At 60.3% G+C, this 57,671-nt stretch carries 51 protein-coding genes (1 of these 51 running past the window's edge); 32 read left to right on the top strand and 19 right to left on the bottom strand.

Features of this window, described 5'->3' with window-relative positions:
• Positions 1-145, top strand: partial view of a hypothetical protein gene (locus tag BM416_RS01220; RefSeq protein ID WP_027606591.1) — the 3' portion only. It extends 86 nt beyond the left edge of the window; the window shows 145 of its 231 coding nt (coding positions 87-231); its start codon lies off the left edge, out of view; the stop codon is at positions 143-145.
• 9 nt (positions 146-154) lie between these two features.
• On the opposite strand, the gene BM416_RS01215 is transcribed toward BM416_RS01220, so the two are convergent.
• Positions 155-436, bottom strand: coding sequence for a hypothetical protein (locus BM416_RS01215; protein WP_027606590.1), 282 nt, complete (start codon positions 434-436; stop codon positions 155-157).
• Between the two features lie 141 nt (positions 437-577).
• The gene (locus BM416_RS01210; protein ID WP_017528082.1) at positions 578-763 is read right to left on the bottom strand and encodes a hypothetical protein; all 186 of its coding nucleotides are present in this window, start codon (positions 761-763) and stop codon (positions 578-580) included.
• A 309-nt stretch (positions 764-1,072) separates the two neighbouring features.
• Here BM416_RS01210 and galU point away from each other — a divergent pair, with 309 nt between their 5' ends.
• The gene (gene galU / locus BM416_RS01205; protein ID WP_003212579.1) at positions 1,073-1,912 is read left to right on the top strand and encodes a UTP--glucose-1-phosphate uridylyltransferase GalU; all 840 of its coding nucleotides are present in this window, start codon (positions 1,073-1,075) and stop codon (positions 1,910-1,912) included.
• Positions 1,913-2,012: 100 nt separating this feature from the next.
• Positions 2,013-3,371: a glutathione-disulfide reductase gene (gorA, locus tag BM416_RS01200; RefSeq protein ID WP_092484461.1), complete on the top strand. Its 1,359-nt coding sequence runs from the start codon at positions 2,013-2,015 to the stop codon at positions 3,369-3,371.
• Here gorA and BM416_RS01195 read toward each other — a convergent pair whose 3' ends face one another.
• Positions 3,372-4,379, bottom strand: coding sequence for a DNA-binding protein (locus BM416_RS01195; protein WP_092484458.1), 1,008 nt, complete (start codon positions 4,377-4,379; stop codon positions 3,372-3,374). It abuts the gene before it with no gap.
• A gap of 170 nt (positions 4,380-4,549) precedes the next feature.
• Between BM416_RS01195 and BM416_RS01190 the strand changes: the two genes are divergently transcribed.
• From BM416_RS01190 to ahpF, 3 genes are all read left to right on the top strand, one after another.
• Entirely contained in the window at positions 4,550-5,482 is a 933-nt protein-coding gene (locus BM416_RS01190; protein WP_092484455.1) for a site-specific integrase, read from the top strand.
• Positions 5,483-5,615: 133 nt separating this feature from the next.
• Positions 5,616-6,179 carry an alkyl hydroperoxide reductase subunit C gene (ahpC, locus tag BM416_RS01185; RefSeq protein WP_003173835.1) on the top strand — a complete coding sequence of 188 codons (564 nt, stop codon included), beginning with the start codon at positions 5,616-5,618 and terminating at the stop codon, positions 6,177-6,179.
• Between the two features lie 130 nt (positions 6,180-6,309).
• A complete protein-coding gene (ahpF, locus tag BM416_RS01180) occupies positions 6,310-7,875 on the top strand; it encodes an alkyl hydroperoxide reductase subunit F (RefSeq protein ID WP_027606586.1) in 1,566 nt (521 codons plus the stop codon).
• Positions 7,876-7,924: 49 nt separating this feature from the next.
• Here ahpF and gloA read toward each other — a convergent pair whose 3' ends face one another.
• On the bottom strand, positions 7,925-8,446 hold the full coding sequence (gene gloA, locus BM416_RS01175) for a lactoylglutathione lyase (RefSeq protein ID WP_027606585.1): 522 nt from the start codon (positions 8,444-8,446) through the stop codon (positions 7,925-7,927).
• A 199-nt stretch (positions 8,447-8,645) separates the two neighbouring features.
• On the opposite strand from gloA, the gene BM416_RS01170 reads away from it, so the two are divergent.
• On the top strand, positions 8,646-9,182 hold the full coding sequence (locus BM416_RS01170) for a DUF4946 domain-containing protein (protein ID WP_092484439.1): 537 nt from the start codon (positions 8,646-8,648) through the stop codon (positions 9,180-9,182).
• Between the two features lie 111 nt (positions 9,183-9,293).
• Here the strand turns inward: BM416_RS01170 and BM416_RS01165 are convergent, their stop codons facing one another.
• From BM416_RS01165 to BM416_RS01155, 3 genes are all read right to left on the bottom strand, one after another.
• Positions 9,294-9,659, bottom strand: coding sequence for a histone-like nucleoid-structuring protein, MvaT/MvaU family (locus tag BM416_RS01165; RefSeq protein WP_027606583.1), 366 nt, complete (start codon positions 9,657-9,659; stop codon positions 9,294-9,296).
• A 198-nt stretch (positions 9,660-9,857) separates the two neighbouring features.
• Positions 9,858-11,399: an EAL domain-containing protein gene (locus tag BM416_RS01160; RefSeq protein WP_092484436.1), complete on the bottom strand. Its 1,542-nt coding sequence runs from the start codon at positions 11,397-11,399 to the stop codon at positions 9,858-9,860.
• A gap of 31 nt (positions 11,400-11,430) precedes the next feature.
• Positions 11,431-12,357, bottom strand: a complete 927-nt coding sequence (locus tag BM416_RS01155) for a LysR family transcriptional regulator (RefSeq protein ID WP_092484434.1) — start codon at positions 12,355-12,357, stop codon at positions 11,431-11,433.
• A gap of 75 nt (positions 12,358-12,432) precedes the next feature.
• Here BM416_RS01155 and BM416_RS01150 point away from each other — a divergent pair, with 75 nt between their 5' ends.
• The 7 genes from BM416_RS01150 to BM416_RS01120 all read left to right on the top strand — a co-directional run bounded on the left by BM416_RS01150 (position 12,433) and on the right by BM416_RS01120 (position 20,959).
• Complete coding sequence (locus BM416_RS01150; RefSeq protein ID WP_092484431.1) at positions 12,433-13,356, top strand: DMT family transporter; 924 nt, start codon at positions 12,433-12,435, stop codon at positions 13,354-13,356.
• 246 nt (positions 13,357-13,602) lie between these two features.
• Entirely contained in the window at positions 13,603-14,679 is a 1,077-nt protein-coding gene (hppD, locus tag BM416_RS01145; protein ID WP_027606579.1) for a 4-hydroxyphenylpyruvate dioxygenase, read from the top strand.
• Positions 14,680-14,909: 230 nt separating this feature from the next.
• Positions 14,910-15,473, top strand: a complete 564-nt coding sequence (locus BM416_RS01140) for a fimbrial protein (protein ID WP_092484428.1) — start codon at positions 14,910-14,912, stop codon at positions 15,471-15,473.
• A gap of 99 nt (positions 15,474-15,572) precedes the next feature.
• The gene (locus BM416_RS01135; RefSeq protein ID WP_256577404.1) at positions 15,573-16,349 is read left to right on the top strand and encodes a fimbrial biogenesis chaperone; all 777 of its coding nucleotides are present in this window, start codon (positions 15,573-15,575) and stop codon (positions 16,347-16,349) included.
• A gap of 167 nt (positions 16,350-16,516) precedes the next feature.
• A complete protein-coding gene (locus BM416_RS01130) occupies positions 16,517-19,090 on the top strand; it encodes a fimbria/pilus outer membrane usher protein (RefSeq protein WP_256577403.1) in 2,574 nt (857 codons plus the stop codon).
• Positions 19,091-19,154: 64 nt separating this feature from the next.
• A complete protein-coding gene (locus BM416_RS30275) occupies positions 19,155-20,180 on the top strand; it encodes a fimbrial protein (RefSeq protein WP_139237723.1) in 1,026 nt (341 codons plus the stop codon).
• Complete coding sequence (locus tag BM416_RS01120; protein WP_092484418.1) at positions 20,177-20,959, top strand: fimbrial biogenesis chaperone; 783 nt, start codon at positions 20,177-20,179, stop codon at positions 20,957-20,959. Before BM416_RS30275 ends, BM416_RS01120 begins: the two co-directional genes overlap by 4 nt.
• Here the strand turns inward: BM416_RS01120 and rarD are convergent.
• The 3 genes from rarD to BM416_RS01105 all read right to left on the bottom strand — a co-directional run bounded on the left by rarD (position 20,928) and on the right by BM416_RS01105 (position 24,150).
• Entirely contained in the window at positions 20,928-21,809 is an 882-nt protein-coding gene (gene rarD / locus BM416_RS01115; protein WP_065927790.1) for an EamA family transporter RarD, read from the bottom strand. The two genes, BM416_RS01120 and rarD, sit on opposite strands and share 32 nt — an antisense overlap.
• 346 nt (positions 21,810-22,155) lie before the next feature.
• Entirely contained in the window at positions 22,156-23,166 is a 1,011-nt protein-coding gene (locus tag BM416_RS01110; protein ID WP_092484416.1) for an aldo/keto reductase, read from the bottom strand.
• 81 nt (positions 23,167-23,247) lie between these two features.
• Positions 23,248-24,150: a LysR family transcriptional regulator gene (locus BM416_RS01105; protein ID WP_065927495.1), complete on the bottom strand. Its 903-nt coding sequence runs from the start codon at positions 24,148-24,150 to the stop codon at positions 23,248-23,250.
• 101 nt (positions 24,151-24,251) lie between these two features.
• Between BM416_RS01105 and BM416_RS01100 the strand changes: the two genes are divergently transcribed.
• Positions 24,252-24,956: an SDR family oxidoreductase gene (locus BM416_RS01100; protein ID WP_092484413.1), complete on the top strand. Its 705-nt coding sequence runs from the start codon at positions 24,252-24,254 to the stop codon at positions 24,954-24,956.
• 63 nt (positions 24,957-25,019) lie between these two features.
• Here the strand turns inward: BM416_RS01100 and BM416_RS01095 are convergent, their stop codons facing one another.
• Positions 25,020-26,330: an MFS transporter gene (locus BM416_RS01095; RefSeq protein ID WP_092484410.1), complete on the bottom strand. Its 1,311-nt coding sequence runs from the start codon at positions 26,328-26,330 to the stop codon at positions 25,020-25,022.
• 173 nt (positions 26,331-26,503) lie between these two features.
• Here BM416_RS01095 and BM416_RS01090 point away from each other — a divergent pair, with 173 nt between their 5' ends.
• The 6 genes from BM416_RS01090 (at position 26,504) to BM416_RS01065 (ending at position 32,638) form a co-directional block, all read left to right on the top strand.
• Complete coding sequence (locus BM416_RS01090) at positions 26,504-27,610, top strand: sugar diacid recognition domain-containing protein (RefSeq protein WP_092484407.1); 1,107 nt, start codon at positions 26,504-26,506, stop codon at positions 27,608-27,610.
• Between the two features lie 91 nt (positions 27,611-27,701).
• A complete protein-coding gene (locus BM416_RS01085; RefSeq protein ID WP_092484404.1) occupies positions 27,702-28,841 on the top strand; it encodes a glycerate kinase in 1,140 nt (379 codons plus the stop codon).
• A gap of 103 nt (positions 28,842-28,944) precedes the next feature.
• Positions 28,945-30,219 (top strand): AAA family ATPase, encoded by a 1,275-nt coding sequence (locus tag BM416_RS01080; RefSeq protein ID WP_092484401.1) that lies wholly within the window; start codon positions 28,945-28,947, stop codon positions 30,217-30,219.
• The gene (locus BM416_RS01075; RefSeq protein WP_092484398.1) at positions 30,216-30,935 is read left to right on the top strand and encodes an HNH endonuclease family protein; all 720 of its coding nucleotides are present in this window, start codon (positions 30,216-30,218) and stop codon (positions 30,933-30,935) included. The genes BM416_RS01080 and BM416_RS01075 overlap by 4 nt, the downstream gene beginning before the upstream one ends.
• Positions 30,936-30,999: 64 nt before the next feature.
• The gene (locus tag BM416_RS01070; RefSeq protein ID WP_092484395.1) at positions 31,000-32,064 is read left to right on the top strand and encodes a DUF1176 domain-containing protein; all 1,065 of its coding nucleotides are present in this window, start codon (positions 31,000-31,002) and stop codon (positions 32,062-32,064) included.
• Between the two features lie 61 nt (positions 32,065-32,125).
• Entirely contained in the window at positions 32,126-32,638 is a 513-nt protein-coding gene (locus BM416_RS01065) for a GNAT family N-acetyltransferase (protein ID WP_092484392.1), read from the top strand.
• On the opposite strand, the gene BM416_RS01060 is transcribed toward BM416_RS01065, so the two are convergent.
• A complete protein-coding gene (locus BM416_RS01060; RefSeq protein ID WP_092484389.1) occupies positions 32,635-33,327 on the bottom strand; it encodes an aspartate/glutamate racemase family protein in 693 nt (230 codons plus the stop codon). The two genes, BM416_RS01065 and BM416_RS01060, sit on opposite strands and share 4 nt — an antisense overlap.
• A gap of 393 nt (positions 33,328-33,720) precedes the next feature.
• Here BM416_RS01060 and BM416_RS01055 point away from each other — a divergent pair, with 393 nt between their 5' ends.
• The 6 genes from BM416_RS01055 to BM416_RS01030 all read left to right on the top strand — a co-directional run bounded on the left by BM416_RS01055 (position 33,721) and on the right by BM416_RS01030 (position 39,294).
• The gene (locus BM416_RS01055) at positions 33,721-35,946 is read left to right on the top strand and encodes a cytochrome P450 (RefSeq protein WP_092484386.1); all 2,226 of its coding nucleotides are present in this window, start codon (positions 33,721-33,723) and stop codon (positions 35,944-35,946) included.
• Entirely contained in the window at positions 35,943-36,749 is an 807-nt protein-coding gene (locus BM416_RS01050; RefSeq protein ID WP_092484383.1) for a class I SAM-dependent methyltransferase, read from the top strand. The genes BM416_RS01055 and BM416_RS01050 overlap by 4 nt, the downstream gene beginning before the upstream one ends.
• Positions 36,750-36,811: 62 nt before the next feature.
• Entirely contained in the window at positions 36,812-37,390 is a 579-nt protein-coding gene (gene idi / locus BM416_RS01045; protein WP_092484380.1) for an isopentenyl-diphosphate Delta-isomerase, read from the top strand.
• Between the two features lie 103 nt (positions 37,391-37,493).
• A complete protein-coding gene (locus tag BM416_RS01040; protein ID WP_092484377.1) occupies positions 37,494-37,835 on the top strand; it encodes a hypothetical protein in 342 nt (113 codons plus the stop codon).
• A gap of 158 nt (positions 37,836-37,993) precedes the next feature.
• On the top strand, positions 37,994-38,488 hold the full coding sequence (locus BM416_RS01035) for a hypothetical protein (RefSeq protein ID WP_092484374.1): 495 nt from the start codon (positions 37,994-37,996) through the stop codon (positions 38,486-38,488).
• A gap of 134 nt (positions 38,489-38,622) precedes the next feature.
• Positions 38,623-39,294, top strand: a complete 672-nt coding sequence (locus BM416_RS01030; protein WP_092484371.1) for a DUF3313 domain-containing protein — start codon at positions 38,623-38,625, stop codon at positions 39,292-39,294.
• A gap of 3 nt (positions 39,295-39,297) precedes the next feature.
• Here BM416_RS01030 and BM416_RS01025 read toward each other — a convergent pair whose 3' ends face one another.
• From BM416_RS01025 to BM416_RS01005, 5 genes are all read right to left on the bottom strand, one after another.
• Entirely contained in the window at positions 39,298-40,281 is a 984-nt protein-coding gene (locus tag BM416_RS01025) for a DUF3829 domain-containing protein (RefSeq protein ID WP_092484368.1), read from the bottom strand.
• On the bottom strand, positions 40,278-41,825 hold the full coding sequence (locus tag BM416_RS01020; RefSeq protein WP_092484365.1) for a J domain-containing protein: 1,548 nt from the start codon (positions 41,823-41,825) through the stop codon (positions 40,278-40,280). The genes BM416_RS01025 and BM416_RS01020 overlap by 4 nt, the downstream gene beginning before the upstream one ends.
• Positions 41,822-43,222 carry a DUF1254 domain-containing protein gene (locus tag BM416_RS01015; RefSeq protein ID WP_092484362.1) on the bottom strand — a complete coding sequence of 467 codons (1,401 nt, stop codon included), beginning with the start codon at positions 43,220-43,222 and terminating at the stop codon, positions 41,822-41,824. Before BM416_RS01015 ends, BM416_RS01020 begins: the two co-directional genes overlap by 4 nt.
• Before the next feature lie 199 nt (positions 43,223-43,421).
• Positions 43,422-43,787: a response regulator gene (locus BM416_RS01010; RefSeq protein WP_065927512.1), complete on the bottom strand. Its 366-nt coding sequence runs from the start codon at positions 43,785-43,787 to the stop codon at positions 43,422-43,424.
• 264 nt (positions 43,788-44,051) lie between these two features.
• Positions 44,052-47,609, bottom strand: coding sequence for a hypothetical protein (locus BM416_RS01005; RefSeq protein ID WP_139237722.1), 3,558 nt, complete (start codon positions 47,607-47,609; stop codon positions 44,052-44,054).
• Positions 47,610-47,839: 230 nt separating this feature from the next.
• Between BM416_RS01005 and BM416_RS01000 the strand changes: the two genes are divergently transcribed.
• The 5 genes from BM416_RS01000 (at position 47,840) to BM416_RS00980 (ending at position 54,407) form a co-directional block, all read left to right on the top strand.
• Positions 47,840-51,337: a response regulator gene (locus tag BM416_RS01000; protein ID WP_092484357.1), complete on the top strand. Its 3,498-nt coding sequence runs from the start codon at positions 47,840-47,842 to the stop codon at positions 51,335-51,337.
• Positions 51,338-52,168, top strand: a complete 831-nt coding sequence (locus BM416_RS00995; protein WP_174557012.1) for a CheR family methyltransferase — start codon at positions 51,338-51,340, stop codon at positions 52,166-52,168.
• On the top strand, positions 52,165-52,764 hold the full coding sequence (locus tag BM416_RS00990; protein ID WP_092484354.1) for a chemotaxis protein CheB: 600 nt from the start codon (positions 52,165-52,167) through the stop codon (positions 52,762-52,764). Before BM416_RS00995 ends, BM416_RS00990 begins: the two co-directional genes overlap by 4 nt.
• Entirely contained in the window at positions 52,758-53,951 is a 1,194-nt protein-coding gene (locus BM416_RS00985) for a hybrid sensor histidine kinase/response regulator (protein WP_027605877.1), read from the top strand. Before BM416_RS00990 ends, BM416_RS00985 begins: the two co-directional genes overlap by 7 nt.
• A gap of 78 nt (positions 53,952-54,029) precedes the next feature.
• Positions 54,030-54,407, top strand: a complete 378-nt coding sequence (locus BM416_RS00980) for a response regulator (RefSeq protein ID WP_027605876.1) — start codon at positions 54,030-54,032, stop codon at positions 54,405-54,407.
• Positions 54,408-54,469: 62 nt separating this feature from the next.
• Here the strand turns inward: BM416_RS00980 and BM416_RS00975 are convergent, their stop codons facing one another.
• On the bottom strand, positions 54,470-56,140 hold the full coding sequence (locus BM416_RS00975; RefSeq protein WP_092484352.1) for an ATP-binding protein: 1,671 nt from the start codon (positions 56,138-56,140) through the stop codon (positions 54,470-54,472).
• Complete coding sequence (locus BM416_RS00970; RefSeq protein WP_065941535.1) at positions 56,137-57,639, bottom strand: ATPase domain-containing protein; 1,503 nt, start codon at positions 57,637-57,639, stop codon at positions 56,137-56,139. Before BM416_RS00970 ends, BM416_RS00975 begins: the two co-directional genes overlap by 4 nt.
• Between the last annotated feature and the right edge of the window lie 32 nt (positions 57,640-57,671).

Below are 57,671 nucleotides of genomic sequence, written 5' to 3'. Positions count from 1 at the left end.
GTGGATCGTCTTCTTCAAGAAAAGTGGCGGTCGCAGCTTTTTTCTGGTGGATGATCAGGATGAAGTCGAATCCTTTGCCAGCCTTGACGAGCTGAGCGAAATCCTTCGGGAACTGGGGATCAAATTCGCCGAGATCCACCTGTAAACTGCGGGGTTACTTGCAGACCACCACCACGCTGCGACTTTTGTAGTTGCCCACATCCTGGCCCAGGGTCTTGTCGCTTTCCTTCAGCGATGGCGTGCCTTCGGTGCCGACAATGCGATAGCCGGTGCCTGCGCAGGAGGCATCGGCTTTTTCGTAGCAACTGGCCCAGGAGTTGGCTTCGCCTGAACAGTCGATGGTCAGGCCTTGCTCGCCGTTCTTGAGGTAGACATCGGAAGTGGTGGTGCAGCCGGCGAGTGCCAGTACCGCAGTCAGTGCCAGAAATTTGTTCATGTGTGTTCGTCGTCGAGGGTGTGGGAGGGGCGCTGACACTGTCGTGGGGCGTTTGTGGAAGATTATAGCGAACTGCCATCTAGGTACAGGCAAAACCAAAAAAGCCCCGTGATTCGGGGCTTTTTGCTCAGGGCTGCAGGCTTACTTACCCTTCGGTCTCTTGCTCGACGCGTGGCCCGCTTCGTCAACAAACACTTCGGCGACCGCGATCGCCATGCTTTCGGTCTCGAAAACGCCCGCGACGCTGTCTCCATGGAAATTGATCAGGTGCCAGCCGTCTGCTCGCTTGGTGATCAGGTAGCCGTTCACGCCTTTTGGTTCTGACATCTATTAACAATCTCGTGGTCTGATTCAAGGATGCAATGATAGCGCCAAATGTTCCAGGACCGCGCAAGTTATTCCAGGTCAGTGTTCTGGGCTGAAAAGCGTGCTAAAAGGGTTGCAACCCCTTTAAACATGAGGAGGCGGATTTTTTTAGCGTGACGGGGGAGTCGCTCTTTGTAAGATCAGCGGAACTTACGCCGACATTTTTTCTCTATGATGACATCGCAACGCCAGCAGGACCCATTGTAAGGTGACTGCGGCCTGATTAGACTGCGCCGAATTCCGTACGCACAGCCCTTTGTAAGGACTTATATGATCAAGAAATGCTTGTTCCCAGCAGCCGGTTACGGCACTCGCTTCTTGCCAGCGACCAAGGCCATGCCCAAAGAGATGCTGCCGGTGGTAAACAAGCCACTGATTCAGTACGGCGTCGAAGAGGCATTGGATGCCGGTCTGAACGAAATCTCTATCGTCACCGGTCGCGGTAAGCGCGCACTGGAAGATCACTTCGACATCAGCTACGAGCTGGAAAACCAAATCAAGGGCACCGACAAGGAAAAATACCTGGTCGGTATCCGCAAGCTGCTGGACGAGTGCTCGTTCTCCTACACCCGTCAGACCCAGATGAAAGGCCTCGGCCACGCCATCCTGACCGGTCGCCCATTGATCGGTGACGAACCGTTCGCCGTGGTACTCGCGGATGACCTGTGTGTGAACCTGGAAGGCGACGGCGTACTGACCCAGATGGTCAAGCTGTACCAGAAATACCGTTGCACCATCGTTGCGGTTCAAGAGGTCGATCCTCAAGAGACCAACAAGTACGGCGTGATTGCCGGTGACGACATTGGTGATGGCCTGATCCGCGTACGCGACATGGTCGAGAAGCCGGCGCCTGAAGATGCACCGTCGAACCTGGCGATCATCGGTCGTTACATTCTGACCCCGGACATCTTCAAGCTGATCGAAGAAACCGAGCCAGGCAAGGGTGGCGAGATCCAGATCACCGACGCCCTGTTGAAGCAGGCCAAAGATGGTTGCGTGATCGCCTACAAGTTCAAGGGTCGTCGTTTTGACTGCGGTGGCGCCGAAGGCTACATCGAAGCCACCAACTTCTGCTACGAGCACTTCTACAAGACTGGCAAGGCTTACTGATTCACGCAGGCCTGCCTTCGAAAAAGCCACCTTCGGGTGGCTTTTTCGTTTTTCAGCCCCATGTAAGTCGGTATGCTGATGTCCTGCCGAGGAGAATGAAATGGCCTACGATTTTGACCTGTATGTAATTGGCGCCGGTTCCGGCGGTGTTCGCGCGGCGCGCTTTGCTGCGGGCTTTGGGGCCAAGGTGGCCGTGGCGGAAAGTCGCTACCTGGGTGGCACCTGCGTGAACGTTGGCTGCGTGCCGAAGAAACTGCTGGTGTACGGTGCGCATTTTGCCGAGGACTTCGAGCAAGCCAGTGGCTTTGGCTGGTCCCTGGGTGAAGCGAATTTTGATTGGGCGACCCTGATCGCCAACAAGGATCGCGAGATCAACCGCCTCAATGGTATCTACCGCAACCTGCTGGTCAACAGCGGCGTGACCCTGCATGAGGGACATGCACGCCTGGTTGATCCGCACCAGGTGGAAATCAATGGCGAGCGCTTTACGGCCAGGCACATCCTGATCGCTACCGGGGGCTGGCCGCAGATTCCGGATATTCCGGGACGTGAGCACGCCATAGGCTCCAATGAGGCGTTCTTCCTCAAAGAGTTGCCCAAGCGTGTGCTGGTGGTAGGTGGCGGCTATATCGCGGTTGAGTTCGCCGGGATTTTCCATGGCTTGGGTGCGCGGACTTCATTGCTGTATCGCGGCGACCTGTTCCTGCGTGGCTTTGATGGTTCAGTGCGCACACACCTTAAGGAAGAGTTGACCAAGCGCGGCCTCGACCTGCAATTCAATGCGGATATCGAGCGCATTGAAAAGCAAGCCGATGGCAGCCTCAAGGCCACCTTGAAAGACGGTCGCGTGCTGGAGGCCGATTGCGTGTTCTATGCCACCGGCCGGCGCCCGATGCTGGATAACCTGGGCTTGGAAAATACCGGCGTGAAACTGGATGAGCGCGGTTTCGTCCAGGTGAACGACCAGTACGAGACCACCGAAGCGTCGATCCTGGCGATCGGTGATGTGATCGGCCGTGTGCAGCTGACGCCGGTGGCTCTCGCCGAAGGCATGGCCGTAGCGCGTCGCTTGTTCAGGCCCGAGCACTACCGCCCGGTGGATTACGCAATGATCCCGACAGCGGTATTCAGCCTGCCGAATATCGGCACCGTCGGCCTGACGGAGGAGGAGGCGAAGAAGAACGGGCACAGGGTGCAGATCTTCGAAAGCCGGTTCCGCCCGATGAAGCTGACCTTGACCGAGTGCCAGGAAAAAACCTTGATGAAACTGGTGGTCGACGCGGATACCGACAAGGTGTTGGGCTGCCACATGGTCGGTCCGGATGCGGGCGAGATCGTCCAGGGCCTGGCGATCGCGCTCAAGGCCGGCGCGACCAAGCAGCACTTCGATGAAACCATCGGCGTGCATCCCACGGCGGCGGAAGAGTTTGTCACCATGCGCACGCCTGTGTCCGACTGATCAGGCTGGCGGTGTTGCCTCTGGCGCCGTTGCAACGGCGGCGGCCAGGCGCAACGCTTCGATAGTGGCGTGGGCCTTCATAAGCTCCAGTTCCAGGCGCTTGTTGGTGTGCCCGTGCTCAGCCAGCGCTTGTTGGCGTGACTCGTTTTCAAGCAAGGCCACCCGCAGGCGCTCCTGAAGGAGAGTGCGCTCGCTGTCGATCTGGCTCACGTGTTCGCTCAGCTTCAATTGCTGGGCCTGGCCTTTGCGGGTTTCCTCCTGCAGCGCAGCCAATTCCTTTGTCGTCACTCGGTGCTCGATCAGCAGGCGCTCGTTGTCACGGTGCAGCTGGGTGATTTCGTCCTGGCGAACCATTGCACTTTGCTGGGCTTGGCGCAGCTCTGCCTGTACTTGCTGCAGCTGGCCTTCGTGGCGCCGCTGCTCCTGCTCGCGTTGCTCCTTGATCGCATTGCGGTAGTGCTCCAGCGCCTCGCGGGCGTGCAGGTGCTTCTCTTCCAGCGAGCGAATCTGTTCGTCCTTGTCGTTGATCCTTAGCTCGTAATCGCTGCAGGCCTGGCTGAGCCCGGCGTTGCGCGTTTGCTCGGTTTGCAGACTGGTGCTGGTGGTTTGCAGGGCAGCGCTTTCTTCTGCCAGTGCAGCCGCCTGAATATCGGATTGTTGCTTGAGTTCGCCGTGAGCTTCTTCAAGCGCCTCGATCTGGGCGAGCAGGGCGGATTTTTGCTGTTCGAACTGCGCCAGGGCCAGGTCAATCGGCTCTTGAGCCTTGTCTTTCAAGCGCTGCGCCAGGCGTGCAACCAGTTCACCCAGTTCGTCGTCAATCGGCGCTTCGGTGATGGTCAGGCGGGCTTCGCTGTCGTCCAGCTCCTTCAAATAGCGGTGGATCGTGGTTTTCGAGCCGGTATTGCCCATCTCGATGCGTACCGCGTCGATGCTGGGGTTCTCGCCACGGGCAAGGATCGCCAGGCGTGCCGTTTGAACTACTGCTTTATTAATGCCGCCGCGAGCCATGGGGTCTCCGTCGATTTAGTACTGTGGTATGTATTATGTAGATACATACTGTATCACGAATAAAAACCTGTTCAAATTCATGATTTAACAGATGGGATATTGGCGTATTATCCCGTGTCATAAGCGCCTGGAGCGCTTGTACCTCTGCCAGCAGTACGAATAGGCCTCCCATGAGCGATCTGGATCGTTACCTAAACGCCGCCACCCGCGATAACACGCGCCGTAGCTATCGTGCGGCGATCGAACACTTCGAAGTCAGTTGGGGCGGATTTCTGCCGGCCACCAGCGACAGCGTGGCGCGTTATCTGGTGGCGCATGCGGGCGTGCTGGCGGTCAACACTCTGAAGCTGCGGCTCTCGGCATTGGCGCAATGGCATACCAGCCAGGGCTTTCCCGACCCGACGAAGGCGCCGGTGGTGCGCAAGGTGCTTAAGGGGATTCGCGCCGTGCACCCGGCGCAGGAGAAGCAGGCCGAGCCGTTGCAGCTCAGGCATCTGGAGCAGGTCGTGGCCTCCCTCGAGGCTGAAGCGCGAGAGGCCGTTGAGACACATGACCAACCGCGATTGCTGCGCGCCAAGCGTGACACTGCACTCATTCTGCTGGGCTTCTGGCGTGGTTTTCGCAGCGATGAGTTGTGTCGCTTGAGCATCGAACACGTACAGGCCACACCCGGTGCCGGCATCCGCCTGTACCTGCCGCGCAGCAAAAGTGACCGCGACAACCTCGGCAAGACCTATCACACCCCGGCGCTGCTGCGCCTCTGTCCGGTGCAGGCCTACAGCGAATGGCTCAGCGCCTCGGCCCTGGTGCGCGGTCCGGTATTTCGCGGTATCGATCGCTGGGGAAACCTTGGGGAGGAGGGTTTGCACCCCAACAGTGTGATCCCGCTGTTGCGCCAGGCGCTTGAGCGTGCCGGCATCGCCGCCGAGCAGTACACCAGTCACTCGCTGCGCCGGGGCTTTGCCACCTGGGCCCATTCCAGCGGCTGGGACTTGAAGTCGTTGATGAGTTACGTCGGCTGGAGCGACATGAAATCCGCCATGCGCTATGTTGAAGCGACGCCCTTTCTCGGCATGACATTGGCCACTCAACCGCTGCTTTGAGATTTCTTCTATTAATACCATCACCTGATAGGGAAAACCAATCGTCAGCATCAGGTTTGCCAATGAGCCATCCGCCGGGAGAGTGGGTAGGATTCACTTCATCAACTTCTTAACCCCTGACGGAGAGTCAACGATGCCTATCATCAACAGCCAAGTAAAACCGTTCAAAGCAACTGCATACAAAAACGGCAACTTCGTAGATGTGACCGACGCTGACCTGAAAGGCAAATGGTCGGTCGTGTTCTTCTACCCAGCCGACTTCACCTTCGTTTGCCCAACCGAGCTGGAAGACCTGGCTGACAACTACGCCGAATTCCAGAAACTGGGCGTGGAAATCTACAGCGTTTCCACCGACACCCACTTTGCCCACGCTGCCTGGCACAACACTTCGCCAGCCATCGGCAAAATCCAGTACACCATGATCGGCGACCCGACCCTGACCATCTCCCGCAACTTCGACGTACTGATCGAAGAAGCTGGCCTGGCTGACCGCGGTACCTTCGTGATCAACCCGGAAGGTCAGATCAAGATCGTTGAACTGAACGACGGCGGTGTTGGCCGTGACGCTTCCGAGCTGCTGCGCAAGATCAAGGCTGCTCAATATGTGGCTGCTCACCCAGGCGAAGTGTGCCCGGCCAAGTGGAAAGAAGGCGAGGCCACTCTGGCGCCGTCCCTGGACCTGGTCGGCAAGATCTAAGTCTGTGAAGACGTATCAAGGGCGGAACTCCGCACTTAAGTAAGCTGCATCCGCCCTCAGAACGCCCGGGCGATAGTCGCTCGGGCGTTTTTTTGTCTGCAATAAACCGAATTAATAGGAAATCGCCCGTATGTTGGACGCCAATCTTAAAGCTCAGTTGAAGTCATACCTGGAACGGGTCACCCAGCCGATCGAGATCGTCGCCTCCCTCGACGACGGCGCGAAATCCCAGGAAATGCTTGCCCTTCTGCAAGACGTAACCAGCCTCACCACGCTGATTACCTTGAAGACCGATGGTGATGACGCGCGTAAGCCATCGTTCTCCATCAACCGCCCGGGTGCCGATATCAGCCTGCGTTTCGCCGGCATCCCCATGGGCCATGAATTCACTTCGTTGGTGCTGGCCCTGCTGCAAGTCGGTGGCCACCCGTCGAAGGCCAGTGTCGAAGTGATTGAACAGATCCGCGCCCTTAAGGGCGAGTTCAGCTTCGAGACTTACTTCTCGCTGTCCTGCCAGAACTGCCCGGACGTGGTCCAGGCGCTGAACCTGATGGCCGTGCTCAACCCGAATATCCGCCACGTCGCCATCGACGGCGCGCTGTTCCAGGCTGAAGTCGACGAGCGTCAGATCATGGCGGTGCCGAGCGTCTACTTGAATGGTGTGAACTTCGGCCAGGGCCGCATGGGCCTGGAAGAAATCCTCGCCAAGCTCGACACCAGTGGCATTGAAAAAGCCGCCGAGAAAATCAGCGCCAAGGAGGCCTTTGATGTGCTGGTCGTCGGCGGTGGCCCAGCCGGTTCCGCAGCCGCCATCTACGCCGCACGTAAAGGCATCCGCACCGGTGTTGCCGCCGAACGCTTTGGTGGCCAGGTGCTGGACACCATGTCCATCGAGAACTTTATCTCGGTCCAGGAAACCGAAGGGCCGAAACTGGCCAGCGCCCTGGAAGCCCACGTGCGTCAGTACGACGTGGACATCATGAACCTGCAGCGCGCCAGCAGCCTGGTGCCGGCGAAGAATCCCGGTGACCTGCACGAAATTCGCTTTGAAAGCGGTGCGACCCTCAAGTCCAAGACCGTGATCCTGGCCACCGGCGCCCGCTGGCGCGAAATGGGGGTGCCGGGCGAGCAGGAATACAAGGCCAAGGGCGTGTGCTTCTGCCCGCACTGCGATGGTCCGCTGTTCAAGGGCAAGCGTGTGGCGGTGATCGGCGGCGGTAACTCCGGCGTTGAAGCGGCCATCGACCTGGCCGGTATCGTCAGCCATGTGACCTTGCTGGAGTTTGACAGCAAGCTGCGCGCCGATGCGGTATTGCAGCGCAAGCTGTACAGCCTGCCTAACGTTGACGTGATCACCAGCGCGCTGACCAGTGAAGTCAAAGGCGATGGCCAGAAAGTGACAGGCCTGGCCTACAAGGACCGCGATACCGGTGAGTTCAAGACCCTCGACCTGGAAGGCATCTTTGTACAGATCGGTTTGCTGCCCAACACCGACTGGCTCAAAGGCACTGTGGAACTGACCCCCCGTGGCGAGATCATTGTCGATGCCCGTGGCGAAACTTCACTGCCAGGGGTATTCGCCGCCGGTGACGTGACGACCGTGCCGTACAAGCAGATCGTGATTGCAGTAGGCGAGGGCGCCAAGGCTTCCCTGAGTGCTTTCGATCACTTGATCCGTACCTCGGCGCCCGCGTAATACGAAGGCGCGCATAAAAAACCCCATGAGCGATCATGGGGTTTTTTCGTTACAGCGGCGCTGGCTGAATAATCTCAACCCAGTACCCATCCGGGTCCTTGATGAACGCCAGGCTTTTCATGCGGCCATCGCTCAGGCGTTTCTGGAAATCGCAGCCCAATGCTTCGAAGCGTTCGCATGCGGCGACAATATCGGGCACCGAGATGCAGATATGGCCGAAGCCCCGTGGATCGGTGTTGCCGTTGTGGTAGGCGAAGTCGGCATCGTTTTCGGTGCCGTGGTTGTGGGTCAGTTCCAGGATGCCTGGAATCGACTTCATCCATTGGGTGCGCGCGGCGGCGTCGGCCGGGATCTGGGATTTGTCCACCAGGGCCAGGAAGTACAGGCTGAATTCGGCTTCCGGGAAGTCGCGCTTTTCAACCAGGGAAAAACCCAGGACCCGGGTGTAGAAGTCCAGGGACTTGGTGATGTCCTTGACCCGCAGCATGGTGTGGTTGAACACGAAGTTCGAGGTGGCGGTGTCAGGTTGGGCGGTGACGCCCGGGAAGGTGTTCAGTTCGTGCAGGCTCATGGGCCCTCCAGAAAAAAATGGGGCAAACGCGGCTCCAGGTGAGAGGAGCGTTCCCTTGGCTTGCGGCTGGCGTCCGTGCAGCCGGGCCATGATACGCAAGGCCCGCTTGCTGCGCCAAATGAAAAAGCGCGCACAGGTCTTGCGACCGGCCGGTGGCGGGGCTCACACTTTGTCGCTTGAACCTTGGGTGTCTTTTGCAATGATCGAATGTCGTATACCGCTGTTGAGCGCTCTGTGTTTGCTGTTGACCAGCCCCTGGGTGTGGGCGGGCGACCCGGAGATTCATTGGCCCAGCGGCTGGCAGGTCGAGGAAGTGGTGCCCGACGGCGCCGCGCCGGCCACCCCGCAGCCGGTCTCGCGGCAGCGTGCGATCAAGAACGACGAAAATGGCAACACACTGATGGTGATGGAGTTGACGGGAACGCCGATCGAAGCCGGACATAACGTTAATCTTCAGGGCGTATTGCTGGAGATGCGCAAGTCCATCCAGAAGGATTTTGCCCAAGGCGGTTACCAGAGTGTGTGCAGCAAGATGCACTCGACAACACTGAGTCGTCTTGAGGCCGTGGAAACTACCTGTGTGATTACCGAGAATGGACGGCACGTGCTTTCACAAACATTGGTGGGGGCTGTTGATATCGATAAAGCGTATGTTTTTTCATACGCGGGTCAGGCCGATGCCTACGAAGCCAGCAAGGACGAAGTCAGTTCGGTGCGCGCCAGCCTCAAACTTTAAGTGCGTTTCGCCCGTCGATTCTGAACAAAGTGAAATGTTATTTAAGTTCTGTTTCAAACCCTTGAATAAAAAAGCCCCGCATGTGCGGGGCTCTTTGTTAGTGCGTTGTGATCAGCCGCGAAGCCAGGAGTCTACAGTGGCTGCGCCATACTGTTCTTTCCAGGCCTTGAGGCCACGGTGGTTACCGCCCTTGGTTTCGATCAGTTCGCCAGTGTGCGGGTTGTGGTAAACCTTGACCACGCGTGCACGGCGCTGTTTGGGTGCGCTGGCGGCGGCAGCGCTGGTCTTGCCCGGGTTTGGATCAAGGATCAGGATAATGTCGCGCAGGCCTTTGCCGTAGGTTTTCATCAGTCCTTGAAGCTTTTCTTCGAATTCGATTTCTTTCTTCAGGCCGGCGTCGTTCTTCAGGGACTCCAGCTGGGCGAGCTGCTCTTGAAGGGCTTTTTCTGCTGCGCGAAATTCGGCGAGTCTGGACAAAATCTGTACTCCAATAGTGTATTTGGCTGATGTCAACTACAGACAAAGCTATAAGCCAATAGCGTTAAGGCGACTCACAGAAGAAGTCGTCCTGCGAGTTCTGCACAGGCAAGAAAAATTGTAGTAGTTAATCCGCCACGAGTAAATCACGTCTTTTGTCGTATTAACATTATTTCAACGCCGCTAGTGCATGGCTATTCAATGGCTGGCCAGGTTTTTAATGAATTCATCGCTGGGTAATGGCTTTCCAAACAGGTAGCCCTGGAGGAAATCCACGCCGTGAGCGGCCAGGTATTCGCACTGCTCGGCAGTCTCTACACCCTCGGCAACGATGCCCAGGTCCAGCTTGCCGGACAATTCGATGATGCTGTCCAGAATATGCCGCGATAGTGCATCGGCACCGATCATGGCGACAAAACTCTGGTCGATCTTCAAGTAATCCACATTGAAGTTGCGCAAATAGCCCAGACTGGAATGGCCGGTACCAAAGTCATCGATGGCAATCATCACCCCTAGTTGATGCAGGGCGTCGAACAGTCGGCGGGTAATATCCGTGGGCTCGATCAGCTCGCGCTCGGTCAGCTCCAGCACCAAGGTCACCTGGCCCGGTGCAAAGGCGGCGAGAAACTCACGGCAATCCTCCACCAGGGCAAGGTCGTGGCAATGGCGCGCGGTGATATTCACGCCGATATGGAAGCCCGGGCTGAACTGCGTCGCATGGGGCGCCAGTTGGGCGGCGGTCTGGCGCAGCAGGGCGCGGGTCATCGGCACGATCAGGCCGGAATGTTCAGCCAGCGGGATAAACAGGTCGGGCCGGACCAAGCCTTCCTTGGGGTGCTGCCAGCGCATCAGCACCTCGCAGCCTGCCCACTCGCGGGTGTCACCGCGTACCACCGGCTGGAAGTACGGGATGAACTCATTGGCCCCCAAGGCCCGCTGCAGCTCATGGGTGGGCGCCGAGGAGCGCTTTTGCAGCCAGTGCGCAAGCAGGCCTGCGAGCACGCCAAAGAACACCACCAGGCTGAACACCGCCGGGTAACGCGCCTGCATATAGCGCCACACCTCACCGTCCGGCATGCCGGCGTCGACGCTGTAGCGATAACGCTCGGACGCCAGGTGATGATGGGCCACGGCAAATACCGGAACCGCGGTGTCGCGCACGTTGCCATCGGCGCCGAGCCAGTGAGGCCCGACTTGCAGCACAAGCTGGGCATAGCGGCTGATCAGGCGCAGGGCGTTGGTCAGGTGATAGCCGTCGATGGAGGCAAACGCCGCTTTGTCCCCGTCGACCAGGCGGTAGACCAGCAACGCGGTATCCGGTGTAACCGGGTTGCCGTTCATCAGCCACAGGCGGCCATCGACGTAGTCATCCGGGTTTACCGGTGACTCGTAGTTGCTGCCGAACAGGGAGCTGCAATAGATGTTTTTCTGCCAGGACAAGGTCGTCGCCCGCACAAACGGCCGGCGCGTGACCTGTTCACGCAGCGCCAGTTGCGCGCCACTGTCACACGGCTGTCCGGCCAGGGGCAGCAAGGCCTGGGCGGCGAGGGCGGTATTGTCGAGCATCAGGTCGAATTGACGTACGGCTTCCTGGGCGGTTTGCGCCGTGCTTTGTTCGAGGGTGCGTTCGGCTTGCCAATACAGGATGGCCGCACCCAGCAGGATCGGCAGCACACCCGCCAACAGGCTGATCGCATAGCGGGTGAGAAGTCTTCGCGGGCCTTTGACGGTGAGGGGCATGGGTTCAGGCCTGTTGCGCAGGGGGAGGGCTTTACCGGCAGGCCGGCGGGAAATGTTCCGATGATAGATGGCCCGCTTGGAATTTGCTCGCCCTGACAAGGCTTTGCGCAATCTCGATAAAGGCCAGGGTCGCCGGTGACGACTGCCGACGATCCAGCACCGCCAGGCCGATCTGGCGCGGCACACGGGGTGAAAGCGGTCGCTTCACATAGCGCGGATCAAGTGCCTGGGGCAGCGACGCTTCAGCGACGATGCTCAGGCCATCGCCACGGCTGACCGCTTCCAGGGTGCTCAGCAGTTGTGCGCAGCGGTAACGAATCCTTGGTCGCAGTTGTCCGGCGTCGAACAGGCGGGTGACCAATTCCGAGGAGCCGGCTTCGGTCAGGATAAAGGCATCGTCGCACAGGTCCGGCAGGGCCAGCGTGTCCCGCGCAGCCAATGGATGATCTGCCGGCAGCAGCGCCACCAGTTGGTCCTCGAACAAGGCAAAGGTGTCGAAGCGCTCCTGTTCCAGCACCACAAAGCCCACATCGATCCGTCGCTCATCCAGCCACTGCAGCACCTGGCGGTCGGGACCTTCGTCCACATGCACCTCAATCCCCGGATGGGCGCTGCGAAACTGGCTGAGGATGGTAGGCAGCAGGCGAATCGACGCGGTCGGCCCGAATGAGCCGATGCGCAAAGTACCGCGCCGCATGCCACGGGCATCGGCCGCCTCTTGTTGCAGGGTATTGGCCAGGCCGAGCATGGCACGGGCACGTCCGAGTAATTGCCGGCCGATGTCGCTGGGTTCTACCTGCGACTGGTGGCGCCGAAACAGCTCCACACCGAGCTCCTGCTCCAGGGCCTTGATGGCATGGGACACCGCCGATTGGCTGATGCCCAGGCGGTGGGCGGCGCTGGTAAAGCCCTGCAGCTCGGCGACCAGCGAGAAGATTTCCAATTGGGTCAGGGTCATGAGTGAAAGCTCATTTTACGATGATCAGTTATTAGCTGAAGAATACGCCAATTCTCCCCCCTTGAGCCCATCCCCATGCGCCTCGCCTCCGATCACCTGACTTATTGCAAACTCGCCGTCGTCACCATGATCTGGGGCGGCACCTTTGTCGCCGGGCGCTTCCTGGCTGACCACCTCAATCCGCTGCTGGCCGCCAGCCTGCGTTTTATCCTCGCCAGCCTGGCGTTGTTGCTGTTCATGGCCTGCGCGCGTATTCGTCTGTTACGCCCGAACCTTCGGCAGTTTACGCAACTGGCGGTGCTGGGCTTCTGCGGGATTTTTTTCTACAACCTGTGCTTCTTCTATGGGTTGCAGTACATCAATGCGTCGCGGGCTTCGTTGATCGTGGCGTTGAACCCGGCGGTGATCGGCCTGGCGAGCTGGTTGTTATTCAAGGAGCGGCTGAGTCGGATCAAGCTGCTGGGGATCCTGCTTTGCCTGGTCGGTGCCGGGACGGTCATTGTCAGCCGTAACCCGCAGTTGCTGCAGGCCACCGCCGATGCCTGGATCGGCGACCTGCTGATCCTTGGCTGTGTGGCAGGGTGGGGCGTTTATTCGCTGTGTGCCCGGGGGCTCAACCAAAGCCTGGGGCCATTGCAGACGGTCACCTGGTCGGTGCTGCTGGGTACGTTGATGTTGACCACCAGCGCGTTTGCCACCGCAAGCGTCAGCGTAGAAGCGCTCGGCCGCTTGCAGATCACTCAGTGGCTCACCCTGGCCTACCTCGGCGTGTTGGGCTCGGCACTGGCGTATATCGGTTACTACGACGGCATCCGACGCATCGGCACGACCCGCTCCGGGGTATTTATCGCACTCAACCCGCTGACGGCGGTGATCTGCGGTGCCTTGCTGCTGGGGGAGCAGCTGACGGCGCCCATGCTGGCGGGCGGGGCCGTCATCCTGCTGGGCATCTACCTGTGCAACAAACCTCTTGCACAGGCCAGGGCAATGGGGATTTGATAAGAGTACGGACAAATACCGTTACGCTGTGTAGAATCGATTTACGCATACAAGAATATGGACTTGCGCTCACGCAAGCCTCGGCTGTCAGAGACTGATGTAACCATGAAGCTACTCGGCTCCCCCCTCATCTTTGGTGACTTCCTCGCCCGCAGTGTGCGAGGCCTGTCCTGCGCGCCGCCCCCCGACCTCATCCTTGCTCGCACATAACCAATTGCTACCCACAAGAATGATGAGGCGCCGGCCATGACCGACCACTACGAAAACCCAATGGGCCTGATGGGCTTTGAATTTATCGAATTCGCATCGCCGACCCCGGGCACCCTGGAGCCGATCTTCGAGATCATGGGCTTCACCAAAGTCGCGAATCACCGCTCCAAGAACGTCCAGCTGTTCCGTCAGGGCGAGATCAACCTGATCCTCAACAACGAGCCCAACAGCATCGCCTCCTACTTCGCCGCCGAGCATGGCCCGTCGGTGTGCGGCATGGCGTTCCGCGTCAAGGACTCGCAAAAAGCCTACAACCGCGCCCTGGAACTGGGGGCCCAGCCGATCCATATCGAAACCGGCCCGATGGAGCTGAACCTGCCGGCCATCAAGGGCATCGGCGGCGCGCCGCTGTACCTGATCGACCGTTTTGGTGAGGGCAGCTCGATCTATGACATCGACTTCGTCTACCTCGACGGCGTCGAGCGCAACCCCCAAGGCGCCGGCCTCAAGGTCATCGACCACCTGACCCACAACGTCTATCGCGGGCGTATGGCTTACTGGGCCGGCTTCTACGAGAAACTGTTCAACTTCCGTGAAGCGCGCTACTTCGATATCAAGGGCGAATACACCGGCCTGACGTCCAAGGCCATGAGCGCCCCGGACGGCATGATCCGCATCCCGCTGAACGAAGAGTCGTCCAAGGGCGCCGGGCAGATCGAAGAGTTCCTGATGCAGTTCAATGGCGAAGGTATCCAGCACGTGGCGTTCCTCACCGACGACCTGGTCAAGACCTGGGACGCACTCAAGAAGATCGGCATGCGCTTCATGACCGCACCGCCGGACACCTACTACGAAATGCTCGAAGGTCGCCTGCCGAACCACGGCGAACCGGTGGATCAACTGCAGGCACGTGGCATCCTGCTGGACGGCTCATCCATCGAAGGCGACAAGCGCCTGTTGCTGCAGATCTTCTCGGAAACCCTGATGGGCCCGGTGTTCTTCGAGTTCATCCAGCGCAAGGGCGATGACGGGTTTGGCGAGGGCAACTTCAAGGCGCTGTTCGAGTCCATCGAGCGCGATCAGGTTCGCCGAGGCGTGTTGACCGCCGACTGATCCATGTGGGGCCTGGCAGACTGCCCAGGTGCTTGACGAACATGCTCCGTATCCCAAGGTACGGAGCATTTTTTTTGCCTGCCAATTCAGAACGAGCTTGAAACAAACGACTTTTCCAGGCCTGGGAACCCGATTGATCGCGATATCCACACATGGGGGGCGCAAGAGCTGATGTTCTCCTGTGTCGCAACCGTGCATTCCGCGAACCCAACTTTAAGGAAAGATTGATTATGACAAAACAAACTCTGGCGGCTGCAGTGCTGGCTTTTTGCGGCTTTGCCGCCAGCTCCGCTTATGCGGCAGACGGTACCATCACCATCACAGGCTCGGTCAGTGGCACCACCTGCACCATCAGTGGCGGTACCGGGGCCTCGCCAGGTTCGGGCGCCAACTTCCCGGTAGTGCTTGACCGAGTGCAAACCTCGTCCCTCAAGGCCGCAGGCGATACGGCCGGCGCCAAGCGCTACTTTGTCTATGTCGGCGGCTCGGGCGGATGCCCGAACGGGACCAAGGTCGCCGTACGTTATGAGCCGACCAGCCCTGGCATCAACCCGGCAACCGGCAACCTGCGTAACACGGCCACGGCAACGCCGGCCTCGCGGGTTGAGGTACAAATCCTCGATGGTGCGACCTCCACGCCGATGGACTTGCGCACCGGCAACAACTCGACCGTTGCCACCGTTACCAATGGCCTGGCGACCTTGCCGTTCTACGCACGCTATATCGCCAACGGTGGCGCGGCGGGCGCGGGTAATGTCACCAGCAGTGTGCAGTACTCGGTCACCTTTCCTTGATGCAGCCACGCAGATGACCATCGCCTGAGATCCTCGCTCGACCCGGCGGTCGGGCGCAGGACAACTGTTATCAAGGATTACCCGATGCAGGATTTACTGATGATCTTAAGTCGTCGAGCGATGTGCGTGGCGCTGAGCCTGTCCTTGGGGATAGCCTCGCACATGGCCCACGCGGGCGTGGTTATCGACGGTACGCGACAGATTTACCCCGAGCAGCGACGCGAGGTCACCCTGCGAGTGACCAACGATGACAAACATGCACCCCGTCTGGTCCAGGCATGGCTGGACGCCGGTGACCCAGAGGCAGCGCCGTCGCTGAGCGATGTGCCTTTCGTGCTGTCTCCGCCGGTATTTCGCCTGGACTCAGGCAAAAGCCAGTCCATGCGCCTGTCCTACACCAAGGCACCGCTGCCTGCGGATAGAGAGTCGCTGTTCTGGTTGAATGTACTTGAGGTCCCTGGTGCGACCAGTGAGTTTGATCCCACGCTTGAAGACGACCAGCGGAACCACTTCAAGTTCGCGTTCCGTATCCGCACCAAAGTGTTTTTTCGTCCGGCGCAGTTATCCGGAACACCCGAGGAGGCGCCCGGGCTGTTGCGCTGGTCCCTGGCGCGGGTCGCCCAGGGCAACGAGATACAGGTGCATAACCCATCGGCGTATCACGTCACCTTCAACGACATTGCCCTGCTCATGGGCGCTGATCCCAACGCGAAAAAACTGGCCCTGCCGGAAGGGATGGTGGCGCCAGGAGGCACGTTGAAGGTACCGGTGCCGAAAACCGCGAAGGCAATACCTGCCGATGCGCGGGTGAGTTTCACCTACATCAACGATTTCGGTGGCTTTTCATCGGTGCAGCCTGCTGTGTTGCACCGCTGAACGCGTCCCCGGAGCGTTGATGAGGGCAAGCAAACGTACATTTCCCAGCGTCCACTGAAGTCATAACTATGCCTAGTCACATCCAGGTAAGGGTGCATCGTTGCGCCCCGATTTTGCCATTCCAGCCTCGCACGATGATGTTGGGTGGTTTGATGAGTGCGGCCGTGATGGCAAGCGATGCCGCGCTTGCGTCTGAATTGAGCTTTGATCTGAACGCATTCTCCAGTGGCCTGGCGTCGTCGGTCGACACGTCACGGTTCAACACCGGCAACCCGATGAGCCCCGGCCTGTACCGCGTAGATATCGTGGTCAACGGCCAGGCATTGGGGCGCAGGGAGGTGGAGTTCGTCGCAGCCCAGGCAAAGGCCGGCGCGCAGCCGTGCTTGAGTCGCGAAGTGTTGGAAAAGATCGGTATCGCGATGGATAAAGTCGATACCGAGGCCCATGGGCGCGAGGTCGGCAACCCTGCCGCAGCCGGCCAGTATTGCGGCGACCTGGGTCAGTGGATTCCGATGGCATCCAGCACCTTCGACCCGGGTGCGCTCGAGTTGGCCGCCAGCGTACCGCAGGCCTATATGAAGCGTTCCATGCGTGGCTACATCGACCCCGAGTCGCTGGATGAGGGGATTGCCGCAGGGTTGCTCAATTACAACTTCAGCACCAGCGCAGTCACCGCCGGTGAAGGTGACGGTCGCACTTACCTGGGCCTCAATGCGGGGATCAATCTGGGCGCCTGGCGCTTGCGGCACCAGGGCGCCCAGGCCTGGAGCAATCGTACAGGCTTCGAGACTTATCAGAACACGTCCACGTATGTGCAGCGCAGTATCATCCCCTGGCAGTCGCAACTGACCCTGGGAGACACCTTCAGCAACGGACAGATCGTCGACGGGGTCCGCCTGCGGGGCGTGACCCTGGCCACCGACGACCGCATGCGCCCGCAGACACAGCAAGGCTATGCACCGCAGGTACGGGGTGTCGCCGACAGTAATGCAACGGTCACGGTCAGCCAGAACGGCTACACCATTTATGAGACCACGGTGGCGCCTGGTCCCTTTGTCATCAGTGACCTGCATGCCACCGGATACGGCGGTGACTTGATCGTCAACGTGACCGAAGTCGACGGGCGTCGGAACACCTTCGTCGTGCCGTACTCGGTGGCCCCGCAACTGCTGCGGGCCGACACGACAAAATACAGTGCCACCCTGGGTGAGGTGCAGCAAAAGGGCATCGATGCCAAAGGTGCGAGCGTCTTTCAAGGCACTCTGCAACACGGCTTGGCCGATGACCTGACGGTGTATGGCGGCGGCAGTCTTTCCAAAGGCTATGAGCAGGGAAAGGTCGGTGTTGCGTTGAATACGCCCGTCGGCGCCTTTTCGCTGGACACCGCCACCTCACGTACCGCGGTGCCAGAGCATGGACGCCTGACCGGACAAAGCCTCGGGCTAGGCTACAACAAAAGCCTGCCGGCCTCGGGTACGCATTTTGCACTGGGCGCGTATCGATTCTCCACGGAGGGATACCTGAACCTTCCGGATGCCCTGAATGTGCGTGAGATCGCGAGCCGCTCCGGTGATGTCAACGGCTATGCCCGGCAAAAAAGCCGGCTCGACCTGACCATCAGCCAGCAACTGGGCATCGGCACCCTGAGCCTGTACGGCAGCTCTGTCGACTATTGGGGCGAGAACGAGGGCCGCCAGGTTTCATTCACCGCCAGCTACGGCTCGACCTGGAACAAGCTCAACTGGAATCTTTCGGCGCAACGTTCGAGGGTCCAGGACACGCGACAACTGACCCAAAGCGAGCTCAGTGACGATGTGTTCTTCGGGCGTATCGGTCAACCCGGGCGCATCGATAACCGCTACATGCTCACGCTATCGATGCCCCTGGGGAGTGAGTCGAGGTCGCCGACGATCAATACTTCGCTGTCCCGGGATACCGGCGATACACGGGGCAGCCAGCAGCAGGTGGGCATCAACGGCTTCCTGGGCGAGAACGCCGAGGTCAACTACGGTGTTTCCGCCCACCGCGCGACCAGTGATAGCACGCGCTCCAGCCAGTTCAACACCTATGCGGGTTATCGCACCGATGCCACCCACCTGCGCGCCGGATATGGCCAGAGCCGCGATAGCTCGCAGCTTTCGTTCGGCGCCGACGGCGGGGTCGTCGTGCACGCCGACGGTGTGGCGTTCTCGCAAAGCCTGGGCGAAGCCTCGGCGCTGGTCCATGTGCCGGGAGCCGAAGGCGCCCGGCTTGGCGGTGGCGGCGGTACACGGGTCAACAGCAAGGGATACGCCGTCGTGCCCAATCTGACGGCGTTCCAGAACAATACGGTGGAGATCGATCCGGAAGGCATGTCGCTGGATGTGGAGCTTCAGGAATCGACCCGCAACGTCGTACCGACCTCGGGTGCGGTATCGCTGGTCAAGTTCGACACGGTCAACGGCCGGGCAGTGGTGGTCAAGGGCGTTCGCGAGAATGGCAGCCCGCTGCCATTTGCCGCACAGGTATTCGATGGGCAAGGGCGTGAGGTCGGTGTGGTGGGGCAGGCCAGTAAAGCCTTCGTCCGGGACATCCCGCAGGAAGGCCGCCTGACCGTCAAGTGGGGCAGCAAAATCGCCGAGCAGTGCGATATCCACTACCACATGCCGCCGGCCACCGCCGGCCAGCGACAGGTCACTACCGACTTCATGCAAGGGGTATGCGTGGCGAGCCAGGCTCGCCAGGTGGCGGGCCAGCCATGAGCGAGCGCCGATTCATGATTGATGCGATGCAAGACTTATCCGATATGACAGAGGTGTTGTTTTCATGACTAGATATTCGCTTGTCGGCGTGGTGCTGGGAGGATGGATGGTGGCGCTGGAAGCTCAAGCGATCCTCTGTAATCCCGGCCCGGCGTTGATTATTTCCGTTCCTCCAATCACGGTTCCCGCCAACCAACAAGTCGGGCAAGTGATTGGCTCCGCCAACGGCTATGCCTTCGTCAGCCCGCCCGCTTCTGCGTTACGGTGTGACGAAGGCATTAGCACCGGGGCCGCGACCCGGCTGGCGCTTGTGAACAGTTCAAGTACGGGACGGATATTCTCCGCCAACGGGCTTTCAATGACGGTGCATGCCACCGATGTACCCGGGGTTGGATTTGCCATGATGGCGAGAGACCCGAATCGGCCGTTCATGGCCATCAATACCGCAGGTGTTACATTGATTACCGGATCGAGGCCCCGATATTTAGGGCTTGATACCCGTATCTACTTTGTAGCCACGGGACCCATCACCGGTGGCACGATCGCCGCCAGGAACCTTGCAAGGTATACGATCACCGGCACGCCCATCAGCGGCGCCGGCTATTACGCGGTGAACTTTTCCAATATCACGATCAATGCGCCCCGCAAACCCACCTGCAGCGTCACGACGCCTTCGGTTGCAATGCCCATGCCGGCCGTGGCTGCACGTGACTTTCGCGGGGTGGGCAGCTTCGCCGGCAGCGTGACCCGCAACATCACACTGTCATGTGCGGGCGGCACCAGCGGCGCTACGCGTGACGTATTTATAACGGTGACAGACCAGACCACGCCGGCCAATCGCAGCGATGTGTTGTCCCTGACCCCGACCTCCGTGGCCAGCGGCGTCGCACTGCAATTGCTGCGGGGGAGCACACTGGTGCGTTACGGTGCTGACTCCACGACCATTGGCAACCCGAACCAGTGGCTGGTCGGCACAACCGGCAATGCAACCGTGCAGATTCCTTTGACTGCACGTTATATCCAGACGGGCTCATCGATCCGGCCCGGCAGCGCGAACGGGTTGGCGTCCTTCACAATGAGCTACCGATGAGCATCGCGCTGTGGAGCAGGGGCCTTGGCGTGCTGATGAGCTTGCAGGCGATCGTTGCGCAGGGTGAAATCGTGATTGACCGCACACGTGTCATCTATCCGGGCGCCGCGCGCGCGGTGGTGATCAACCTGCACAATGAGGCTGACAGTCCGCGCCTGGTGCAGGCGTGGATCGATGACGGCGATGCGGCGGCGGCGCCCGAAAACAGTGATGTGCCGTTCACGATTACGCCACCCATCGTTCGCATGAATGCAAGCACCGGACGCGCCTTGCGGATCATGCATTATCAAACGCCGAAGCCGATGGCTGACCGGGAGTCGGTGTACTGGCTGAACGTGCTGGCAATCAGGCCGAGCGTTGAGGCCCCGGCTGAAACCAACGTCCTGCAATTTGCCTTTCGTACGCGGATCAAGCTTTTCCTCCGGCCCGCCGAACTGCCGGGGCAGGTGCAGGACGCGGCTCATGCGCTGCAATGGTCCGTAAGCGGTGGAGGCGAGGCGGGGTTGGAGGTGCTTAACCCCACGCCCTATCACGTGACCTTGTCCGGGGTGGTACTGACACTCAGCGCAGTGGAGCATCGCAGCGAAGATCCGCCGATGGTCGCGCCCTATGGGACTGCACGGATTGCGATGCCCGGGCTGCCTCACGAGGGCCTGACCGGTACGCAAGTACAGTTCACCACCCTGGACGATGAGGGTGCCACTCAGCACCATCAGGCGCTGTTGCGGCCTGTCGCCTGTTCGGCGCTCAAGCCCTGCGCTGACGCACCAGGTGCTTGACCCCTTCGAACACCAGGACCATGACCGCTATCCAGATCGGGATGTAGGTCAACCATTCGCCGGCCTTGATGCCTTCACCCAGCAGCAGCGCCACCACCAGCAACAACACCGGCTCGACATAACTGAGCAGTCCGAACAGGCTGAAAGCCAGCAGGCGGCTGGCGATGATATAGCTCACCAGCGCCGAGGCGCTGATCAGGCCCAGCATCGGGATCAACCCGTACAGCTTGGGGTGGGCATCCATCACCGCAAAGCCCTGTTCGCCGCTTTGCACAAACCACCAGGCCACCGGCAGCATCAGTGCCATGTCCAGCCACAGTCCGCCCAGGTGGTCGGTCTTGAGGTATCTGCGCGCAATGAAATACAGCGGGTAACCGATGATCACCACCAGCGTCGCCCAGGAGAACCCGCCGGCCTGGAACAACTCGTTGAGTACCCCGAGGCCGGCAAAAAACACCGCGATCTTTTGCAGGTAGGACAACTGTTCGCCCCATACCAGACGCCCGGTGAGCACCATGGTCAGCGGCAGCAGGAAGTAACCCACCGATACATCCAGGCTGCGCCCGTTCAGCGGCGCCCACATGAACAACCACAACTGCACGCCCAGCAACGCCGACGACAGCACCACACCGCCGATCAGCCGAGGCTTGGCCGCCAGCACTCGCAGCAATTCCCAGACCCGCCGCCATTCGCCGCTGACGATCATGAACACCGTCATGCACGGTACGGTCAGCAACATGCGCCAGCCGAAAATTTCCAGGCCGCTCAATGGCGTCAGCAATGACGTGAAGTAATACATCACGGCAAACAACACCGAGGCCGACACCGATAACACAACACCTTTAGACACGCTGTCCTCGCGAAAACCGATTTCAAACAAGTAGGGGGAATTTCAACAGGGGATTATGGTGCTTTTGAAGCGGGAAGGGCGCGCTGTTTTGGGGCGTTTTTCAGGAAAATGTCTCGCGGCCGCTGTCTGGGTCTGCCTGGCAGGGGCAGTCGGGGTGTGGTTGTGGTTGTGGTTGTGGTGGTGAGCGGGCTTGCCCCGCGCTGGGCTGCGCAGCAGCCCTTTAAAGCCGTCGCGTTTTTCCAGGAAAACCTCGTCGCCAGTTATTGGGGCTGCTGCGCAGCCCAGCGCGGGGCAAGCCCGCTCACCACAGCAAGGCCGCTCCGCAACCCTGACTTGGTCAATCAGCCTACGCGCGCGTCACCCGGCCCGAGACAAAATGGCCCACATCATTGAACCCCGGTGTAGAGGAGTGCCCCGGCGTTACCAACGAATCAATGAACGCTTCATCCTCAGCCGTGATCTTCACGTCCAGCGCACCGGTGTAGGCATCCCACTGCGCCTCGGTGCGCGGCCCCACGATCGCCGAGCTCACCGCCGAGTTGTTCAGTACCCAGGCGATGGCAAACTCGACAATGCCCACGCCACGGCCCTGGGTGTATTGCTGGATCTGCTGGGCGATGCGCAACGACTCCACGCGCCATTCGGTTTCCAGGATGCGCTTGTCCTGGCGTGCAGCGCGGCTGCCGGCTTCGGGTGTCACGTCCGGCGCGTATTTGCCGCTGAGTACGCCGCGGGCCAGTGGGCTGTAAGGCACCACGCCCAGGCCGTACGCGGCAGCAGCGGTGATCTGTTCGACTTCAGCCTGGCGGTTGACGATGTTGTACAACGGCTGGCTGATCACCGGCCTGTCCACGCCCAGGCGCTCGGCGACGCGGATCACCTCGGCAATCCGCCAGCCGCGATAGTTGGACAGGCCCCAGTAGCGGATCTTGCCCTGGCGAATCAGGTCGCCGATGGCCGATACCGTCACCTCCAGCGGGGTGTCGTGATCTTCGCGGTGCAGGTAGTAGATGTCGAGGTAGTCGGTATCGAGGCGGGTGAGGCTGGCTTCCAGCGCGTTGAAGATGCGCTTGCGGCTCAGGCCACTGCGGTTGGGCAGGCCCTCGGTGGGGCCAATGGCGACTTTCGACGCCACCACCCAATCCTGACGATGGCGAGCGATGGCTTCGCCGACGATTTCCTCGGAGCGCCCGCCGGTGTAGACATCCGCCGTGTCGATGAAATTGATGCCCTGGTCCCAGGCCTTGTCGATGATGCGCAGCGAGTCCTCGGTGTGGGTCTGTTCGCCAAACATCATGGTGCCCAGGGTCAAGGCGCTGACCTTCAAACCGGACTGGCCCAATGTGCGGTAAATCATGCAAAGCTCCTTGCGGCAGTGAGACGTGCCCTATGCAATACCAGACTCGCAGGCTCTGGAACAAGCCCTGCGGGCGTTTCTTCATGCACTCAGCAAGGCCTGGCAACGCCCTTGCAGAAACCGGTGCAGCACTTTCACCCGCTCCGACACTTGCAGGCGGTGCGGGCACATCAGGTTGAACGGGGTGGGTTCGCCTTGCCAGTCCGGCAGCAGTTGCACCAGCCGTCCGGCCTTGAGGTCCCGGGCGATGTCGAGGTTGGCCTTATAGGCAATGCCGTGGCCGGCCAGTGCCCAGCGCCGCACAATCTCGCCGTCATCGCTCAGGTAGTCGCCCGTCACTTCGACTTCCTGCAACCTAGTGCCCTGGCGAAAGTACCAGGTGCTGTTGGCCCTGCCCTGGCGCATGTACCGCAGCGTATTGTGCTGCGCCAACTCCGCCGGGGTGCGCGGCGTGCCGTGGCGCGCCAGGTAGTCGGGGCTGGCGCAGGGCAGGCGTTGGTGATCGGGCACCACCGGCAGCGCCACCAGACTGGAGTCCCGGGGGACGCCGAAGCGCAGGGCGATGTCGACGGTGTCGCGGAACAGGTCGGCATTGCTGTCGTTGAGCAGTAGTTGCAGGCGGATGTGCGGGTGTTCCAGCTTGAACTCATCCAGCCAGCCCAGCACCACATTACGGCCGAAATCCGAGGGCGCGGCCAACTGCAACAAGCCGGTCAGGCCCTGGCTCTGCTGCTTGAGCGCTTGCTCGCCTTCGGCCAAGGCGGCCAGGGCCTCGCGCACGCTGTCGAGGTAACGCCGGCCTTCTTCGGTCAGGCGCATGCTGCGGGTGGAGCGTGCCAGCAGGCGGGTACCCAAGCGGGTTTCCAGGCGCTTGAGGGCAATGCTGGCCGCTGCGGGGGTCAAGCCGAGCCCGCGTGCGGCGGCAGACAGGCTGCCGGTGTCGGCGGTGCGTGCGAACACTTCGAGGTCGAGGATTGAGCTCATTTGTAAAAATCCTTTAAAGATCCTGTCGTTTTACCGGGATTTCTCGTTGATTGCCAAGCTGGGAAGATGAACGCTCACTTTCTGACCCAGGACACTTCCCCATGAATTCCTCACTCAACGGCAAAACGGTCATCGTCATCGGCGGCAGCAGCGGCATCGGTGCAGCCGTGGCCAAGGCCGCAGCCGCACGCGGTGCCCAGGTGGTGCTGGCGGGGCGGCGCCTATCGTCTGGCCGCGATAACGGCCTGCGCAGCGAACCGGTGGACGTCACCGACGCCGCGTCCCTGCAACGGTTGTTCGAAACCGTCGGGCGGTTTGACCATCTGGTGTACACTTCCGGCCCCTCGGTGCGCGCCAAGGCTTTGGCCGAAACCGACCTGGGCGAGGCCCAGGACAACTTCAACGTGAAACTCTGGGGTGCCTTGCGGGCGATCCAGCACGCGCTGCCTTTCCTCGATGAGCGCGGCAGCATCAGCCTGACCTCCGGTCAACTGGGGCGCAAATTGGCGCCGGGGCAGTTCATCAAAGTCGGTATCAACGCCGCCACTGAAGCCCTGGGCAAGCAGTTGGCCAAGGAGCTGGCGCCGCGCCGCGTCAACGTAGTGAGTCCCGGTGTGATTGATACCCCGGCGTATGCGGGGTTGGCCGAGGACCAGCGCCTGGCGATGTTTGCCAAGGCGGGTGGCGCGTTGCCCGTGGGGCGCGTGGGGCAGGCCGAGGAAGTGGCGGCGGGGTATGTGCTGGCCATGGAAAATGGCTACATGACCGGTGCTGTCATTGATATCGACGGCGGCGGGCTGCTGTAAACGCAGGCTAAATGTGGGAGGGGCAAGTCGAATCGTCGCACCGCCCCTCCCACATGGACCGCGTTATACCTTCAAGGTCCGCGTCATCCGCAACGCCAGCACACTGCCCGCCACAATCACCGCCGCCAGCAGGTACAGCGCCATATCCGTGGAGCCGGTGGCATCCTTCACAAAACCGACGATATACGGGCTGAGGAAGCCGGCCATCTGGCCCATGGAGTTGATCAGCGCCAGGCCACCGGCCGCTGCGCCCGCGCTGAGCATGGCGGTCGGCACCGGCCAGAACATCGGCAGGCCGGTGAGGGCGCCCATGGTGGCGATGGTCAGGCCGAGGATGGCGATGGCCGGCGTGGTGGCGAAGTTCACCGCGATCACCAGGCCGATGGCGCCCATCAGCATCGGCACCACCAAGTGCCAGCGACGCTCCTTGCGCAAGTCCGCCGAGCGGCCCACCAGCAACATGAACACCGCTGCCAGCAGATACGGAATCGCACTGAGCCAGCCGATCACCAGGTTATCGCTGAAACCGAGGTTCTTGATGATCGACGGCAGCCAGAAGTTGATGGCGTATACGCCACTCTGGATGCAAAAGTAGATCAGGCCGAACGCCCAGATCGCCGGGTTCTTGAACACTTCGGCGAGTGAATCGGTGGTGGTTTTCGGCTTGTTCGCCAGGTCGGTGGCCTGGTCGGCTTCCAGCACGGCGCGCTCGTGGGGCTTGAGCCACTTGGCATGGGCAAAGCTGTCGCTGAGCAGGAAGTAGGCGAGGGCGCCGAGGATCACGGTTGGGATGCCTTGCAGCAGGAACATCCACTGCCAGCCCGCCAGGCCGCCCTGGCCGGCGGCGAAGTGGTTGAGGATCCAGCCGGAAAACGGGCTGCCAAGCAAACCGGACACCGGGATCGCCGACATGAACAGCGCCATGATCCGCCCACGGCGAAACGTCGGGAACCACTGCGAGAGGTACAGCACCACACCGGGGAAGAAGCCGGCTTCAGCCGCACCGGTAAACAGGCGCAAGGTGTAGAAATGGGTTGGCGTGGTGACGAACAGCAGGCAGGTGGACAGCGTGCCCCAGACGATCATCATCAAGGCAATCCAGCGCCGTGGACCGAACCTGGTCAGCGCCAGGTTGCTCGGCACGCCACACAGCACGTAGCCGATAAAGAAGATCCCGGCACCCAGGCCGTATACGGTTTCGCTGAATTTCAGCGCATCGAGCATCTGCAACTTGGCAAAGCCAACGTTGACCCGGTCGAGGTAGTTGAACAGATAGCAGATGAAAATGAAGGGGATCAGGCGCAGGGTAATGCGCTTGTAGATGGCGTTTTTATCGTCATCGGTGGCCAGTGTGACAGCGGCGCTCTGTGACATGGGAATCTCTCTTTATTATGATTTTTTGCGATGCGAGGGTAACGTTGATCGCCCAACGAGTCTCGGCCACGTGGCGGGGTGCTGTCTTTGTGCTTGCGCACAGTGATGCATGCTTTGCGCTGTGCCGATGAACAACCACGCTTTCAAGGACTTTCTTTCAAGGAGATGGCCGCATGTTCGAGCTGGATCATGACCTGGCGCAGGATATCGTCAATCGCACCATGGCGATCCTGCCCTATAACGTCAACGTCATGGACAGCCAGGGCCTGATCCTCGGCAGCGGCGAACCCGAGCGCATCAACACCCGCCACGAAGGCGCACAATTGGTGCTGGCCAACGGCCGCGTGGTCGAGATCGACGGGCAGACCGCCAAGCACCTCAAGGGCGTGCAGCCGGGCATCAACCTGCCGCTGATGCACGATCAGCGCTTGATCGGCGTGCTGGGCATCACCGGCGAGCCCGAGCTGTTGCGCACCTATGCCGAATTGGTGCGCATGACCGCCGAAATGCTCGTCAGCCATCGTCATCAGCAAGCCGAGCAGCAATGGCGACGCCAGCGTTGCGATGATCTGTTGGCGTTGCTCCTCGCCGACAGCGGCGACTCACCACGCCTGGTCGACGAAGCCCAGCAATTGGGCCTCAAGCCGCAGCTGGCACGCACGCCGTACCTGTTCGAACTGGGGGCGGGCCAATCGGCGGAGGCCTTGAACACCTGGCTGACCTCGCGCTACCCGGACAGTTGGTGCGTGAGCTCGGCGCAGTTCTCGCTGCTGTGGTGCCGACCGGCGGCGCAGCAGGTGGACAATCCACGGTTGCTGGAAAAGCTCCAGGGCCTGGGCTGGAACATCCTGCGGGTGGCCGTCGGCGGGCAGGCGGATGGCCTGGCCGGATTGCGCCGTTGCTATCGTCGCGTCGGCGATTTGCTGGCTTACGGTCGCGATGTACTGCCGCACTCGCGGCTGTTGACCCTCAACCGCTACCGCCTGCCCGTGATGCTCTGGCGTCATCGCAACGACGATGCCCTCGACGAACTGCTCAACCCCTTGCGCAAGGTGCTGGGCAAGGACAGCAACGGCCAACTCCTGGCCACGCTGCGCAGTTGGTGCGAACACGACGGGCAAAGCCAGGCCTGTGCCGACGCCCTCGGCATTCACCGCAACAGCCTGCGTTATCGTATGGAGCGCATCGCCGAACTCAGCGGCGTTGACCCGCTGACCCTGGATGGCATGTTGGCGCTGTACCTCGGCGTGCAGCTATTGCCCCAGGCTTTGTCGGAATGAACAACAAACCTTCCCCGTACTTGTGCATCGGACCGGCGTCAGCGGCGGTGCCAACTGGCAGCATGGGCGTGATAAAAACCGGAGAAAGCCCATGAAAATCATCATCGCCCCCGACTCGTTCAAGGACAGCCTGAGTGCCGAGGGCGTCGCCCAGGCCATTGCCGCAGGGTTGGCGCAAGTCTGGCCGGACGCACAGCTGATCCAGTGCCCGATGGCGGACGGTGGTGAAGGCACGGTGGACGTGGTGCTCGCCGCCTGTAACGGCCAATTGCGCCGCCAGGCGGTACGTGGCCCGCTGGGCGGTACGGTTGAAGCCCGTTGGGGCTGGTTGGCCGACAGCCACACCGCGATCATCGAAATGGCCGAAGCCAGCGGCCTGCAATTGGTAGCGCCAGGCCAGCGCGATGCGTGCACCAGCAGCACCCACGGCACCGGCGAGCTGATTCGCGCGGCCCTGGACCTGGGGGCCCGGCGCATCATTCTGGCGATTGGCGGCAGCGCCACCAACGACGGCGGCGCGGGGGCGATGCAAGCCCTGGGCGTGCAACTGTTCGACGCTGCGGAACAGGCCTTGCCGCCCGGAGGCCTGGCCTTGTCACGGCTGGCGCATATCAACCTGGAAAAACTCGACCCGCGCCTGGCTCAGGTACGCTTTGAAATCGCCGCCGATGTGAACAACCCGCTGTGCGGCCCCCACGGCGCCTCGGCGATTTTCGGCCCGCAAAAAGGCGCCAGCCCCGGGCAGGTGCAACAACTGGACGCCGCCCTCGGCCACTTCGCCGATTACTGCGCCAACGTCCTGCCCAAGGACGTGCGCGACGAGCCCGGCAGCGGCGCCGCCGGCGGCCTGGGTTTCGCCGCCAAGGCGTTCCTCGGCGCGCAGTTCCGCGCGGGCGTGGAAGTCGTCGCCGAATTGGTGGGACTTGACGAAGCCGTACGTGGCGCCGACCTGGTCATCACCGGCGAAGGCCGCTTCGACGCCCAGACCCTGCGCGGCAAAACCCCCTTCGGCGTGGCCCGCATCGCCCGGCAACATGGCGTCCCGGTGATCGTCATCGCCGGCACCCTGGGCGACGGCTACGAGCAGATGTACGCCCATGGCGTGGCGGCGGCGTTTGCCTTGCCAAGCGGCCCGATAAGCCTGGAGCAGGCCTGCAGCGAGGCCCCGCGTTTGCTGCGCGAGCGCGCGGCGGATATTGCGCGGGTGTGGCGTGTGGCTGCGCGGGGCTGATAGAGGCAGCCCTCGGCTGCCGTGACACAGCTGTCGATAATTACTATGATCCGTGCATTCTTTTAAGACTGGCTGACCTGGCCGGACACGTTGGAAGCCGATCATGCAGATCAAGCGTTTTACTCTCGTCAATTTTCGCGGCATCGAGCACATGGAACTCGACTTCGAGGGTAAGAAGACTGTCGCTTTGGTGGGCGTCAATGGGGTGGGCAAGTCTTCGATTCTGGATGCGTTGGCGATTACGCTTTCGAATTTGACGGCACGGATTGTTAATCAGGCTTCGAAGTCCAGAGCAATATCAAAAGATGACATCAAGACTGGCGCTGAATACACACGACTGAAGGTTGTCGTCGGGTTCCAAGATGAGCACGATGTCGATTGGGCAATAGCACTTAACCGAAAATCAGGAAAACACCCCAAGGAACGTAGTAGTGATTTGGCTTTGCTGAAAGAGACGGCTGCGTCTTTTGAAATCAATGCCCTTCACTACGAGCTCATTGGTGACAAGCCTATTCAGTTGCCTCTTGCAGTTTATTACGACGTTCATCGGGCTGTTTTAGATGTTCCGTTACGTGTTCGTGAGCGTTTGGTGAACACAATCGATGAAGGTTACGACGACGCACTTGGTCATGGCGGCGCTGACTTTAAAAGATTTTTCATCTGGTTTCGCAACCAGGAAGATCTCGAAAATGAAATTAGTCGAGACCTTCCAGGATTCCGTGACCATGAGCTTTCAGCAGTTCGGCGAGCAATTGAAATGTTCACAGGATTCAAGGACATTCGAGTACGTCGCAAGCCAACACTTAGGATGACCGTTCTCAAAGGTAACCTCGAATTCAACGTCCTGCAGCTTTCGGATGGAGAGAAATGCTTGTTGGCAATGGTTGGCGATTTGGCTCGAAGACTTACATTGTTAAATCGCGAAGTGCCTGACCCATTGGAGGGCAAAGGTGTCGTCCTTATTGACGAGTTGGATCTTCACCTTCATCCAGGTTGGCAACGCACCGTTGTCGCCAAGTTGGAACGAACATTTCCCAACTGCCAATTCATCATTACCACCCACTCCCCGCAAATATTGGGTGAACTTCCTGCTGAGGCGGTGATGCTGCTCAAGGAAGGCAAGTATATCGGTCATCCGGAGCGCTCACTGGGCCTTCGAAGTGGGGAGGTCATAGAGGAACTGATGGGGGAATTGGCCCAAAATCAAAACGTCAGCCAGCAACTCAGAACAATCTACCGTGACCTCGACGACGACAATCTTGAATCCGCCCAGGCTAAACTCGCGAAATTGCGCGAACAGGTCGGAAAAATCCCTGATGTCCTTGAAGCCCAAGCCAGTATTGACTCTCTGAGGTCGCTAGAAGAGGGCGGCGCGTGAGGTCTATCAAAAAAGGCGCCGAGCCACGGGCGCTGATTGAATGGAAAAGAGAAAACCGCAATACGCCGCATAACCTTTACTACGGCAAGGGAAGCAGCTTTCCGAGCGAGCCCGTTCGCCAGGCGCTCTTGAAGGAGCAGTTCCATTTATGCGCCTACACCTTGCGGCGGTTGCCCACCGCGCGCGAATGTCAGGCAAAGGGGCAGGGCACACAGTTCAGTTGCCACATTGAGCACGTCCTTCCACAAACGCATCACGAGGCTGACAGCATCGCCTACGACAATTTGGTAGCGTGTTACCCCTCAAGCCAGACCAAAATGGCTTGTGGTTATGGTGCCGTGGAAAAAGCCGACTACGACGTGGCCCGAAAGCCCTTCGTTTCTCCGCTGTCAGCCAATGTCGAGCGCCAGTTTCGATATTCCAGTGATGGCTACGTAGAAGGTCTGACGCCTGACGCTGTTGCCACCGTCGAGGTCCTTAAGCTCAATCACCCGACGCTGGTAAACGATAGGGCCGCCGTTGTCAGAGGCCGATTGCGACCACGTGGTACTCCGATTACTGCCGCTGCCGCGCGGCGTCTGGTAGACGAAGTCAATTCACCGGATGCCCAGCATTGCCTCCCCGAATACTGCCAGGCACTCAAGCAACAGGCAGAACGTCATGCACAACGTCTCGAAAAGTACGCAGCCCGTGTTCGCGGCCAAGCCAGGCCCTGAGTACTACCGTCTTAAACAGTGAACATGGGACAATCCGCGCCATTTTTCGACACGGAGAGTCCCCATGCTGCGCCCCGTACTCCTGGCCCTGCTGCTGACCGGCACCGCCACCCATGCCTTCGCTCAACCGCCCGCTGAAACCGTGCCGCTGCTGCGGGAAATCAAGAACTGGGTCACCGGTTGCGACAACCTGCGCAATTGCCATGCCCTGAGCGCGCCCAGTGGCGTCGATGAAGAAGACTACAGCGCCCTGACCTTGCATGTCTGGCACCAGGCCGGGCCTGAAGGGTTCCTGCGCCTGCGCTTTGATCATCGCGGCGAAGCGCTGGACCTGTCGACCCTGGTGTTGGACGGTCAGCCGCTGGGCCTGGAACTGACCCGGGATTTGCACGTAGAACTGGACGATCAGGGCGGCGATCCCGAAGTGCAGTCTTACGGCGTGATCGAGGACGCAGCGGCGCGGCGCTGGTTGCAGCGTTTGCGCAATGGCCAGCGCCTGCAATTGCCGGGCGATGAGCAGGCCCATGTGTCGCTGAGCGGCCTGAGCGCTTCGCTGCTGTTGATGGATGCGGTGCAGGGGCGGTTGGATAACGTGACGGCCCTGGCACGCCCCGGAAAAGCTCCGGCCCATGAGGTGCCGCCACGTTTGCCGACACCGGTGCTGCGCAAGTTCCCTGCGCCGCCGGCGTTGACCGCGCAGGAACAGGCGGGCCTGGTGGCCGCTGCATTGCAGGCCGTGACGCCGGAGGAGGGTGAGCCCGAGGCAAAGGCCGGGGCGCTGACGGCGCAACAGGCGATGACGGTGGTGCGTTACGACTGCGCGGCCTACAACTGTGAGTTCGACGTGGTCAGCCGCCAGCGTCAGGCGCCCTATGCGCAAACGCCCCTGGAGATTGAGCCCTTGCCGTTGGACGGCGCCGCGCTGCAAGGCTCGGTGGGCTATGACGAAGCCAACGGCACCTTGAGTTATTTCTACAAGCAGCGCGGCATCGGTGACTGTGGCGGCGGTGGTGTCTGGGTGTTTGACGGCAAGGCGTTCCAGCTCAGTGAGTTTCATATGATGCCGCGCTGCACCGGTGTCGGTTACGGCGACTGGCCGTCGTTATGGACGACCGTGCCGGCGTCCTAGCCAGGGAGCAGGCATGGCCTCTACACTGGCCGGCCACGTGTCTTTCAAAGGATGAAACCCCATGCACGCACCTGAACCCCATATCGTGATCCAGCGCTTTACCGAGGCCCACCTTGAAGGTGTCGCGGCGCTCTATAACGAACCGGCCGTGTGCCGGCAGGTACTGCAGATGCCGTTCCAGTCGGCGGATGTCTGGCGCAAACGCCTGGTCACCGACAACGAGCGGCGCCTGCAACTGGTGGCGGTGCACGGCGGCGAGGTGATCGGCCAACTGGGCCTGGAACAGTACCTGCGCGTACGCCAGGCCCATGTCGGTTCGTTCGGCATGGGCGTGGCGACGGCCTGGCAGGGCAAGGGCGTGGGCTCGCGGTTGTTGACGGCCGCGCTGGACGTGGCCGACAACTGGATGAACCTGCACCGGGTGGAACTCACGGTGTACGCCGACAACGAAGCCGCGCATCACCTGTACCGCAAGTTCGGCTTCGAGGTCGAAGGGCGCTTGCGTGACTACGCCCTGCGCGATGGGGTGTTTGTCGACACCCTGAGCATGGCGCGCCTGCGCCAGTCGGCTTAATCCGCGAGCGCAAATGCCACCGCAGCCTGCGCATGCAGCTCGGTGGTGTCCAGCAGCGGCAGGTCGCTGTGTTCGGGCTTGACCAGCAGGCTGATTTCCGTGCAGCCGAGGATGACCGCCTGGGCACCCCGTGCAGCCAGGGACTCGATGACCCGCAGGTAAACCTGGCGTGATGCATCGCTGATCACGCCGACGCACAACTCCTCATAGATAATCCGGTGCACGGCGCGGCGCTCCTGCGCGTCAGGCACAAGCACGGTGAGGCCCTGGGCGGCCAGGCGTGACGTGAGAAAATCCTGCTCCATGGTGAACGCGGTGCCGAGCAAGCCGACGGTCAGGGTGCCGGCTGCCACCGCCGCCGCAGCGGCCGCATCGGCGATATGCAGGAAGGGGATCGACACCGCCGCCTCGATACGCGGCGCCACCAAATGCATGGTGTTGGTACACAGCACCACACACTCGGCGCCGCCGGCCTGCAAACGGCGCGCGGCGTCTTCCAGGATCAGCGCGGTGTCATCCCAGCGCCCGGCGTGCTGGGCCTGTTCCACCGGGCCGAAGTCCACGCTGTACATCAACACCTGGGCCGAGCGCAGCGGGCCGAGCTGGTCGCGCACGCGCTGGTTGATGATGCGGTAGTACTCGGCGCTGGACTCCCAGCTCATGCCGCCGATAAGGCCGATGGTGCGCATGCGATGCTCCTGACAGGGAAAGTTGCTTCACCTTACCCATCGAAAGCCGATTCGTCATACGCAGTTGCCAACCCATTCACCAGAGCAGTTCAAAAAGCGGTGATTACCAATCACCGCTTACATGCCGAGCTGCGTCGTCCATACCTGTAAGAAATGACAGTATATTTTGAGTCAATGCACGTATCTAATCCGCACGGATGAGGGACCAATACACCTGTCCACTATGCGGGGGTTTTTCCTGGGGCGAACTCCGACAATTCTCATTTCTCAAGATGTGAACTTCGAGCAAGATCGGGCCGGCTGGGAAAATGCTCCCGGTGATTTCACCGGCTACGCGGCTTGGCAATAGCCGCCAAGTATCTCTTACTGGAAGTTGATTCAAGAGGACACATCATGGCAGCGGAACTCCAGGAAGGCGCTTCCGGCACCCCCTACGGCGGTCCTTTACCGACGACACAGCTGGTTATTCCCGAGATCCGGCTTCCTTTCGCCGGCCCGCCACCGCGCTCCGACAGTGAACGGTTGCGCACGCATGCTCTCGCCTGGGCCCAGCGGTACGGATTGATCGGACGCCGCGGTGCGCATCGATTGAGCACTACTGCGTTGCTCGACCTGGGAATTGCATTGTGTGGGAGGGCACCCACAGACCACGCCGAGCTTCTGGTGTGCTGGTATCTGTGGGCGCTCACCCTCGATGATCGAATCGATGACGGCCCCTGGGCGGAAAACGGTGCGCTGGATCGTTTCATCACCGCAGTGCAGGCGTTGACCCAGAGTGGCGGTGCTGATCCGTCAAGTGAAACCAGCCGATTCGATGATCCGATGCTCGTTGTTCTGGTCGACGATCTGTGGCCTCAGACCAAGTGTTTGGGCACCGGCCATTGGCGGCATAGGCTCGTGGGACATTTGATCCAACATCTGCGTGCGCAGGCGACGCTGGTACGAGGGCGGGAAACCGACACAGCGCTCACGTTGGCCGAGTACCTGCCTTTGCGCCGGGACTCTTTCGGGGCGCTGTTCTTCTTTGATCTCATCGATGCGGCCGAAACGCTCGACCCGTACGAGAATCCAGCGGACATCGAATGGTGGAACACGCTGCGTGAACACGCTGCCGATATCATCGCCTGGACGAACGACATCCATTCGGTTGCCAAGGATGTTGTATGCGGTGAGCGCTTCAACCTGGTGTCGATACTGGCGGATACCACCGGCACAGACTGGCCTGCCGCGATTGAGTCTGCCCATCAGATGGTGAACACGGCGGTTGCGCAATTCACTGCGGTCGCCACCCAGCATGCAAACCAGCGGCGGTGCGCCGCGACCGACCCGGACCGACTGCGTCAGGTTGTCCGGGCGGCAGGCGACTGGCACCAGAGCGTTTCTCGCTATCACCTGCAAACCGCCGACGCGTCGGCGCAGGACAACCGGAAAGTTGACCTGAAACTGACCCCGCCGACCCTTAAGTCCCGGCTGTTCGAAATCGACCCATACCCATTGTATGAGCGTTTACGTACCACGTTACCGATCGTTTATGACGAGCCCTCCGATGTGTGGCTGGTCAGTCGGCACGTGGATGTCAAAGCCGCATTGACCCATCCTGGGGCGAGCAATAACAACTACAGTTGGCAGATCGGACCGCTGCTGGGACACACTATTGTCACGATGGACGGGTGCGAGCACGCTCAGCACCGAGCGCTGCTTAGCCCTTCGTTCCGCAGCAAGGCCCTCACAGCGCTTGAAGCATCCATCACCTCGGTGACCGCAGACCTTCTGGCGCAGATGCACGGCCGACCTCAGGTGGACCTCATCGCCGATTTCACCGCAGCGCTGCCGGTGCGGGTGATGGCTCGTGCGCTGGGTCTCCCGGCTGAAACCCGCGAGGAGGTGGCGCGGCTAAAGCGTTGGTGTGCCATCGGCTTCGCTTACATGGGCAATTATCGACAGGATCCGGCACTGTTGACCGGCGGGTTATCCAACCGAGACAGTTTCTACGACTTCATCCAGCCGCATATCGACGCCCGCCGTGCAGAACCCTCAGACGATTTGATCTCGCAACTCCTGGCTGCGCAGATTGATGGTCAGCCGTTGTCCGAGACGTTCGTCCGGTCTTACTGCGCAATCCTGATGACGGCGGGTAGCGAGACCAGTCACGGTGCGCTGGCGAATCTCATCGTCAACCTGTTGGACGAGCCTGGCGTCAAAGAGGCGGTGATCGCTAATCCAGACCTGATGGATAATGCGCTCACCGAAACCCTGCGACGCAACCCCCCTTTGCAACTCGTACTCCGGGAGGCCCGTGAGTCGCTGCAACTGCCCTCGGGAACGATTCCTGCGGGCGCGACCCTGGCTTGTCTTATCGGTTCGGCCAACCGTGATCCGGATCAATTCACCGACCCGGACACCTTCAATATGTCGCGCACCGAACAGGCGAGCAGTCATTTCGCCTTCGGCGCGGGTCGTCACTTCTGCCTCGGATCGATGCTGGCGCGGATGGAGATCACGATCAGCGCCCGCATGCTGCTACAGGCCTTTCCTAACGTGCGCTGGGCTCCAGGGTTCAAGCCTGCCGAACGTGGATTCCTCAATCGCTGCCCTGATCAACTGGAGGTCGTACTTTGACCACTATCGATTCCGCCGAGGAACCGGGCTACACCAGCAGTTATCTTGCTGATCAGCACGCCGGCCAATTGGCACGGCTACGCACCCTGGAACGTGCGTTTGACCCGTTGAGCCAAGCGGTTTTTGATCAACTGGATCTTCCGCGCAAGCCTGCCATCCTCGATCTCGGCGCCGGTGCTGGATCGCTCGCCGGCTGGCTGAGCAAGCGATATCCCGATGCGACGGTCACCGCCACTGATATCGACACCCGATTCCTTACCGGTATCCCGGGCATTAGGGTGATCACCCATAATGCGGGGACCGAGAGTTTTCCTGCCGCCTCCTTTGACGTGGTGCATGCTCGGGCGCTTCTGTGTCACCTCAGCGAACGCGAAGACATATTGACACGAGCCGCCACCTGGGTCCGCCCGGGTGGTTGGCTGGTGATCGAGGACGTGAGTCTGCAACCGAGCTTGAGAACGGCGAACCCGGTGTTCCGAAAAGTAGCCCAGGCCGGAGTCACCCTCCTGGAGCGGACCATTGGTTCCGACATGCTCTGGGCCGATACGCTCCCGGGTCAATTACGTGATCGGGGACTTTCCAACGTTGGGCATCGCACCCTCGAAGGCCGAATCGGTGACAACAGCCCCGCCGATACCTTCTGGGCTGCAACCACCGCACAGGCTGGGCCGGCGCTGCTGAAACTTGAGTTACTCACTCAAGACGACCTTGAGGCCATGGCCAGCCTGCGTGCCGATCCAGGATTCACCCACACAGCTTTGACGTTCGTCAGCGCCTGGGGACAAGTCCCCCGACTTGGATAAAACCCGCACACTGGAAACAGTGTGCGGGAGGGGGCGGGTAATGACATCGAAGGGAATACAAAATGACCAATGAGGTAGTGTTAGTTGACGCACACGATGTACAGATCGGTGTTTGTGACAAACGCATCGCACACTTGGGAACGGGAAAGCTTCATCGCGCATTTTCAGTGCACCTGATTGACAGTCGCGGGCGTCACCTGCTGCAGCGCCGTGCAGCAGGTAAAATGCTCTGGCCAGGTTTCTGGTCGAATGCATGCTGCAGTCATCCGGCACCTGGAGAGGCTATTCTGGATGCGGCGTCCCGTCGTCTGCGTGAAGAACTGGGCATCTCTGCCTCCTGCCGTTTTTTATATAGTTTTGAGTACCATGCGCACTTTGGTTCAATCGGTGCGGAACACGAATTTTGTCATGTATTGGTTGCGCAATCTGACGCTGTGGTCTGCCCGGCAGCTGAAGAAGTCAGCGAGATCAAGTGGTGGACGCGAGCCGAAATATCAGCGCAACTTTCAGAGTCGCAAGGGCAATTCACGCCTTGGTTTCGAATGGAGTGGCATCGTCTTTTATCGGAACACCCTTCGTTCGATACACCGGCATTGCAGATCTGCCCGGAGGAGAATACGACACCGTCACGACACGTATAAACCTGTTACTTCTGACAGTAGACGGCAAGTAATTTGGCCTTGTTAATAGAGGCCAGGCCTGCGCCTTGGCGGCTTGGTCCATTAACATGATGAGGATTGCCTAATGCCAAATGTATACAAGTTTATTAGCTTCGATGGACTGCCTGCTGCGGTGATTACCGATACCGAGAAAGAGCTCATAGTCACCGCGCCGGCGATTCGTGGGCTAGAAAAGGGACAGGAAGTGGTGTTCTTCTTTCGCACGCATCTGGGGCATGGCATTGCCATCTACCTGACCCTGGAAGAAGGCAGCTTGAAGCAGCCCATGGAAGTCGTGGTTGATAAGAGCAAACTTCCCAAATCGAGGGAACTGCATATCGACTACGGCGCCTACGTCAGTCAGCACGCGGTTCACCGTTCGGCCGTGGCGTATTACCCACCCCATGAAACCGCAGCCCAGGGCTAGCACGTCAACCGCACCGTCCATTGCCGTCACGTTGAGGCCGGGAGTTCATCCAGCTGTAAACGACGACCCGTGCCTCAGGCTGGTGTTTAGTCATACGCCGAGCGGCCGCTTCTGCCATGATCGGGCTTTGTTACGTGGCACACCCAAGGAAATCCGCAATGGACGATGTACAGCAACTGGGCGAGATGCTTCGTCATTACGCCGATAGCGAAGCGCACAAGAAGCAGCAGTTCGATGTGCAGTCGGCCCGTTGGGCGCAAAAGCTCGACGCGTTGTTCGGGCAGATCGAGCAATGGCTGGAGCCGGTCAAGACTGTCGGCCTGCTGGAGGTGCACCGTGAAGCCTATGTCGCCAGCGGGCCGGGCGTGCCGGTGGAAACCTCGACCTTCAAGACCGAAAAGCTGCTGGTGCAGATCACCGGCAAGACCGTGGAGTTCGTGCCTGAAGTCATGGGCGTGGGCGGCGTGATCTCGCTCTCGGTGATGGGCTTGACCGCTGCCCGCCACGGCAGCGTGTCGCTGGTGCTGCCGGCCGACAAAAACGACTGGCTGTGGAAGAAAACCAACGGCCTCAAAGACCCGGACACCTTCAGCTTCGACGCCAACTTCCTGGCTACGCAGTTGCAGAGCCTGATCCCGCGCGAACGCGGCTGAGGGGCTCCCGCTTCGCGCAACGTCGATGGGGGACATCGGTGTGTCAAACACTGGGTGGAAATACGCATTTTTTGCCCAGGATTGGCTATACCTACAGCTCCATGTTTCGATGATGATCGCCAGGGAGTTCAATGATGAAACTAAGGCTAATGATCAGTACGCTGTGCGTGGCTTCCATCGCAATGGCTGGCTGCGCCAGCAAGGTCACCCAACCGGACGAGTACTCGGGTTTTCTTTCCGACTACAGCCAACTCAAGGAAGCCAAGTCGCCGTCAGGGGCCGAGGTGATGCGCTGGGTCGACCCCAAACTGGACCTCAGCCGCTACACCGCGGTGTACATCGAACCGACGCAGTTCTACCCCAAGCCCCAGGCCACCACGAAAATCCCCGACAGCACCCTCAATGGCATCAACACCTACTTCAACCAGGCACTCAAGCGTGAGCTGGGCAAATCACTGCCCCTGGCCAACGGGCCCGGCCCCGGTGTGATGGTGGTACGTGCGGCGATCACCGCCGTCAGCAGCAAGACCGAAGGCCTCAAACCCTATGAATTCGTGCCCGTGGCCCTGGTGGCGGCAGCGGTGAGTACCGGTACCGGCATCCGCGACCAGGAAACCACCCTGGGCACCGAGGCGCAGTTCCTCGATGGTGCCAGTGGCAAGGTGCTCGCCCAAGTGGTGCGCAAGGGCACGGGCAAGCCGCTGTCCAACGACTCGCAGGTGATGAAGGCCGATGACGTGAAAGGCGTGATCGATGGCTGGGCGTCGGACCTGCATCAGTCGTATGTGAAGCTGAAAAAACACTAGGGACTAGAACGCATTCCTGGCGGGTTTGTTGTAGTAGCTGAGCAGGGCGTCGTAGCAACGGGTGATGAGGTAGTAGTCATCACTCAGTTGCTGCGGCGAGGCGTGTTCCCGCCAGTCCCGATGCAGGGTACGCAACGCCTGGAGGTACGCGTCGGCTGACGAGCGGGTGGCATACCAGAGGTGAGTAGCCTCATCCTCCCGTTTGCTGCGCGGCATTTTAACCAGGAAGGCCTTGCTGGCATCGCTGGCCTGTTGCAGCGTCTCGGTCAAACTGAGCAGTTGCTGGGGCGTCAGGCTGGCGTCGCGTACGCCCTGGTCAATCTGGTTCATCGCCTGGCGGGCCGCGATCATATGGTTGAGCAGGTGCCAATGCAGGTCCCGGCCGAAGCGCGATTCGAGTCGCGCCAGTTGTACCGGCCGCAGATGGATGTCTTCGTTTTCCAACTGTGTGCGTAACTCGGCGGATGCCCTCAGGTATTCTTCGCCCCGCTGAGCCAGTTTCCCTTCCAGACTCTTGTTCATGGCCTGCGCCACAAACTGGCGCATGTTCGACGGCATACCTTCGGTTTGTATCGGGTCAACCATGTCTGCCAGCGAGGTGAATTTATTCAGCTTGTCGGCATACACCGTGGCGAGAGTACCGAGGTGGCTTCCGGGCTGCTGGCGCTCCAGTTTGAGTGTGTACAACTGCGAACAGACCGCCGCTTGGATAAGGCGCGGTTCAGGCTCATCACGGTCGCCAAATTTATCCTGGGTGGGTGCTTCGGGCTGTGTCGAACGCATACGGTAGTACGCCAGGCGCGTATCGCGATCAATGCGGTTCACGCAGTCAATGATCGGCGCCAGTGCGCTGGCCGTTGCGGTGGAAGGGCTGTCCCGTTGGTCGAGCCATAATTGCACGCGTTGCAGGGGTTTGGTGGCGCCGGCCACACCGAGCAATCCCAGGCCCAATACCAGGCTGATGGGTAACAACCATTTCGGATTCATTGCGCGGCCTCCTGGCCATACCACTGTGCCTGGGTGGCGGGCGCCTGACAGTCGGGGGCGCTGCGAGGCATGCGGCTGCACAGGCGTTCGGGCCACTGTTGCAGGCCCTGGTTACGGGTTACGTGTTGCTGGTTGTCGAGCACCGTCAAGCCGGCGTACAGCACAATCCCACTGGTGACCAACAGCACCATGCCCAGGGCCGTCCAGCGTGGGTGGCGGGCGGTCCAGGGGGTGTGGCTGTTCATGAAGGGCCGCTTGATCACGCCGATAACCGCCAGGGTCGCGACCAGCGCCAGGCTGGCAAACGGGCCGAACGCGTAACCCAGCGCTGCGGCAAGGACCAGCCCTGGCAGCAGGTCCCGTATCGGCAACAACGGCAGGTGAGTAGGGCTGAACCAGCGCGGCAGGCGCTCACTGAGTCGTTCATCGAGCACGCGGTACTGATGAGCCAGCGGGCGCCAGACCTGCCAAGCCAATCCGGCACCTATCACGGCGCCCAATGACCACAGCAGGCCGTAGCCCAAGGTCGGCAGCACATTGCCGGCCAGGGGCTCGGCATTCACCAGCACGCCCACCAGGCAGCTCAACACCAGTGCGACAATCCAGGGCCAGGTGTCCATGGCCGTGTCCCACCCTTGCCAGAAATACACGGTACCGCCGGGCATCGCTTCGGCTTCGGCCACATGGTCGGCGTAGATATCTGCGCTGAGTGCCTGGCAGGCTTTCCAGTCATGTTCATCGAAGCGTTGGGCGAAGGCACGGCGCTGCCCCAGGCTCATCGGAGCCAATAGCAGCCGGGCGGCACGTTGTTGCGGGCTGTTGGGCGCTTCGGTGGCCAGTGCCCGTTGGCGTGCCATGAAGACCGGGCCTTGCTGGCGTTGCAACAGCCGCGCCCAATCCCCAGCCGGGCAGTCATGACCGGCGCCGCCATGCCAGTGCTGGCCGGCACACACCGCGTCGAACACTGCGCTCGACCAGTAGTGACTCTGTGCAAGCAGGCGGGCCAGCCATTGGTTGAACCACTCGGCATGGGGATGATTATTCACCCAGGGATGTTCGGAACGTGCGGCATAGGCAGCCAGGAACGCGGCCTCGTCCTTTTGCTCAAGGGCCTGGCGCAATGGCTGCTGCAAGGCGCTGCGGTGCTTGCGCTCGAGTCTTTCGATCAGCTCGCCGGGCAACTCCAGGCGCTGCCAGGCCGTCAGCCAGTTAAAGGTTTCAAACGCCCAGCGGGTGTCTTCGGGGTTGAGATGCCCCTCGATGTCGCGCAACAACAGCTGGATTTCAAAGTGCAGCGCATTGCCATGGGCCATGGCCGTTTGGTAGTGGTCGGCCAGGCTGTCGCCCTGGATGTCGATGACCACTTCGTCAGCTTCCTGCTGCCCCTGGCGCCACGCCAGCGCGGCCTCATAGGCTTCGCGCAGGCGCTGGAAACCCTCGGGATCATCATCCGGCCGGGTTTTCTTCAGCAGGGCCGCGTATTGGCGCTTTATCGTGCGGCTATCGACATCCGGCGCCAGGCCAAGGACATTCCAGCAAGTCATTTAAGCGGTGTCAGCGGCGGCAGCTTCCACTGGCGATTGCCCACCTCAGGCGTGGGCAGGTAAATCCGCAGGATTGCGTAGAACGGACCGGGTGGGGCCGGCAACCAGTTGCTCTGCTCGGCTTTTGGCGGCTCGTGGTGCTGCAGGGCCAGGGTCAGGCCGCCATCGGCGTCGCGCTTGAGGCCGGACAGCATGTGCGAGTTGATCAGGTAGCGTTTCTTGTGGTTGGGCACCAGCTGCTTGGTCTTGGCGTCATACATGGTCAGCGACCAGAACGCATCGGCCGGTGGCAACTGGTCCTTGGCGAAGTGCACGGTGTAGCTGTGGCGTGCGCCGTTGGCAGGCTTGCCCTCGCTGTCGATGACGTAGCTCAGGTACGCGACCTCATCGCCGGAGTTACCGAAAATCCCCATGTCCGCACCGGCGTAGCGGTACAGGTAGTTGTTGTTCAGGTGGTCGCGGCTGCCGTACAAATCGGCACTGGAGACCTGATGCGTGTCGATCTTGTCCTTTTTGAACGCGGCAAACTCGGCGCGGGCATCGGAGATACCGTCTTCCAGGGCCTTGCGCTGTTCAGCGGTCAACGCCTTGACCTTGAAGGGCGCGCCTGGGGCGATACCGATCTTGGCGAAGCGCGCCAGCAGGTCTTTCTCGCTGTCCTGGGGCGCGGCGAAGGCCAGCATGAAGTTCAGGTAGCGAAACAGCTGCGGGCCTTCGGTCATGGTCGCCATGGGCTTGGGCCACTCCACTTTTGGAGCCTTGGCCGGCGCAGCTTGCTTCACGTAGCTGCTCAGTGACTGCACCTTGTAGCCGTTCTGGACCTGCTTGACCTTGTTCAGGTCCTTCTCGTCGAACAACTGCGTACGGTAGAGAGCGTAGGCGATGTTGCTTTCGCTGTAGACCACGCGGTCCACGTTGACCGGCTGCTGACCTTTCCAGTCAGGGCCGGCGATCATGTAGTGGCCGCCGTTGTTGCCGGTGCTGCGGGTGCCCAGATAGGCGATGTTCTGTGTGTAGAGATCGATCAACTGCACCGAGTAATAACGGTTGTCTTCGATCCTGGGCAGTGTCAGGACCTGGGGCTCGCTGCGCAGGTCCAGCCAGATGAAGGAGTAGGGCGTGTCCAGGTTCGGGGTGGCGAAGGCGGTGTCCTTGGGGGTGACGATCTGGGCAGTGTTGCCGATGTGGTTGAACGGTGCCTTGAAGTTGGCACCGCCCTTGTCGACGGCCTGGGTGTAGAGCGTCTTGTACATTTCCACCACCGGGTAGCCATACAGGTAGGCTTCCTTGGCAATGGCCCGCGCTTCGCTGGGGGTGGCGGTAAAGTCGGCCCAGGCGCCGGTACTCATGAGTATCGAGAGGCTCGCCAACAGCAGGCGCGTCGGTTTTCCAATCATGTTGTCGCGTCCTTCCAAAGTGCGTTTGACTGACGGGGAATAAAGGCGATGAGTTTCCTGTTTTATTTCCCGAACGTCACGTTAATCCCTGCGAATTATGCGAACTCATCAATGCCGATCCGTACGGCGGCTTGAACCTGTGGGTAAAGGCGCACAAATAGCCGCCTCGATGGGCGGCACTGTGTAAAAGAGGGGGGGGTCAGGCGGCAGGCAGCATCGATTTGACTTTGTCGCGCAATTGATCGATGGAGAATGGCTTGGCGATCACCTGCATGCCGGCAGGTACATCGATGTTCTCGGCATAGCCGCTGGCAAACAGGATCGGCAGGGTGGGCCGCACTTCACGCACCTTGGCTGCCAATTGCTTACCGTCCATATCCGGCAGCCCGACGTCGGTCATCATCAGGTCGATGTGCTGCGCGGCATTTTCGACAATCTTCAAGGCTTCTTCAGCGTCGGCAGCTTCAAGCACCAGGAACTCCAACTCTTCGAGCACATCAACGATCAGCATGCGCACGATGGCATCGTCTTCGACGACAAGGAGGGTGGAGGGGGCTGCGGACATAATGAGGGTTCCCGAAAAAATGGAGGTGCAGGTCTTTAGCGGTTGAAAGACCATTCTCTAATGAGTCGCGTCAATCTCGGCAAGTTCCCACAGCAGGCGAGTATTGTGACGGCAACGGGCCAGAATGTCCCGTTTGGGAAAGAGAAGCAGGGGCATTTTTTGTCTGGTTGAGCACGGGGCCCATCAGTGTTGGCCGAGCACCTGAGCCTCACGCCTTCAAACGAGGCGAGGAGGCTCAGCGGACTCAATGCCCGAAACCGTACTTCATAGCGGCGTAAAGACCAGATTCGCTACGGCCAAGTCGTCAACCTTGTCGTAAACCACGTCGAGAGAATGGAACTCACTGACGTTGTACTCGATCGTCCCGCGTTTTGTGCCATAGGGATTTCGTGTTGGGGCACTCAATCCGCTACTTAACACTTTATCCAATCCCTCTTGCATGGATTGCAATGTTTGAAACTTTACCAATCCCGCGTTTGGGTCGTAGAAAAACCAATCCGTAGTCCCATCCTTGACCCTGATGCCGGCAATTAATCCATGGTCTTTTTCACCGATTCTGAGTGTCTTCGATGTAGGGGAGTTGGTGAGATCTTCAATGATCTGCGCGACATTCAATTTCTTGAAGGGTTGATCTAAGTGATAACTTATCTTATTACCAACGACGTCCTGGAAAGACCTCAGCGTCTTGATGAATTTTTGCGATTGCTGCGTCAGCGGAGAGGCCGCTGCGCGGTAAAGATTCGTCAGGAATAGATCCTCCTTTCCTTGCTCGATAGCCATGGCCATCGTATTTGCCATTGCGGCGCATTCGCCGCGTGACGCGGGGTCGACATGGGCGAGGTAGTAATGCAGTGAGGCAGGAGTCAACTGCACACCCGGAGCCTTGACGTCGGCATTAAGCAGTTGAGAGGCGTACTTGGCTTCCTCAATTGCCTTTAATTTTATTTGCTTAGCGAGTATGCCAATCTCCTCCGCTGTCAGGCTTGGGTCGGAAATCAGCTGGATGAGACCTCTGCCGCTAATATTGGAATGGTAATTACGAAGTTTTGTCACTTCCCCATGGTCGTAGCCGCGATTAAAGTCGGAACGATTCTGCGGCTGTTGCGCCCGTTCCAGGTTTTGCTTGAACCCCTCATGATGAGGCCCGTTCAGAGGGGTAGCATCGTTGATAGTTGTCACCCTGCCATGAATGGGGGTGAAGTCTTGCAAGGGGGCGCCAAAGGGTTGCTGCTTGACCGCGTCGTAGGCATACCAGTTCCCGTCCCGGTGTACGGCGATCCCGTCGATATTACCCTCGGCAGCCTTGAACGATCCGATGGTTGCGGTGCCGTATTCCTTGTTTGCGGCCTTCAACAGGTCATAGCTTCCCGATGCGCCACGCACCTTGTTGATCAGTACCTGCCCGGAATCGCCGAGAAATTTTGCGCCGCGCGTGGCCAGCTTGGCGGCTCCCGTCGCCGCGCCCCTCACTCCGCTCAACGGGTTGAGCGAGCTGATAAGGCTACTGCCGATGACGCGACCCGCCTGCAATGCCTTTACGGTAGCGGACGCCGAGGATGCAGCCACCTTGGCGAGCTTTGCGGCAGCACCGTAACCCATGGTCAGCAGCCCGAGAGCATCCAGGCCGAGGTCGAAAAGCCCGGCTTCATAGTCACCGTCACGAAAGTTGACAATGGCCGATCTCAAGGGAATCAAGTTGAGAGAAAACTGCTTGAGTCGCTCATCACTTTCTTTCTGCTGATCGAGTGTCGTGCTTCCCCTGGCTTGCTGCCATTGGTTCCCGATACCAAGGTGCTCAAAAAAAGCGCCTGCCAGGTCGTGTGTTCGGGTAGAGGTGAAACTCGATGGGGGACGAGAAGGGTCTTCTGGCGGCTGTTCTCGCTCGAGCCGGTCCTGGTGCTCAGGGGCGAACTTTTCTACTTTGGTCGATATATTCGCGTCCCGCCATCCACCCCGCGTGATGGCTGCCTCACTCTGTCGCTTCACGATGCGTTTGTTCCGGACATCGATCTCATAAACATTGACCTGGGTTTCTCCGTCAACCTGCCTTTCGGTTCTTACCAGCAATTCATTGAGCCTGGATTGGAAGGTGGCCGGGTTTATGAAACCCCTGCCAATCTTGTATTGGTTGTATTGAAATAATTCGATTTTACCGAACTCCAGGTTTTCCCGATCTTCCAGTGGCAGCTCGGAAATCATGTGTTTTACCTGGGTCTGAATGCCTTCTTCGAGTGATTTGATCGCCGATTCGTATTGCTCTAGAAATATCCCATTGACGTTGAGCCGGGGTTGCTGATTGATCACATCGATCGGAAGGTCAGGGTCGTCGGTTTTCCAGTTGACGTTGATGCCCATCATGGCCATGTCCAGCATCGAGTGCTTGCCATCCAGTTGCTTGGCTTTGTCATCGGTGACGGTTGAGAGACTTTTCGACTCAAAGTCCGTGCGCTCACCAAAATGCTCCTTGAGTTTTTCCAGGGCGATGGCTTTTCTACTAGGAATCTCGGCAGTGATTAATTGGGAGGCCTTGATTCTGGCGCTTAACTGCTCATTGAACGCGGTCCGGATGCTGTCGACTTCCTCAGGGGTGTAGAGGGCATCGTCCTTCTTTTCGACCAGACCGTTGGACACGCCCCAATCCAGTAACAACGGCGTGATGGCGTGTTCCGCAGGACCATTCAAGGCTTGTGCGGCACTCATGACCTGGCCGTAGCTCATCTGCGATGCGGTCCCCGGCGCACTCGCTTCGACCTTGGCCACCGCAAGGCAGAAACTCACCCAGGCCTGGCTGCCGTTCACCAGCGAGTCGGGAATATCCTTGACCAGGAACTGGGGGGCTGTGCGTGACAGCAACAGGTGGGTGGCCAGCTTGGCCGTGGCCGGCGTGGCCCTGCCTTTAGTCACCAGATGTTTACTGAGCCCCTGGACGATGGCTGACGGTGGCAGGCCCCAATAGTCTTGATGGCCCAAGTCAAAGCCGGCGATTGAATTTCTCACAGGCAACACGACGGACTCACGATCGAGACCGATGTGAAGGGCGGCCAACACGTAATCGCTGATGCTGGTTGGCGTGGCGATACCATTCAGCCCGTCCTGGACCCCTTGCCCTATCTTCTGGGCCATGGGGGACTTGAGCAGGGTGTCCAGCGCCCTGGCCGGGTCTTGCAGTTCGACCTCCGAAAGAGCGCTGGCCTTGATAAGCGCACCCAGCGCCCCTTTGGCCAGCTCCGCCCGGAGTAAGGCGGGCTCGGTCCGGATATTGCCGCGCAGGATGCTGGACTCGACGATGACTCGTATCTTGTGCCGTTGTTCCTGGGTCAGGGGAAGGGGCCAGGATAAGCCCCCACCGAGATCACCCAGCAGCGGTTCCAGGGCTCGAGCGTTAGCGGCATCTGCCAAGTGAACCAGGTCAGCTCGGGTTTCAGGGATAGGTAAATCGTGATGCTTGATAAAGCTTTCCAGGCTGACAGTGGAGTCGCTGCCCGGCGCGCCGGACGCGTGAAAGGTCGAGTGTGGATCAATGATTGTTTGAGTGGTTTTCAAATGTGACAACACGGCTGCTGGAGTCGCGTCCTCTCCCAGGCTCTTCGTCGCCTCGGTGAGCTGGTGCGCGAGGTTTTTCCAGTTCCGTGCGTTTGCCTGTGCGCGTGCTTGGAGTGAAAGAGGCTGCGATTCATCCGAGGAGCGTCGCGCAGGTGTGGAAGTTGGGTCGCGGTGTATGGACAGGGTGTTACCGGGGGTGGCCTGCGACTGAGCAGGCGTCGATGCGATGGAGTGATCTATAACCTGGGGGCGTGGCTGGAGGCTCAATGAGGATGCCATCTTCATTACCTTTGGTGGTTGGTCCTCCCTGGACCTGCTTCAGACCTCCGTTGAGTGTCGGGAGCGCACCCAGGTGTTCCCCCGGCATTGGTTCCATAAATGTCGGGCATCGGCGGTGGCAAGTTTGGAATGTGAATGTGTTTAAACCTCAATACGCGTCAGAAACGTAGCCCTCTACCGGCACTTTGGGGCAAACTCCCGGTTTTTCCCTATTTGGCCAAGGCATGCCCATGACTCCCGCGTCGTCCGTCGATGAAAAGAGCTTTCGTACACTGCTCAGCCGAAACGTGGCATTGCCCCTGGGTGTGGGCGTGCTCAGCGCGGTGTTTTTCGTCTGTCTGATCACCTATTTGCTCTCGGTGATCCAGTGGGTGGAGCACACTGACCGGGTCATCAACAACCTCAACGAGTCGTCCAAGCTGACCGTCGATCTTGAAACCGGCATGCGTGGCTTCCTGATCACCGGGGACGAGCACTTCCTCGACCCTTACGAAGTGGCCAAGCCGCGCATCATTGCCGACCTGCGTAACCTGCAGGAACTGGTGGCGGACAACCCGCAACAGGTGGACCGTCTGAAACGCCTGGAAGCCCTGCAAGCCGAATGGAACAAATACGCCCAGTCGATGATCGACCTGCAGCGCGAAAGCGGTGACTACCGCAACGCCGTCAAGTCCGGCCGGGGCAAGCGCCTGACCGACGAAATTCGCAAGGAATACGAAGACGCGGTGGCGATGGAGCAGCAGTTCCGGATCACTCGCAATGAACAAGTCACGCGCACCACGGTGATCAGCGTCACCCTCTATCTGTTGTTCGTTCTCGGCCTGAGCGGGATCCTGGCCTACATGGGTAGAAAAAACTTGCTTTCTCTTTCAGAAAGTTACAGCGCAAACCTCGCGTCACAACAGAAGATCGCGCAGCGTCTGGAGCGGCAGGCCTGGCTGCGTAACGGCCAGACCGAACTGGCCGAACAGGTGCTCGGTCAACTCACTCTGAACATGCTCGGACGCAATATCCTGCAGTTCTTTGCCCAATACATGGGCTCGGCGGTGGCGGCGCTGTATGTCCGTGAAGAGCATGGCGGCCTCAAGCGTGTGGCCACCTATGGCTTCTCCCGCGAGCAGGAACAGCTGGAGCAGTCGATCTACAGCGATGAGGGCATCGTTGGGCAGGCCGCCCAGCTCGATCGCCTGATTCGCCTGGACGACGTGCCGGTGGACTACTTCAAGGTCAGCTCCGGCCTGGGCGAAGGCACGACCCGTAGCGTGCTGGTGGTTCCCACCAGCGATGACGACCGTGTCAACGGTGTGATCGAACTGGGCTTTTTGCGCCCGCTGGAGGAGCGCGACGTCGAACTGCTGGAGCTGATCGCCGGCAATATCGGCACCTCCATCGAGGCCGCCCGTTATCGCCAACGCCTGCAGGAAGTGCTGGCCGAAACCCAGCAGCTGAACGAAGAACTGCAGGTACAGCAGGAAGAACTCAAGACCGCCAACGAAGAACTCGAAGAACAGTCGCGCATTCTCAAGGAGTCCCAGGCTCACCTGGAAACCCAGCAGGCAGAGCTGGAGCAGACCAACGAGCAACTGGCCGAACAGACCCAGACCCTTGCCGAACAGCGCGACGCCATGGACCGCAAGAACGTCGAGCTCAACCAGGCCCAGCTGGAGCTGGAAGATCGCGCCGATGAATTGCAGCGCTCCAGCAAGTACAAGTCCGAATTCCTCGCCAATATGTCCCACGAACTGCGCACGCCGCTGAACAGTTCGTTGATCCTGGCCAAGTTGCTGGCGGAAAACCCCCAGGAAAACCTCAGCGCCGAACAGGTCAAGTTTGCCGAATCGATCTATTCGGCGGGCAATGACCTGCTCAACCTGATCAACGACATCCTGGATATTTCCAAGGTGGAAGCCGGCAAGCTGGAAGTGCGCCCGGAAAACTCAAGCGTCACACGCCTGGTCGATGGCCTGCGCGGGATGTTCGAGCCGTTGGCCGCCGACCGTAAGCTGGGGTTCCAGGTACAGGTGCAGGCCGATGCACCGATCATGCTGTTCACCGACCGCCAGCGCCTGGAGCAGATCCTCAAGAACCTGCTCTCCAACGCGATCAAGTTCACCGAGCAAGGCGAGGTCAGCCTGTCGGTGTCCCGCGCGCCTGGGGAAGGCATCGCCTTTACCGTGCGCGATTCGGGCATCGGGATTGCCCCGGACCAGCAGGAAAGCATCTTCGAGGCGTTCCGCCAGGCCGATGGCACCACCAACCGCCGTTACGGCGGCACGGGCCTGGGCCTGTCGATTTCCCGCGACCTGGCCGCGTTGCTTGGCGGCTATATCAGCGTGACCAGTGAGCCCGGCAAAGGCAGCACCTTCACCCTGGTGTTGCCGGAGCAGTATGTCGAGCGCGAGGAAGATGCCGCGCCAATCGAGCCGCCGCGCCAGGTGATTACCGCACCCGCACCCACGCCCATCGCAATTTCGCCGCTGCCGGTGGCCGACACCAAGCAGATCCCGCGCTTCGCCGATGACCGCGACAAGGCGCCGTTCACCACCCGCTGCATCCTGGTGGTGGAGGACGAACCGAACTTTGCCCGCATCCTGTTCGACCTGGCCCATGAGTTGGGTTACCAGTGCCTGGTGGCCCACGGCGCGGACGAGGGCTACAGCCTGGCCGAGGAGTACATTCCCGATGCGATCCTGCTGGACATGCGCCTGCCGGACCATTCCGGGCTCACTGTCCTGCAACGCCTCAAGGAGCACGCCAACACGCGCCATATCCCGGTGCACGTGATTTCCGTGGAAGACCGCGTCGAAGCCGCCATGCACATGGGCGCCATCGGCTATGCGGTAAAACCGACGACGCGCGAAGAGCTCAAGGACGTGTTTGCGCGCCTTGAGGCCAAGCTGACCCAGAAGGTCAAGCGCGTGCTGCTGGTAGAGGACGATGACCTGCAGCGCGACAGCATTGCCCGCCTGATCGGCGACGATGACATCGAAATCACCGATGTCGGCTACGCCCAGGCCGCCCTGGAGCTGCTGCGCACCAACGTCTATGACTGCATGATCATCGACCTCAAGCTGCCGGACATGCTGGGCAACGAGTTGCTCAAGCGCATGGCCACCGAAGATATCTGCTCGTTCCCGCCGGTAATCGTCTACACCGGGCGCAACCTGACCCGCGATGAAGAGGCCGAACTGCGCAAGTATTCGCGCTCGATCATCATCAAGGGCGCCCGTTCGCCAGAGCGCCTGCTCGACGAAGTCACACTCTTTCTGCACAAAGTCGAATCCCAGCTGTCCCATGACCGCCAGAAGATGCTCAAGACCGCCCGCAGCCGCGACAAGGTCTTCGAGGGGCGCAAGATCCTGTTGGTGGACGACGATGTGCGTAACATCTTCGCCCTGACCAGCGCCCTGGAGCACAAAGGTGCCGTGGTAGTGATCGGGCGTAACGGCCGCGAAGCCATCGAGAGACTCAATGAAGTCGACGATATCGACCTGGTGCTGATGGACGTGATGATGCCGGAGATGGACGGCTACGAGGCCACCGCCTTGATCCGCCAGGACCCGCGCTGGAAGAAACTGCCGATCATCGCGGTGACGGCCAAGGCCATGAAAGACGACCAGGAACGCTGCCTCGCGGCGGGTTCCAACGATTACCTGGCCAAGCCGATCGACCTGGATCGCCTGTTCTCGCTGATTCGCGTGTGGCTACCGAAGATGGAACGCATTTAAGTGGAGCAACGTTTTTTGGAGAAGAGCAGCGATATTGAGCTGCGCCTGTTGATCGAGGCGATTTACCTCAAGTACAGCTACGACTTTCGCGACTACTCCGGCGCGTCGGTCAAGCGCCGCGTGGCCCATGCCTTGCGCCAGTTCGACTGCGCCACGATTTCGGCACTGCAGGAGCGGGTGCTGCACGACCCGGCGGCGTTCATGCAGTTGCTGCAGTTCCTGACGATCCCGGTGAGCGAGATGTTTCGCGACCCGTCGCACTTCCTGGCCATTCGCCAGGAAGTGGTGCCGCTGCTCAAGACCTACCCGTCGATCAAGATCTGGATTGCCGGCTGCAGCACGGGGGAGGAGGTGTACTCCATGGCCATCCTGTTGCGTGAGGAAGGGCTGCTGGAACGCACGATCATCTATGCCACCGATATCAACCCCGCGTCCCTGGATAAAGCCAAGCAAGGCATCTTCTCCCTGGAGAACGTGCGGGCCTACACGGCCAATTATCAGCAGGCCGGGGGGCAGCGATCATTTGCCGACTACTACACGGCGGCTTACGATTACGCGATCTTCGACAAATCGTTGCGGGAGAATGTGACCTTCGCCGACCACAGCCTGGCGACCGACAGTGTTTTCTCGGAAACTCAATTAATTTCATGTCGTAACGTGCTGATCTACTTCAATAAAAAATTGCAGGATCGAGCGTTTGGATTGTTTCATGAGTCGCTGTGCCATCGCGGCTTCCTGGTGCTGGGCAGCAAGGAAACCTTGGAGTTTTCGGGGTACAGCAAGCAATTCGAACCCTTGGTCAAGCAGGAACGGATCTACCGCAAATCATGAACGACGTTGCCGCCAACCCGATTCGCGGGATTGAAGCCATCGTCGTCGGCGCCTCCGCCGGCGGCGTCGAGGCGTTGCTGGGTATTTTCAGCGAGCTGCCCGAGACCTTCGGCCTGCCGATCATTGCCGTATTGCACCTGCCGGATGAGCGCCGCAGCCAACTGGCGGAAGTCTTTGCGCGACGCCTGCCGATTCCGGTAAGGGAAGGGCAGGATAAGGAAGCGATCCAGGCGGGCACGTTGTATTTCGCCGGGCCCGGTTATCACCTTTCGATCGAGCATGACCGCAGCCTGTCCCTCAGCCAGGAAGAGCGGGTACACCATTCCCGGCCGGCGATCGACTACCTGTTTGCCTCCGCCGCCGATGCCTATGGCAAGGGCCTGCTGGCGATTTTGCTGACAGGGGCCAACCAGGACGGCGCCCACGGGCTGGCCCATGTCAAGCATTCGGGCGGCACCACGGTGGTCCAGGACCCCAGCGAAGCACGGATTGCCGTGATGCCGCGGGCGGCCCTGGCCCTGCACACCCCTGACCATATTCTGACCCTGAGCCGCATTGCCGCATTGCTGGCTTCCCTGGAATCCTCCCCATGTTAAGTACTGTCCAGGCCAAACTGCTGATCGTCGACGATCTGCCGGAAAACCTGCTGGCCCTCGAAGCGTTGATCAAGCGCGAGGATCGCCAGGTCTTCAAGGCACTGAGCGCCGACGAGGCCTTGTCCCTGTTGCTGGAGCACGAGTTCGCCATGGCGATTCTCGATGTGCAGATGCCCGGCATGAACGGGTTCGAGCTGGCCGAGCTGATGCGCGGCACCGAGAAAACCAAGAACATCCCGATTGTGTTCGTCAGCGCCGCCGGTCGTGAACTCAACTATGCGTTCAAGGGCTATGAAAGTGGCGCCGTGGACTTCCTGCACAAGCCGCTGGATATCCACGCGGTCAAGAGCAAGGTCAATGTGTTTGTCGACCTGTACCGCCAGAGCAAGGCGATGAAGCAGCAAGTCGAAGCCCTGGAGCGCAGCCGCCGCGAGCAGGAGCTGTTGCTCACGCGCCTGCAGGCCACCCAGGCCGAGCTGGAGCAGGCAGTGCGCATGCGCGACGACTTCATGTCGATCGTCGCCCACGAGGTGCGTACGCCCCTTAACGGCCTGATCCTCGAAACCCAGCTGCGCAAGATGCACCTGGCCCGGGATAACGCCGCCGCGTTCACTCTGGACAAGATGCACGCCATGGTCGACCGCGATGAGCGCCAGATCCAGAGCCTGATCCGCCTGATCGAAGACATGCTCGACGTCTCGCGTATCCGCACCGGCAAATTGTCGATACGCCCGGGGCGCTTCGACCTGGCGCAATTGGTGAGCAACCTGGTGGAGAATTTCGCACCGCAGGTAGCCGCCGCCGAATCGTCGATGCACCTGGCGGCCGAGGGGCCGGTGGTGGGCAATTGGGATGAGTTTCGTATCGAACAGGTGGTCACCAACCTGCTGACCAACGCCCTGCGCTACGGGGCCAAGAGCCCGGTGGAGGTGCGCGTGTATACCGAGCATGGCGAAGCCAGGGTAGAAGTGCGTGACCACGGGATCGGCATCAGCGAAGAGAACCAGAAGCGTATTTTCCAGCAGTTCGAACGGGTGTCAGCCAGCCAGGTTGCCGCGGGACTGGGCCTTGGGTTGTTTATTTCCGAACAGATCGTGGCCGCCCATGGCGGCACCATCGAGGTCGAGAGCCAGATAGGCCAGGGCGCCTTGTTCCGGGTGTGCCTGCCCCTTGAACCGTCGGCATGAAATCAATCGTCACCCCGACGCAACCTCTACGTGACCCCATGGTCGTAATTGCAGCAATTGACCGGACAAAGGCTTCCCATGAGTGAAGATGCACAAGATGTCGTACTGATCGTCGAGGACGACGAATCCATTATGTTTGTGCTGGGTGAGTACCTGGCCGGCCTGGGGTATCGGGTATTGAAGGCGATCAACGGGGAGCAGGCCTTTGAAATCCTCGCCACCAAGCCGCACTTGGACCTGATGGTCACCGACTACCGTTTGCCCGGTGGGATTTCCGGCGTGCAGATCGCTGAGCCGGCCATCAAGTTGCGCCCGGAATTGAAAGTGATCTTTATCAGCGGCTACCCCCAGGAAATTCTCGACTGCAACAGCCCGATCACGCGCAATGCGCCGATCCTGGCCAAGCCGTTTGACCTGGATACCTTGCAGGAGCATATACAGCGTTTGTTGGCCTGAAGGGCCAAGTGGTGAATCAGGCTCTTCCTGAGCCTGAATGACACTGCTTGGCTAATGGCCATTTACGCCCGAATCATCTCCCGTACCTTCGCCGTCAACAAATCAAAGGTAAACGGCTTGGTGATCAACTGCATCCCCGGATCCAGGAACCCACCACGCACCGCCGCATGCTCGGCATATCCGGTAATGAACAGCACCTTCAGGTCCGGACGAACCTGCCGGCCTATCTCTGCCAGTTGGCGTCCATTCATGCCGGGCAAGCCGACGTCGCTGATCATCAGGTCAATGCGCTGGCTGGATTCGATAATCGGCAGTGCGCCATCGGCATCGCCCGCTTCGACAAAGGCGTAGCCCAGCTCACTCAATACCTGGCTGACCAGCACGCGCACCGCCGGGTCGTCCTCGACGATCAGCACGGTTTCCCCGCTGTTGGCGATTGGCAACAGGGCAGGGTCCACGGTCACATCGGGAGTGATTTCGCCGACGAAACGCGGCAGGAACAGGCTCACCGTGGTGCCTTTGCCTACCTCGCTGTGGAGAGTCACATGCCCGCGCGACTGGCGCGCGAAACCGTAGATCATCGACAAGCCCAGGCCGGTGCCCTGGCCAATGGGCTTGGTGGTGAAGAAGGGGTCGAAGACCCGGCCCATGAGGCTTTCCGGAATACCGCAGCCGGTGTCGCTGACGCTCAATTCCACGTAGTCGCCGGGCTTGAGCGTGCCGTAGGCGGCCGTGAAGACGCTATCGAGGTGGCGGTTACAGGTTTCGACAACCAGGCGGCCCCCACTCGGCATGGCATCCCGGGCGTTGAGCGCCAGGTTGAGCAGGGCACTTTCCAGTTGATTGGGGTCGGCCTCGGCGGTCCACAACTGAGTGTCCAGGCGCATGTCCAAGGCGATGCTTTCGTTGAGGCTGCGTTGCAGCAGCTCGCCCATGGACGTCACCAGTTGGTTGATCTGTACCGGCTTGGAATCCAGCGACTGGCGCCGCGAGAACGCCAGCAGACGGTGGGTGAGGCCGGCGGCACGGTTGGCGGAGGTCACGCCGAGGTCGATCAGGCTGTCCAGATCGTCCAGCTTGCCGCGGGACACGCGCCTTCGCAGCAGCTCCAGGCTGCCGATAATGCCGGTGAGCATATTGTTGAAGTCGTGGGCGATACCGCCGGTCAACTGGCCGACGGCTTCCATCTTCTGGGATTGGCGCAAGGCTTCTTCATTGCTGCGCAACTGCGCCGTGCGTTCTTCGACTTGCTGCTCCAGCGTCTCGAGGGTGCGCTGCAGGCGCAGTTCGCTCTCGCTCAGGTCGATCAACCTGTCCCGTGCTTCATATTGCCGACGCCGTCCGCGCAGGGCGGCGCTCACCAGGCTGATCAACGTCACGGGGTGGAAGGGGCGCTCCAGGAACGTCACGTTGCCCAGCAAGCCGCTGAGATGGGATGAACCGTTCTGTTCGCTACCACCGTGATGGGTCATCAGCACGATGGGCAGGTCGGACCAGGCGGGCTGCTGGTGCAGGTATTCCAGCAGGGGCTCCAGGTCCGCGCCGCGCAGGGCTTCGGCTGCGATGATGAGCATGCCGGCGCCTTGCTCCACGGCCTCGCACAATGCGGGCAGGCTGCTGGCAATCACGCCGGTGTAGCCGGCTTCCTTGAGCATCATCAGCGCCAAAGAGCCATCACGGCCCATGGGCGCCAGGACGATTGCGCGTTCGGATACGGGTGAAAGGTCGGTCACACGGCCTCATCCTTGAGCAAAGGCGAACCGGCGCCCATGTAGGTCGGGATACCGCGCAAAACCCCTTGGAAATTGTCCAGCGGTTCGCCGACGGTCATGCCGCGGCTGCTGATACGGTATTCACGGATAGTCGACTCGTGGGCGCCGGTGCGTTTCTTGATAATCGAGATGGCGCGGCGCACCTTGCCCAATGCCTCGAAATAACGCAGCAGAATCACGGTGTCGGCCAGGTAAGTGATGTCGACAGGGGCCTGCATGTCGCCGACCAGTCCATGTTGCGCGACGGTCATGAACGTCGCCGCGCCACGGCGGTTGAGGTACAGCAGCAGTTCATGCATATGCAGGATCAGCGCGTTTTCTTCCGGCATCGCCGCTTGGTAGCCGTTGATACTGTCAATGACCACGGTCTTGATCCCGCGCTCGTCCACACAGCGGCGCACGCGGTGGGAAAACTCGCCGGGGGACAGTTCGGCCGCATCCACCTGTTCGATCAGCAGGTTGCCGGTGGCCTGCAGGGCGGCGAGGTCGATGCCCATATTGTTCATGCGCTCGAACAGCAAACCCAGTTCTTCATCGAAGATAAACAGCGCGGCCTTTTCGCCACGGCCTACCGCCGCTGCGGCGAAGATCATCGAGATCAGCGACTTGCCGGTACCGGCCGGGCCGAGAATCAGGCTGCTGGAGCCGGTCTCGACGCCGCCGCCCATCAGGGCATCCAGCTCGCGAATGCCGCTGCTCAAGGTCTGGCGTATGTAACCGCCACGATGCTCGGCGGCGACCAGGCGCGGAAAGACGTGAATGCCATCGTGCATGATGGTGAAGTCGTGAAACCCACCCCGATATTTCTGCCCGCGATATTTCACCACCCGCACGCGACGGCGTTCGGCGCCGTAGTTGGGGGTCAGTTCTTCCAGGCGAATCACCCCGTGGGCCACGCTGTGCACGGTTTTGTCGAGGGATTCGGTAGTCAGGTCGTCGAGCAGCAGCACGGTGGCGTCGTAGCGCACGAAATAATGCTTGATCGCCAGGATCTGGCGGCGATAGCGCAGCGAGCTTTGCGCGAGCAGGCGGATTTCCGAGAGGCTGTCGATGACCACTCGGGTCGGCTTGACCCGCTCCACCACTTCGAAGATCTGCCGGGTTGCTTCGCCCAGCTCCAGGTCCGAAGAGTACAGCAGGCTCTGCTGATGCTCGGCATCCAGCAGGCTCTCCGGCGGGGTCAGCTCGAAGATATGAATATTGTCGTCCAGGTCCCAACCGTGGGACTCGGCGCCCTGGCGCAACTCACGCTCGGTTTCGGACAGTGTGATGTAGAGCGTTCGCTCACCCGCTTTCGCCCCGGCCTGCAGGAAGTGCAGGGCGACCGTGGTTTTACCGGTGCCAGGTTCACCTTCCAGCAGGAACAGGTGGCTGCGCGATAGCCCTCCGGCAAGAATGTCGTCGAGACCTTCGATGCCGATGGCTGCTTTTTCGGTTAACAACGCTTTGGATGTAGACAAGAAGTGCCCTCAGGTCACATACGAGTAGAGGA

Source organism: Pseudomonas sp. NFACC42-2, assembly GCF_900116055.1.
Classification (GTDB): domain Bacteria; phylum Pseudomonadota; class Gammaproteobacteria; order Pseudomonadales; family Pseudomonadaceae; genus Aquipseudomonas; species Aquipseudomonas marginalis.
Note: the sequence above shows the minus strand (reverse complement) of the source record. Positions and strands in the feature narration are given on the sequence as shown.

Bases quoted from the DNA above. Each gene is read 5' to 3' on its own strand.
- BM416_RS01040 (WP_092484377.1), top strand. From the start codon at position 37,494: ATGCCAAATGTATACAAGTTTATTAGCTTCGATGGACTGCCTGCTGCG.
- gloA (WP_027606585.1), bottom strand. From the start codon at position 8,446: ATGAGCCTGCACGAACTGAACACCTTCCCGGGCGTCACCGCCCAACCT.
- BM416_RS01005 (WP_139237722.1), bottom strand. From the start codon at position 47,609: ATGGCATCCTCATTGAGCCTCCAGCCACGCCCCCAGGTTATAGATCAC.
- BM416_RS01105 (WP_065927495.1), bottom strand. From the start codon at position 24,150: ATGAGCTCAATCCTCGACCTCGAAGTGTTCGCACGCACCGCCGACACC.
- BM416_RS01195 (WP_092484458.1), bottom strand. From the start codon at position 4,379: ATGGCTCGCGGCGGCATTAATAAAGCAGTAGTTCAAACGGCACGCCTG.
- BM416_RS01210 (WP_017528082.1), bottom strand. From the start codon at position 763: ATGTCAGAACCAAAAGGCGTGAACGGCTACCTGATCACCAAGCGAGCA.
- BM416_RS01020 (WP_092484365.1), bottom strand. From the start codon at position 41,825: ATGACTTGCTGGAATGTCCTTGGCCTGGCGCCGGATGTCGATAGCCGC.
- BM416_RS01215 (WP_027606590.1), bottom strand. From the start codon at position 436: ATGAACAAATTTCTGGCACTGACTGCGGTACTGGCACTCGCCGGCTGC.
- BM416_RS01140 (WP_092484428.1), top strand. From the start codon at position 14,910: ATGACAAAACAAACTCTGGCGGCTGCAGTGCTGGCTTTTTGCGGCTTT.
- BM416_RS01010 (WP_065927512.1), bottom strand. From the start codon at position 43,787: ATGTCCGCAGCCCCCTCCACCCTCCTTGTCGTCGAAGACGATGCCATC.
- BM416_RS01110 (WP_092484416.1), bottom strand. From the start codon at position 23,166: ATGATTTACCGCACATTGGGCCAGTCCGGTTTGAAGGTCAGCGCCTTG.
- gorA (WP_092484461.1), top strand. From the start codon at position 2,013: ATGGCCTACGATTTTGACCTGTATGTAATTGGCGCCGGTTCCGGCGGT.
- BM416_RS01065 (WP_092484392.1), top strand. From the start codon at position 32,126: ATGCACGCACCTGAACCCCATATCGTGATCCAGCGCTTTACCGAGGCC.
- BM416_RS01055 (WP_092484386.1), top strand. From the start codon at position 33,721: ATGGCAGCGGAACTCCAGGAAGGCGCTTCCGGCACCCCCTACGGCGGT.
- ahpC (WP_003173835.1), top strand. From the start codon at position 5,616: ATGCCTATCATCAACAGCCAAGTAAAACCGTTCAAAGCAACTGCATAC.
- BM416_RS01150 (WP_092484431.1), top strand. From the start codon at position 12,433: ATGCGCCTCGCCTCCGATCACCTGACTTATTGCAAACTCGCCGTCGTC.
- BM416_RS00990 (WP_092484354.1), top strand. From the start codon at position 52,165: ATGAACGACGTTGCCGCCAACCCGATTCGCGGGATTGAAGCCATCGTC.
- galU (WP_003212579.1), top strand. From the start codon at position 1,073: ATGATCAAGAAATGCTTGTTCCCAGCAGCCGGTTACGGCACTCGCTTC.
- idi (WP_092484380.1), top strand. From the start codon at position 36,812: ATGACCAATGAGGTAGTGTTAGTTGACGCACACGATGTACAGATCGGT.
- BM416_RS01035 (WP_092484374.1), top strand. From the start codon at position 37,994: ATGGACGATGTACAGCAACTGGGCGAGATGCTTCGTCATTACGCCGAT.
- BM416_RS01025 (WP_092484368.1), bottom strand. From the start codon at position 40,281: ATGAATCCGAAATGGTTGTTACCCATCAGCCTGGTATTGGGCCTGGGA.
- hppD (WP_027606579.1), top strand. From the start codon at position 13,603: ATGACCGACCACTACGAAAACCCAATGGGCCTGATGGGCTTTGAATTT.
- BM416_RS01090 (WP_092484407.1), top strand. From the start codon at position 26,504: ATGTTCGAGCTGGATCATGACCTGGCGCAGGATATCGTCAATCGCACC.
- ahpF (WP_027606586.1), top strand. From the start codon at position 6,310: ATGTTGGACGCCAATCTTAAAGCTCAGTTGAAGTCATACCTGGAACGG.
- BM416_RS01030 (WP_092484371.1), top strand. From the start codon at position 38,623: ATGAAACTAAGGCTAATGATCAGTACGCTGTGCGTGGCTTCCATCGCA.
- BM416_RS01085 (WP_092484404.1), top strand. From the start codon at position 27,702: ATGAAAATCATCATCGCCCCCGACTCGTTCAAGGACAGCCTGAGTGCC.
- BM416_RS01070 (WP_092484395.1), top strand. From the start codon at position 31,000: ATGCTGCGCCCCGTACTCCTGGCCCTGCTGCTGACCGGCACCGCCACC.
- BM416_RS01100 (WP_092484413.1), top strand. From the start codon at position 24,252: ATGAATTCCTCACTCAACGGCAAAACGGTCATCGTCATCGGCGGCAGC.
- BM416_RS30275 (WP_139237723.1), top strand. From the start codon at position 19,155: ATGACTAGATATTCGCTTGTCGGCGTGGTGCTGGGAGGATGGATGGTG.
- BM416_RS01155 (WP_092484434.1), bottom strand. From the start codon at position 12,357: ATGACCCTGACCCAATTGGAAATCTTCTCGCTGGTCGCCGAGCTGCAG.
- BM416_RS01170 (WP_092484439.1), top strand. From the start codon at position 8,646: ATGATCGAATGTCGTATACCGCTGTTGAGCGCTCTGTGTTTGCTGTTG.
- BM416_RS00985 (WP_027605877.1), top strand. From the start codon at position 52,758: ATGTTAAGTACTGTCCAGGCCAAACTGCTGATCGTCGACGATCTGCCG.
- BM416_RS00980 (WP_027605876.1), top strand. From the start codon at position 54,030: ATGAGTGAAGATGCACAAGATGTCGTACTGATCGTCGAGGACGACGAA.
- BM416_RS01080 (WP_092484401.1), top strand. From the start codon at position 28,945: ATGCAGATCAAGCGTTTTACTCTCGTCAATTTTCGCGGCATCGAGCAC.
- BM416_RS01060 (WP_092484389.1), bottom strand. From the start codon at position 33,327: ATGCGCACCATCGGCCTTATCGGCGGCATGAGCTGGGAGTCCAGCGCC.
- BM416_RS01000 (WP_092484357.1), top strand. From the start codon at position 47,840: ATGACTCCCGCGTCGTCCGTCGATGAAAAGAGCTTTCGTACACTGCTC.
- BM416_RS01120 (WP_092484418.1), top strand. From the start codon at position 20,177: ATGAGCATCGCGCTGTGGAGCAGGGGCCTTGGCGTGCTGATGAGCTTG.
- BM416_RS01095 (WP_092484410.1), bottom strand. From the start codon at position 26,330: ATGTCACAGAGCGCCGCTGTCACACTGGCCACCGATGACGATAAAAAC.
- BM416_RS01160 (WP_092484436.1), bottom strand. From the start codon at position 11,399: ATGCCCCTCACCGTCAAAGGCCCGCGAAGACTTCTCACCCGCTATGCG.
- BM416_RS01015 (WP_092484362.1), bottom strand. From the start codon at position 43,222: ATGATTGGAAAACCGACGCGCCTGCTGTTGGCGAGCCTCTCGATACTC.
- BM416_RS01190 (WP_092484455.1), top strand. From the start codon at position 4,550: ATGAGCGATCTGGATCGTTACCTAAACGCCGCCACCCGCGATAACACG.
- BM416_RS01135 (WP_256577404.1), top strand. From the start codon at position 15,573: ATGATCTTAAGTCGTCGAGCGATGTGCGTGGCGCTGAGCCTGTCCTTG.
- BM416_RS01130 (WP_256577403.1), top strand. From the start codon at position 16,517: ATGGCAAGCGATGCCGCGCTTGCGTCTGAATTGAGCTTTGATCTGAAC.